42 protein-coding genes are annotated in these 41,375 nt (G+C 69.5%); 29 read left to right on the top strand and 13 right to left on the bottom strand.

Annotated elements, in window-relative coordinates:
• Positions 1-357: 357 nt before the first annotated feature.
• Complete coding sequence (locus tag ABZ420_RS33020) at positions 358-1,203, bottom strand: TetR family transcriptional regulator (RefSeq protein ID WP_357131244.1); 846 nt, start codon at positions 1,201-1,203, stop codon at positions 358-360.
• A gap of 73 nt (positions 1,204-1,276) precedes the next feature.
• Here ABZ420_RS33020 and ABZ420_RS33015 point away from each other — a divergent pair, with 73 nt between their 5' ends.
• A complete protein-coding gene (locus ABZ420_RS33015; RefSeq protein ID WP_357131241.1) occupies positions 1,277-2,503 on the top strand; it encodes an MFS transporter in 1,227 nt (408 codons plus the stop codon).
• A gap of 97 nt (positions 2,504-2,600) precedes the next feature.
• Here the strand turns inward: ABZ420_RS33015 and ramB are convergent, their stop codons facing one another.
• On the bottom strand, positions 2,601-4,007 hold the full coding sequence (gene ramB / locus ABZ420_RS33010) for an acetate metabolism transcriptional regulator RamB (protein WP_062968043.1): 1,407 nt from the start codon (positions 4,005-4,007) through the stop codon (positions 2,601-2,603).
• Positions 4,008-4,100: 93 nt separating this feature from the next.
• On the opposite strand from ramB, the gene ABZ420_RS33005 reads away from it, so the two are divergent.
• From ABZ420_RS33005 to ABZ420_RS32980, 6 genes are all read left to right on the top strand, one after another.
• Positions 4,101-5,612 carry an ATP-dependent DNA ligase gene (locus ABZ420_RS33005; protein WP_357131237.1) on the top strand — a complete coding sequence of 504 codons (1,512 nt, stop codon included), beginning with the start codon at positions 4,101-4,103 and terminating at the stop codon, positions 5,610-5,612.
• A gap of 171 nt (positions 5,613-5,783) precedes the next feature.
• On the top strand, positions 5,784-7,037 hold the full coding sequence (locus ABZ420_RS33000; RefSeq protein WP_357131234.1) for a lipase family protein: 1,254 nt from the start codon (positions 5,784-5,786) through the stop codon (positions 7,035-7,037).
• A 90-nt stretch (positions 7,038-7,127) separates the two neighbouring features.
• A complete protein-coding gene (locus tag ABZ420_RS32995) occupies positions 7,128-8,330 on the top strand; it encodes an inorganic phosphate transporter (protein ID WP_357131231.1) in 1,203 nt (400 codons plus the stop codon).
• Between the two features lie 11 nt (positions 8,331-8,341).
• A complete protein-coding gene (locus ABZ420_RS32990; protein WP_357131228.1) occupies positions 8,342-8,626 on the top strand; it encodes a hypothetical protein in 285 nt (94 codons plus the stop codon).
• An 11-nt stretch (positions 8,627-8,637) separates the two neighbouring features.
• Positions 8,638-8,973, top strand: coding sequence for a DUF3349 domain-containing protein (locus tag ABZ420_RS32985; protein WP_357131225.1), 336 nt, complete (start codon positions 8,638-8,640; stop codon positions 8,971-8,973).
• A gap of 14 nt (positions 8,974-8,987) precedes the next feature.
• Positions 8,988-9,278: a DUF3349 domain-containing protein gene (locus ABZ420_RS32980; protein WP_357131222.1), complete on the top strand. Its 291-nt coding sequence runs from the start codon at positions 8,988-8,990 to the stop codon at positions 9,276-9,278.
• Between the two features lies 1 nt (position 9,279).
• Here ABZ420_RS32980 and ABZ420_RS32975 read toward each other — a convergent pair whose 3' ends face one another.
• Both ABZ420_RS32975 and ABZ420_RS32970 read right to left on the bottom strand, forming a co-directional pair.
• Positions 9,280-9,720: a DUF4254 domain-containing protein gene (locus ABZ420_RS32975; RefSeq protein WP_357131219.1), complete on the bottom strand. Its 441-nt coding sequence runs from the start codon at positions 9,718-9,720 to the stop codon at positions 9,280-9,282.
• Positions 9,721-9,776: 56 nt separating this feature from the next.
• Positions 9,777-10,079, bottom strand: coding sequence for a hypothetical protein (locus ABZ420_RS32970; RefSeq protein ID WP_040870859.1), 303 nt, complete (start codon positions 10,077-10,079; stop codon positions 9,777-9,779).
• 181 nt (positions 10,080-10,260) lie between these two features.
• Here ABZ420_RS32970 and ABZ420_RS32965 point away from each other — a divergent pair, with 181 nt between their 5' ends.
• The gene (locus ABZ420_RS32965; RefSeq protein WP_357131216.1) at positions 10,261-11,121 is read left to right on the top strand and encodes a helix-turn-helix transcriptional regulator; all 861 of its coding nucleotides are present in this window, start codon (positions 10,261-10,263) and stop codon (positions 11,119-11,121) included.
• A 10-nt stretch (positions 11,122-11,131) separates the two neighbouring features.
• Positions 11,132-11,329: a DUF397 domain-containing protein gene (locus tag ABZ420_RS32960; protein ID WP_357131214.1), complete on the top strand. Its 198-nt coding sequence runs from the start codon at positions 11,132-11,134 to the stop codon at positions 11,327-11,329.
• Positions 11,330-11,572: 243 nt separating this feature from the next.
• Here ABZ420_RS32960 and ABZ420_RS32955 read toward each other — a convergent pair whose 3' ends face one another.
• The 5 genes from ABZ420_RS32955 to ABZ420_RS32935 form a co-directional block, all read right to left on the bottom strand.
• Positions 11,573-12,409, bottom strand: coding sequence for a class II fructose-bisphosphate aldolase (locus ABZ420_RS32955; RefSeq protein ID WP_357131211.1), 837 nt, complete (start codon positions 12,407-12,409; stop codon positions 11,573-11,575).
• Between the two features lie 166 nt (positions 12,410-12,575).
• A complete protein-coding gene (locus ABZ420_RS32950; RefSeq protein ID WP_357131208.1) occupies positions 12,576-13,517 on the bottom strand; it encodes a hexose kinase in 942 nt (313 codons plus the stop codon).
• Positions 13,518-13,525: 8 nt separating this feature from the next.
• Positions 13,526-14,677 (bottom strand): amidohydrolase family protein, encoded by a 1,152-nt coding sequence (locus ABZ420_RS32945; RefSeq protein WP_357131205.1) that lies wholly within the window; start codon positions 14,675-14,677, stop codon positions 13,526-13,528.
• Positions 14,678-14,993: 316 nt separating this feature from the next.
• The gene (locus ABZ420_RS32940) at positions 14,994-15,971 is read right to left on the bottom strand and encodes an ROK family protein (protein WP_357131202.1); all 978 of its coding nucleotides are present in this window, start codon (positions 15,969-15,971) and stop codon (positions 14,994-14,996) included.
• Between the two features lie 316 nt (positions 15,972-16,287).
• The gene (locus ABZ420_RS32935; RefSeq protein WP_357131199.1) at positions 16,288-17,196 is read right to left on the bottom strand and encodes a sugar isomerase; all 909 of its coding nucleotides are present in this window, start codon (positions 17,194-17,196) and stop codon (positions 16,288-16,290) included.
• Positions 17,197-17,355: 159 nt separating this feature from the next.
• Between ABZ420_RS32935 and ABZ420_RS32930 the strand changes: the two genes are divergently transcribed.
• The 5 genes from ABZ420_RS32930 to ABZ420_RS32910 all read left to right on the top strand — a co-directional run bounded on the left by ABZ420_RS32930 (position 17,356) and on the right by ABZ420_RS32910 (position 22,091).
• Complete coding sequence (locus ABZ420_RS32930) at positions 17,356-18,606, top strand: extracellular solute-binding protein (RefSeq protein ID WP_357131197.1); 1,251 nt, start codon at positions 17,356-17,358, stop codon at positions 18,604-18,606.
• Position 18,607: 1 nt separating this feature from the next.
• On the top strand, positions 18,608-19,489 hold the full coding sequence (locus ABZ420_RS32925; RefSeq protein WP_357131194.1) for a sugar ABC transporter permease: 882 nt from the start codon (positions 18,608-18,610) through the stop codon (positions 19,487-19,489).
• Positions 19,486-20,361, top strand: coding sequence for a carbohydrate ABC transporter permease (locus tag ABZ420_RS32920; protein ID WP_357131191.1), 876 nt, complete (start codon positions 19,486-19,488; stop codon positions 20,359-20,361). The genes ABZ420_RS32925 and ABZ420_RS32920 overlap by 4 nt, the downstream gene beginning before the upstream one ends.
• Positions 20,362-20,453: 92 nt before the next feature.
• Positions 20,454-21,191 (top strand): TetR/AcrR family transcriptional regulator, encoded by a 738-nt coding sequence (locus ABZ420_RS32915; RefSeq protein ID WP_357131188.1) that lies wholly within the window; start codon positions 20,454-20,456, stop codon positions 21,189-21,191.
• A 108-nt stretch (positions 21,192-21,299) separates the two neighbouring features.
• Positions 21,300-22,091, top strand: coding sequence for a DeoR/GlpR family DNA-binding transcription regulator (locus ABZ420_RS32910; protein ID WP_040870550.1), 792 nt, complete (start codon positions 21,300-21,302; stop codon positions 22,089-22,091).
• 6 nt (positions 22,092-22,097) lie between these two features.
• Here ABZ420_RS32910 and ABZ420_RS32905 read toward each other — a convergent pair whose 3' ends face one another.
• A complete protein-coding gene (locus ABZ420_RS32905) occupies positions 22,098-22,787 on the bottom strand; it encodes a nicotinamide mononucleotide transporter family protein (RefSeq protein WP_357131185.1) in 690 nt (229 codons plus the stop codon).
• 155 nt (positions 22,788-22,942) lie between these two features.
• On the opposite strand from ABZ420_RS32905, the gene ABZ420_RS32900 reads away from it, so the two are divergent.
• The 4 genes from ABZ420_RS32900 to ABZ420_RS32885 all read left to right on the top strand — a co-directional run bounded on the left by ABZ420_RS32900 (position 22,943) and on the right by ABZ420_RS32885 (position 26,517).
• Positions 22,943-23,746, top strand: coding sequence for an ABC transporter ATP-binding protein (locus ABZ420_RS32900; RefSeq protein ID WP_357131182.1), 804 nt, complete (start codon positions 22,943-22,945; stop codon positions 23,744-23,746).
• A 49-nt stretch (positions 23,747-23,795) separates the two neighbouring features.
• A complete protein-coding gene (locus ABZ420_RS32895; RefSeq protein WP_357131180.1) occupies positions 23,796-24,542 on the top strand; it encodes an ABC transporter permease subunit in 747 nt (248 codons plus the stop codon).
• Positions 24,539-25,336, top strand: a complete 798-nt coding sequence (locus ABZ420_RS32890; RefSeq protein ID WP_357131177.1) for an ABC transporter permease subunit — start codon at positions 24,539-24,541, stop codon at positions 25,334-25,336. Before ABZ420_RS32895 ends, ABZ420_RS32890 begins: the two co-directional genes overlap by 4 nt.
• A gap of 92 nt (positions 25,337-25,428) precedes the next feature.
• The gene (locus tag ABZ420_RS32885) at positions 25,429-26,517 is read left to right on the top strand and encodes an ABC transporter substrate-binding protein (protein WP_357131175.1); all 1,089 of its coding nucleotides are present in this window, start codon (positions 25,429-25,431) and stop codon (positions 26,515-26,517) included.
• Here the strand turns inward: ABZ420_RS32885 and ABZ420_RS32880 are convergent, their stop codons facing one another.
• Both ABZ420_RS32880 and ABZ420_RS32875 read right to left on the bottom strand, forming a co-directional pair.
• Positions 26,518-27,549: an XdhC family protein gene (locus tag ABZ420_RS32880; RefSeq protein WP_357131172.1), complete on the bottom strand. Its 1,032-nt coding sequence runs from the start codon at positions 27,547-27,549 to the stop codon at positions 26,518-26,520.
• 13 nt (positions 27,550-27,562) lie between these two features.
• The gene (locus ABZ420_RS32875) at positions 27,563-28,159 is read right to left on the bottom strand and encodes a nucleotidyltransferase family protein (protein ID WP_357131169.1); all 597 of its coding nucleotides are present in this window, start codon (positions 28,157-28,159) and stop codon (positions 27,563-27,565) included.
• A gap of 137 nt (positions 28,160-28,296) precedes the next feature.
• Here ABZ420_RS32875 and uraD point away from each other — a divergent pair, with 137 nt between their 5' ends.
• The 9 genes from uraD (at position 28,297) to puuE (ending at position 38,548) form a co-directional block, all read left to right on the top strand.
• Positions 28,297-28,800, top strand: coding sequence for a 2-oxo-4-hydroxy-4-carboxy-5-ureidoimidazoline decarboxylase (gene uraD, locus ABZ420_RS32870; RefSeq protein WP_357131166.1), 504 nt, complete (start codon positions 28,297-28,299; stop codon positions 28,798-28,800).
• A 76-nt stretch (positions 28,801-28,876) separates the two neighbouring features.
• Positions 28,877-29,194, top strand: a complete 318-nt coding sequence (uraH, locus tag ABZ420_RS32865) for a hydroxyisourate hydrolase (protein ID WP_357131163.1) — start codon at positions 28,877-28,879, stop codon at positions 29,192-29,194.
• A gap of 7 nt (positions 29,195-29,201) precedes the next feature.
• Complete coding sequence (pucL, locus tag ABZ420_RS32860; RefSeq protein WP_357131161.1) at positions 29,202-30,107, top strand: factor-independent urate hydroxylase; 906 nt, start codon at positions 29,202-29,204, stop codon at positions 30,105-30,107.
• Positions 30,095-31,453 (top strand): 8-oxoguanine deaminase, encoded by a 1,359-nt coding sequence (locus tag ABZ420_RS32855; protein WP_357131158.1) that lies wholly within the window; start codon positions 30,095-30,097, stop codon positions 31,451-31,453. Before pucL ends, ABZ420_RS32855 begins: the two co-directional genes overlap by 13 nt.
• A 259-nt stretch (positions 31,454-31,712) precedes the next feature.
• On the top strand, positions 31,713-32,555 hold the full coding sequence (locus ABZ420_RS32850) for an FAD binding domain-containing protein (RefSeq protein ID WP_357131156.1): 843 nt from the start codon (positions 31,713-31,715) through the stop codon (positions 32,553-32,555).
• Positions 32,555-35,362, top strand: a complete 2,808-nt coding sequence (locus ABZ420_RS32845) for a molybdopterin cofactor-binding domain-containing protein (RefSeq protein ID WP_357131153.1) — start codon at positions 32,555-32,557, stop codon at positions 35,360-35,362. Before ABZ420_RS32850 ends, ABZ420_RS32845 begins: the two co-directional genes overlap by 1 nt.
• On the top strand, positions 35,359-36,576 hold the full coding sequence (locus tag ABZ420_RS32840; protein WP_357131150.1) for an aldolase/citrate lyase family protein: 1,218 nt from the start codon (positions 35,359-35,361) through the stop codon (positions 36,574-36,576). Before ABZ420_RS32845 ends, ABZ420_RS32840 begins: the two co-directional genes overlap by 4 nt.
• A gap of 44 nt (positions 36,577-36,620) precedes the next feature.
• Positions 36,621-37,592: an allantoicase gene (gene alc, locus ABZ420_RS32835; protein ID WP_062968365.1), complete on the top strand. Its 972-nt coding sequence runs from the start codon at positions 36,621-36,623 to the stop codon at positions 37,590-37,592.
• Positions 37,589-38,548, top strand: coding sequence for an allantoinase PuuE (puuE, locus tag ABZ420_RS32830; protein WP_357131147.1), 960 nt, complete (start codon positions 37,589-37,591; stop codon positions 38,546-38,548). Before alc ends, puuE begins: the two co-directional genes overlap by 4 nt.
• A gap of 75 nt (positions 38,549-38,623) precedes the next feature.
• Here puuE and ABZ420_RS32825 read toward each other — a convergent pair whose 3' ends face one another.
• Positions 38,624-39,064, bottom strand: coding sequence for a helix-turn-helix domain-containing protein (locus ABZ420_RS32825; protein ID WP_357131145.1), 441 nt, complete (start codon positions 39,062-39,064; stop codon positions 38,624-38,626).
• Positions 39,065-39,134: 70 nt separating this feature from the next.
• On the opposite strand from ABZ420_RS32825, the gene ABZ420_RS32820 reads away from it, so the two are divergent.
• Both ABZ420_RS32820 and aceA read left to right on the top strand, forming a co-directional pair.
• Positions 39,135-39,971, top strand: coding sequence for an alpha/beta fold hydrolase (locus ABZ420_RS32820; protein WP_357131142.1), 837 nt, complete (start codon positions 39,135-39,137; stop codon positions 39,969-39,971).
• A 429-nt stretch (positions 39,972-40,400) separates the two neighbouring features.
• The coding region (gene aceA, locus ABZ420_RS32815; RefSeq protein WP_357131139.1) for an isocitrate lyase at positions 40,401-41,375 on the top strand (975 nt) is incomplete at its 3' end.

The raw sequence follows: 41,375 nt of genomic DNA, 5'->3' as shown, positions 1-41,375 counted from the left end.
GCCGGTGACCGCGTCGAACTTGAACGCGGCGGAGGCGCCGGGGTGCTCCTTCGTCGCCTACGCGACGGCCACTCGGACACGAGCCGGGCCGCGAACGGCGCATGCTCGGTCTCGCTTCGCTCGAAACCTGCGGTTGAGGTGCGCCGGGGGCGTCGGCATTCGAGGTTCGGATGAAGTGCGCGCGCCCCGGCGGATGAAGGTCGGCTCGACCGGCATCGAGCGCCGGGGTGCGTGGTGCGTTTGCCGCCGGTTCTCGACCGCGTGCAACGCTGACCATCCGGGTTGGCAGTTGCGGTGACAGGGTGGTCGGCGGCCGATTCGAGTGACGTTGCCGCGCACGTGCGGATGGGCGTCGAGTCAGGCGTCGGGCTGGGAAAGCAGTTTGAGCACGACCGGGCGGGACAGTGTGCCCGATACCTGTCTGGCGAGCTGGTTGGCGCTCGTGCCTGCGGCGTGGGCGGCCTTCAGGGCGGTGGCGAGTTCGATGCGGGCGGCTTCGGCGGCGGCTTGGGCCTCGCGGAGTCGCTGGGCGGCGCGGTCCACGTCGGGCTGCTCGTCATTGGTGGTCAATTCATTGACCAGTTCGACCTCCGGGAGGCGGGCTGCCCGCTCACCTGGCGACGCGTTACGGCGCATCGCCGCCCTGGCGAACTCCATCAGGAACGCCCGGGTGGCGTCCTTGTCCTCCGCGGCGGCCTCGCCCAGCAGCAGCCTGGTGGTCTGCGGGACGGCGTGTGACCAGTTGGCCAGGCCGCACAGGGCCAGCAGCAGGCGGCCCGCGTTCGCGGAGTCGACGTCGAACTGTTCCTGGGCGCGGTCGAATTTACGCACGTAGTGCGCGGCGCGCCAGCCGTCGATGTCGTGCGCGTCGGCGCCGCGATGCAACGCCTCCCAGAGCATCAGCCGCAGCAGTTGCGGGTTGTCCCGGTGATAGTCGAACAGCTTGCCGACGTAGGCCCCCGGTTCGGTGTCGGCCAGCGGTTGCACCACGTCGATGAACTCGCGCAGCGTGTCGATCAGGATGACGTCGAACAGCTTGTCCTTGCTGCCGAACAGTCCGTAGATGCGCTCCTTGTTGACGCCCGCCGCCTCGGCGATCCGGTCGACCCGCGCGCCGGCCAGCCCGTACTGCGCGAATTCTTCGCGGGCGGCGCGCAACAGGGCCTGCCTGGTCGCGTCACTGCGTTTGATCGTGGCCGTCATGACCGACACTTTACCATCTCATTAAACCAACTATTTGGTTGACAACGCCCTGCCGCAGGCCTACCTTCGAGCCATGGCAATGTCCACCTTCCAGTCCGCGGCTCCGGCCCGGACGCGCGGCCGAGACACCTCGGCGCGAGCCCACACCGGGCGCACCCTGCCTTTCTTCGTCCTCGCCGCACTGCTGGCCACCGGCCAGATGTACGTTCCCATCCCGCTTTTCACCGCCATGCGGGCCGAATGGGGTGTCGGCTCGGCGGCGATGACCTGGATCATCAGCGCGTTCGCCTTCGGCTACGCGGGCGGCTTCGTCCTGTTCGGGCCGCTGTCGGATCGCTACGGTCACCGCCGGGTGCTGGTCACCGGCATGCTGGCGGCCGCGGTGGTCACCCTATTGACCGGATTGGCGTTCAGCGCCCCGCTGGCCGTCGTCCTGCGGGTGGCGCAGGGCTTGGTGGTCGGCTCGATTCCGCCCGCGATCATGGCTTATGTGGCGACCCGCATCACCCCCGCGCACCGTGCCGTGGCCACCATGTCCGTGGCAACGTCGTTCCTCGCGGCGACGGTGGTCGCGCAGATCGTGTCGCAATGGATGGTCGGCGCGTTCCCGTGGCGCACGGTGTTCGTCGCCTCCGCGATCGTGTTCGCCGTCCTCGCGCTGGCGTTGCGGTCGGCGTTGCTGGCCGACGCGCCCACCGGCCGGGACAAGCCGCTGCGGCACAGCTACGCCGCGATTCCAGCGGTGCTGCGCATCCGGGCGCTGGTGCCGATGTTGATCGCGGGCGCGATGAGCATGGCGGTGATGGTCGGGGTGTACACCGGCCTGGAACTGACCGGGGTGGTCCGCGGCTCGGGCGAACTGCTCGCGCTGCGGGCGGGCGCGCTGCCGGTGATGATCGCGCTGCCCGTGCTCGCGGTGCCGCTGGCCCGGCTGTCCAAGCACGGCCAGATCGTGCTCGGCGTGCTCATCGCCGCGACGGCGATGGTGGTCGCGACCTTCGAGGGAACCCATCCGCTCGTGCTGGCCGTGCTGCTGGCCGTGCTGGTGGGCGGACTCGGCATCATCGCTCCGGCTGTGCTGCAGAGCGCGGGCGAACTGGGCGGCGAATCCCGCGCCGCCGCCATGTCGGTCGCTATGTTCAGCTTCTACGTGGGCGCGACCATCGGCCCGCTGGTCGCCGCCGCCGCGGCGCCGCACGGCTTCGCCACCCTCGCCTGGACGCTGGCGCTGTTGCTCGTCGCCGCACTGGGTATGACCGTGGCCGGTCTGCGGATGCAGCGAAAGGCGCAGGCCGCCTGACCGAACACCGCGTCCGGCCGGTATCGGTACTCCGATCCCGGCCGGACGCGCGTTCAACCCGCGCCGCCGGTTCGCCGTGCCGGGATCATCCGGCCGACTACTTCAGCACATACGGCGAAACCGAGCTGCGGTGCTCGCTGATGTCGAGCACCTTGCCCAACGGCGGGAACGCGCGCTGCGGGCAGTTGGCCCGTTCGCAGACCCGGCAGCCCGCACCGATCGGCGTCGGCTGCACCTCGTCGAGGTCGATGCCGTCGGCGTAGATCACCCGGGCCGCGTGCCGCAGTTCGCAGCCCAGTCCGATGGCGAAGGTCTTGCTCGGCTGGCCGAAACGGGTGGCGCGGCGTTCGACCGTGCGGGCCACCCATAGATATTTGCGGCCGTCGGGCATCTGGGCGATCTGCGTCATGATCTTGCCGGGATAGGCGAAGGTCTCGTAGACGTTCCACAGCGGGCAGGTCCCGCCGCTGGCGGAGAAGTGGAAACCGGTGGCCGACTGGCGCTTGGACATATTGCCCGCGCGGTCGACCCGCACGAACGAGAACGGCACACCGCGCAGCGACGGTCGTTGCAGCGTGGATAGCCGGTGGCAGATGGTCTCGTAGCTCTGCGTGAAGAACGCCGACAGCCGCTCGATGTCGTAGCGGAAGTCCTCGGCAACCTCGTGGAAATGCGTATACGGCAGCACCGTCGCCGCGGCGAAGTAATTCGCCAGCCCGAGCATGGCCAGCTTGCGCGCGTCCTCGGACGCGAAATTGCCCTCCTCGACCAGCTTCTCCAGCAACTCCCCACATTCGAAGTAGGCCAGCTCGGCGGCCAGTTTGAAGGTGCGCTGCCCGCCGGAGAGATGCGGCGCGATCTCCAGGTTGCGGGTCTGCGGGTCGTAGCGGTGCAGCACGCCCTCGCCGAGGTCGATGCGCTCGGTGATCCGCACGTCGTGCGCGCGCAGGATCCTGGCGATCTCGCTGTTCACGTCGCCGCCGTGGAAACGGATGCGCGCGGTGAGCTCCTCGGCGGCGGTGTCCAGCTCGTGGATGTAGTTCTGGCGCTGGTAGAAGTAGTCGCGCACTTCCTCGTGCGGCTTGCTGATCGCGCCGCTGCCCGCGCTGTCGGCGAACCGGTCCTCGGTGGCCGCCGCCAGCTGGGCGGAGGTGTTGCGGTAGCGGTTGTGCATGTTGACCAGCGCGCGGGCCATGCTCGGATGCGCCGAGACCATGTCCGCGATCTCCTGGGCGTCGGCCTCGATGCCCAGCTCCTGGTCCATCACGACCTCTTGGAGCTCCGCGATGAGCCGCGTGTCGTCCTGCGCGGAGAAGAAGGTCGCGTCGACGCCGAACACGTCGCTGATCTTCAGCAGCACCGGGACGGTGAGCGGGCGCACGTCGTGCTCGATCTGGTTGAGGTAACTCGCCGAGATCTCCAGCTGCTGGGCCAGCGCGATCTGGCTCAGCCCGCGTTCGGTCCGCAGCTGACGCAGCCGAGCGCCGACGTAAGTCTTGGCCATGCGTCCAGCTTATGGCCGGGTTCGCATCCGTGCCAATTACGGATTAACACTCCTCGCGGACATGTGTCGTACCCGGCGGCTACCGTCGGCAGGGTGTTGTTCTCGGATGTCGTCCTGGCCTCGGAGACCGTGCGCGCGACCAGGTCACGCAAGACGAAGATCGCCACGCTGGCCGGGCTGCTGAGCTCGGCCGCCGCCGACGAGCTCGCGCCCGTCGTCGCCTGGGCGTCCGGCGAGTTACCGCAGGGGCGGATCGGCACGGGGTGGCGCACGCTCACCACGCTCGACAGCCCGCCCGCGCCGGTCGCGACGCTGACCGTCGCGGCGGTGCACGCCGCGCTGAGCGAGCTGGCCGGTACCTCCGGCGCCGGGTCCGCCGCCCGGCGCAAGGAACTGCTCGGGGCGCTGTGGTCCGCGGCGACGGCGGATGAGCAGAGTTTCCTGGTGCGCCTGCTCACCGGGGAACTGCGCCAAGGAGCGCTCACCGCCGTGGTCGCCGAAGCGGTGGCCGTCGCCGCGGGTGTGCCGCCCGATCTGGTGCGCCGGGCGTACATGCTGTCGGGGCGATTGCCGGTCACCGCCGTCGCGGCGCTGACCGGCGGCGCTGCCGCACTCGCGGAGTTCCGGCTCGAAGTCGGCCGCCCGATCCAGCCCATGCTCGCCTCGCCCGGTGCGACGCTGGACGAGGCGCTGATCGAGTTCGAGGGCGAGGTGAGCGTCGAGCACAAGCTGGACGGCGCCCGCATCCAGGTGCACCGGGACGGCGACCGGGTCCGCATCTTCACCAGGACGCTGCGCGATATCACCGCGGGCGTGCCCGAACTGGTCGAGCTGGTCGCCGGCCTGGATTGCATGAGCGTCGTACTGGACGGCGAGACGCTGGCGCTCACCGACGCGGGACGGCCACGTCCGTTCCAGGAGACCATGAGCCGCTTCGCCGAGGTGAGCTCCACCCGGGAGTTGCTGCTGCATCCGTACTTCTTCGACTGTCTGCACCTGGACGGCCGGGACCTGCTCGACGCTCCGCTGTCCGAGCGGCGCGCCGCGCTGACGAAGGTGGCGGGCACGCATACCATTCCCGCGTTGCTGCGGCCGGATGCCGAAGCGGCCGCCGAATATTTCGACGGTGCGCTGGCGGCGGGCCACGAGGGCGTCATGATCAAGTCGTTGACCGCGCCGTACGCGGCGGGCAGGCGGGGCAGGGCCTGGCAGAAGATCAAGCCGACGCACACCCTCGACCTGATCGTGCTCGGCGCGGAATGGGGCTACGGCCGTCGCACGGGCTACCTGTCGAACCTGCATCTCGGCGCGCGCGACCCGGACAGCGGCGAGCCGGTCATGGTGGGCAAGACCTTCAAGGGACTCACCGACGCGCTGTTGCAGTGGCAGACCGCCGAATTCCCCCGCCACCAGCGTTCGAGTGATCAGCACACCGTGTATCTGTGGCCGCGACTGGTTGTGGAGATCGCTTTGGACGGCGTGCAGGTCAGTCCGCGCTATCCCGGCGGGGTCGCGTTGCGTTTCGCTCGGGTGGTGCGCTACCGCCCCGACAAAGAACCCGCCGACGCGGACACCATCGACACCGTCCGCGCGCTACTGCCGTGACCGTCGCCGCGATGTGAAGCGCGCTTGCTCCCGCGCCGGGTGCGTGTCGGGCGTGCGTGGCGAATCGAGCCACTGTAAGTATGGGCAGCGCAAGGTTCCGGATGGCCGCCACACTGCAATGGTCCGGCCGGTTCGTACCTCCGGACAAGGAATCGGCGGGCGGGTGGGACGATGCGAATTGTGCTGTGCGGACGCTATGTCCGGCTGGTGGCGGCGTTGCTGGGCGCCTTGGCGGTGAGTGCGGTCGGCACGCCCGCGCAGGCGAATCCGATCGAGCAGTTCCTCACGCCTTCGCGTGAATACTCCGGGATCCTGCCCACGCCGCTGGGCGACCCGTTCTACACCCCGCCGCCGGAATTCGAGAACACACCGCCGGGAACGGTTCTCGCGTCCCGTCCGGGCGGCACCGGCCTGACCGCCTTCCCGTTGCACTCGACCGAACTGCTGATCCGGTCCACCGATTCCAAGGATCGCCCGGTCCCCGTGGTCGCGACGTTGCTCGTGCCGCGGACGCCGTGGACCGGGCCGGGGCCGCGGCCGGTGCTTTCGCTCAATCACGCGATCGACTCGCTCGGGCATCGGTGCGCACCGTCCTACGAACTCAGGAACCCGTTGTGGGCCGAGATGTGGGCCGCCCAGATTCCGTTGTCCAAGGGATACGCCGTGCTCGTGCCCGACCATCAGGGCCCGCGGCAGGCGTACGGGGCGGGACTGATGGCCGGGCACGCGGTGCTCGACTCGATCCGGGCCGCGGTGCGAACGCCGGAGCTCGGATTGCGACCGGACGCTCCGACGCTGGTCACCGGATACTCCGGCGGCGCCATCGCCAGCGGATGGGCCGCCCAGCTGGCCCCCGTGTACGCGCCCGAGCTCAATCTGGTCGGTGCGGCGTTCGGCGGTGTTCCCGCCGACTTCGGCATGCTGCTGTCCACCATGAACGGCCGCAACGCCGCGTCCGGAGTCTTCTTGGCCGCGACGCTCGGATTGGCGCGGGAGTATCCCGAGCTGCTGAGCCTGATGAACGACGACGGCTGGCGACTGGCCCAGATCGGCAAGGACATGTGCATGACCGGGGAGGAGTTCGGCGGGGCCGTGGCGCCGATTCCGGTGCAAGCGCTCACCCATGCCGCCGCGCCCACCGAACTGCCGATGGTCAAGGAGATCCTGGCCGCCAATCGGCTGGGCGCGAGCGCGCCGACGGTGCCGGTGTTCCTCTATCACGCGACGCACGACCCGTGGGTGCCGTTGGCCGGGGCCGAGAAGCTGTACGCGGACTGGTGCGACGCCGGGACACCGGTGGACTTCCAGGTCTATCTCGGCGAACACTTCCTGGTCGGTCTCAGCGGCATCCCCGGCGCGAACTCGTGGATCGATGATCGGTTCGCGGGCCGTCCGGTCGCCGCGCGGTGCACTCGATCCGGCTGAGCAGGGCGAACCAGATTAGTCCATGTCGGTCGGCGGAACTTTCGGTGACCGACTTGGCTCCGCCATCCGGGGGTGCAGCACACTGGAGGCGTGACCGTCGAATTACTGGTTCTCCTGATCGTCATCGTCACGGCGCTCGCATTCGATTTCACGAACGGCTTCCACGACACCGCCAACGCGATGGCGACCTCGATCGCCACCGGTGCGCTGCGGCCGCGGGTGGCGGTCGCGCTCTCCGCGGTGCTGAACCTGGTCGGCGCGTTCCTGTCGGTGGCCGTCGCCGCCACCGTGGCGAAGGGCATCGTGCGCCTAGATGCCGTCGGCGGCCAGGACCTGATCGTCATCGTGTTCGCCGGTTTGGTCGGCGGGATCCTGTGGAATTTGCTCACCTGGCTTTTCGGCCTGCCGTCGAGTTCGTCGCACGCGCTGTTCGGGGGTCTGATCGGGGCGACATTGGCCGCGCTGGGCTGGAGCGGGGTGATCTGGGCATCCGGATCGGACGGCGTGATCACCAAGATCATTCTTCCCGCCGTGCTCGCGCCCATCGTCGCCGCGCTGGTCTCGGCGATCGGCACCTGGCTGGTGTACCGGATCACCCGCAGCGCCGACGAAGGGAAGGTCACCGAGGGCTTCCGGTGGGGGCAGATCGGCTCCGCCTCGCTGGTCTCGCTGGCGCACGGCACGAACGACGCGCAGAAGACGATGGGCGTGATCTTCCTGGCGCTCGTCGCGCACGGGACGCTCACCAAGGACGACGACCTGCCGCTCTGGGTGATGGCCGCGTGCGCCGTGGCCATCGCGGCGGGCACCTACCTCGGCGGGTGGCGGATCATCCGGACGCTGGGCAAGGGCCTGGTAGAGATCGACTCGCCGCAGGGCCTCGCGGCGGAGTCCGCCTCGGCCGCCATCATCTTGACCTCGGCCCATTTCGGGTTGCCGCTGTCCACCACGCAGACGGCCACCGGCGCGATCCTCGGCACCGGTCTCGGCAAGGGCGCCGAGGTGCGCTGGGCCGTGATGGGGCGGATGGTGGTCGCATGGTTGCTCACGCTGCCGCTGGCCGCGGTCGCGGGAGCGATCTGCTGGGCCATCGCGCACGTCATCGGCGGGCTGGCCGGTGTGCTCGTGGTCTTCGGCATCCTGATCGGGCTGTCGACGCTGATGTACCTGCGGTCGCGGCGTGATCCGGTGCACACCGGCAACGTCAACGAGTGGCCGGGCGACGGGACCGATCCGCCCACCGCCGCGCCGCCCGCCACGTCGGCGGACAAGAACCGTTCGGCCCAGGTGTAGGAGGACCAGGCGTGCACACTCTCGTCACGAATCTGAACGCGCTGTGGAAAGTCGTCGCGGCCGGCCTGGTGCTCGGCGCGGGCCTGCCGATGATCTTCGCGATCGGGGTGCGGTTCTGGTCGACGACCGTGACGACCGATGCGGGAACGGGCGCGGTGCGGCGCAATTATCCCGCCCTCGCGGCCGCGGTCGCGTGCTTCGCGCTGGTCGTCGTGGCGATCGTCAGCGGCATCCTGTACACGGCGAAAGCGTTCATCGCCGCCAGATTCGGCATCCATTTGTTCGGGCAGGCGTGAGGAGTGCCAGCGTGACCGATCCAGTGAAACCAGCTCCGCTCCGGCCGAAGCTGCTCGGCAAAGTCGTGGGCTGGCTGCGCGCGGGGTATCCGCAGGGTGTCCCGCAGGCGGATTATGTTGCCCTGTTCGCCGTGCTGCACCGGCACCTCACCGACTACGAGGTGGTCGCGATCGCCGAGGAGCTGGTCGCTTCGAATCCGGACAGCACGATCACCCACGCCGAGATCGAGCAGGCCATCGCCCGGTTCGCCATGGAGCAACCGGCCGAAGGCGACGTCGCTCGCGTCGCCTCCCATCTGGCCGCGGGCGGCTGGCCGCTGGCCGATCCGCCCGCCGATTCCGACTGACCGAGCCGCCGCCGATGCCACCCTTCCTGCACGCGATCATCGGCTGGCTGCGGGTCGGATACCCGGACGGCGTGCCGGAGTCCGACTACATCCCGCTGCTCGCGCTGCTGCGCCGTCGCCTGTCCGACGAAGAGGTGGCCCGGATCGCCGCCGAACTGACCGGCTTCGGCGGGGCGGACATCGACCAGACCGACATCCAGGTGATGATCACCAAGATCACCAACGACATGCCCTCCGAAGCCGACGTGGCACGGGTGCGCGCCCGGGTCGAGGCCAATGCCTGGCCGGACCTGGACGTCGAGTGAGTCACGGCTGATCGCGCGGGCCGCTGAGGTAGGGCAGGCGGCGCACGCCCGCCGCGACCTCGTAGGCGAGATCCTCGTAGCCGAGCGCGAGTTCGGCGAGGCGCTCCCAGGCATCGTGCACGGCCCATTCCGGGGCGCCGGAGAGGATCTCGTAGGCGCAGGCGGAGAACTGGGCGAGCCGGTCGACCACCATGCCCACGGTTTCGGTGTGCATGTGCGCGCCGCCGTGTGGCAGCGGCGCCTCGGTGGCGACCCAGCGGTCGATCGCGAGGACGAGCCGGGCGCGGTGCCCGTCGATGTCGTTCGTCCCGCCCGGGCCACGGCGCAGGCGGCGTTGATGCAATCCCGCGAGTAAATGGGCCGATTCGAGGATCGGGTGCGCGCGGCGGGGCGCGGTGCGGCAGGCCTGCAAGATGAGCTCTTTGGTCGGCAGTGGTTCCACTGCGATAACCCCCTGGATCGAATGGTCGCGGCGGGCGTCACGCGAGACGCGAAGGTTCATCGACGATGCCGCCCGCCCGGACGCGGCAATCGGTACCGCTTGCGCAACGGCCCGGTGTCCCACGGCGATTCGAGGACGACGAGACCGACGGCCTCCAGCGGCGTGAGCCCGATGCGGCGCACCAGCTCCTCCGTCAGCGCGACCATCTCCGCCGCTTGGATAGCCGCAGTCGCCTGCTCGGTGGACACCATCCGGCCACGCAGATAGGACACCACCCACGCGTCGTCACTGACCCGCCGCGCCTGATGCGGCGTCTGATCACTCACGATCCACATCCGGTCGACGACATGCACCGACATCAGAACCCCCTTGATCCCCGCCGAGCGGGCTGTTCCACCAGCCCCGCTGTGATGCGCAACACAAGCAGCGTAGGTGCGGGACTGCTGACAAGTCAACTTGACCGGTCAATTTGACAAACTTGCCTCGCTGTGGATGCGGGTACGGTCATCTGCACGAACAGCCGGAAGGACTCATCGGACGATGGCACCACTTTCGCCCACGGTCGCGCGCTGGGAGCTCATGCTCAGAATCAAGCGCCGCCGCACCGAGTTCGACGTGTCCGCGTCCGTCATCGCCAAGGAACTGGGCTTCACGCTGTCGTACTGGTCGAAGGTAGAGAAAGAACGCGTCCTGGCCGAGGACAAATTGCGGAATCTGATGAGCCTGCTCGAATTCGACCCCGCGGAACGCGAGGAGATGTTGCGGCTGCGCGACATCGCGAAACAGCGCGGGTGGTGGTCGGAGTACGCGGGCTTGCTGTCGGACGAGGTGATACGCCTCTATGGATTGGAGCACGGGGCGCGGAGCGTCCGTAGTTACGCGAGCATCTTGATTCCCGGCCTTTTGCAGACCGAGGACTACGCGCGGGCGGTGATCGCCAACGACCGGGCGCGGGTACGGCAAGTGGAAATCGAGCGCTGGGTCGAAATTCGCATGCGACGTCAGCAGCGGCTGACCGGATCGGAGCCGCTTCAGGTCACCGCGATCGTCAACGAGGCCGCGCTGACCCAGCGCACCGGGGGTGTGGCGGTCCTGAAAGATCAGCTTTCACACCTGCTGTCGATTACCGAGACGCAGGCCGACACAGTCGACGTTCGGGTCGTGCCCTTCGACGCGCCAGGTGGTGTACTGCTGACCGGTGCGTCGTTCCACCTGCTCGGATTCGACAGCGCACTCCTTCCCGACGTGGCGTGGACCGAGACGCTGGTCCATCTCGGAGTGATCGAGGAGAGCGAACCGGTGCGTCACCTCGCGACCATGTTCGCCACCGCTCTCGCCGAGCACGCGCTTCCACGGAACGAGTCGATAACGTTGATCGAACGCAGACTCGCCGCGCTGTAGCGTGATCGGCATGGGGAGCGCGGCCGGCTGGTTCAAGTCATCACATTCGAACGACAGCACCGCCTGCGTAGAGGTGTGTTTCGACGGTGGTCGAGTCCTGGTTCGAGACAGCAAGTTTCAAGGGTCGCCGGACGCCTCGCCCATCCTGGCGTTCACGCCGACTCAGTGGGAGGCGTTCACCACGGCGCTCCGCACCGACCTCGCCTGACACATCTCCCAGCCGACTCTCAGCTTCACGACACCGAGCACTCAGCTCCACCGGCAAGAGTGTCCCCGTCGATGCGAAGCGATCCATCGACAGCTACACCGGTGGGCAACTGCCCTGCCCACCACCCGAACCGGCCGACGGCGCGCAAACCCTCGCACGCGCCGCCGGCCGTTTCCTTGCCGCGAGTGGCACATGGCTGCGGCGAAACGCGAGAAACTTCTCCAGGATGTGCCACTCGTGAGGTTAGGCGGGGGAGCCGGCGAGGAGGTGGAGGAAGTGTTCGACTTCCGATTGGACGGCTGCGCGGGCGGGGGTGAGGTACTTGCGTGGGTCGGAGAGGTCGGGGGCGTTCGTGAGGTGATCGCGGATGGTGGACGTCATTCGGATGTTGAGGCGGGTGGCGATGTTGATCTTCGTCATGCCGTGTTCGACGGCGTCGCGCAGGCCGTGATCGGGGACGCCGGAGGAGCCGTGCAGCACCAAGGGGACGGGGACCTTCGCGGCCAGGTGGGCGATCAGGTCGTTGTCGAGTTCGGCGGTGCGAGTGTGCATGGCATGTGAGGAGCCGACGGCGACCGCGAGTGCGTCGACGCCGGTGGCGCGCACGAACTCCACCGCCTCGTCGGGATCGGTGCGCGCGCCGGGCGCGTGGGCGCCGTCCTTGCCGCCGACCGCACCGAGTTCGGCTTCGATGTGCACGCCGCGCTCATGGCACCACGCGGTGATCGCGGTGGTGGCGGCGACGTTGTCGGCGTAGTCGAGGGCAGAGCCGTCGTACATGACCGAGCGGATGCCGAGATCGACCGCGGTATGGATCAATCCGGCGGTGGTGGCATGGTCGAGATGGACCGCGATCGCGGCGTCGCTGTCGGCGGCGATGCGCAGGCAGGCGAGGGCGAGCGGGGCGATGCCACGGTGGTAGAGCGCGGTGTTCTCCGACAGTTGCAGGACCACCGGCCGTTTCGCCGATTCCGCGGCGGCCGCGATCGCCTCGGCGTGCTCGAGGGTGATCACGTTGAACGCGCCGAGTCCGCCGGGACGGGCCGCGGTGATCAGGTCGGGGATCGCGATCAGCGGCATAGCGCGCGCTTTCGCAAGACCACTGACTGCGGCGGTACCTGCGCGGTCGTACCGTTCGTAGCCGGCTCGCCACATGCTGTGACCTTGGTCGTCGGAGTGTCGACGCCGCGCCGCGTATCTATCGGCTCGCAAGGCCGGTGACCGGCCGGATCGGTGGGCTGGGCGGTCACGAGGCAGCCTCCTGCGGTGCTGGTAGATCCAGTTCTCGAATCCGGACGGTCGGGGTGAGGCGGGTGCGCATACCGCGGTCGATCTCACCGGCCACCGGGACGACCACGGCGGCCGCCGAGGTCGCGACCGCGTCGGAGAGCAGGGCGGGCCAGTCGGTGCGCGATGCGGACGAGAGGGCGGCGATCACGGCCGCCACCGCGGCATCGCCCGCGCCGGTGGGATTTCCGGCGAGCGGTTCGGCGAGCGCCGCCGACCAAGCGCCGCCGGCGGTCACGGCGGTGATCCCCTCGAGACCGCGGGTCGCGATCACGGCGCGCACGCCGTGCGCGATCAGCGGCTGCACGGCGCTGACGATGTCGTCGGCGGTCGTTGGCTCCGCGCCGGTGAGACGCTGGAATTCGCTCTCGTTCGGGGTGAGCACGATGCCGGGCACCTGTGCGGCCAAGCGCAGCGCCTCGCCGTCGACGTCGCAGATGGTGGGCACGTCGGCCGCGATGGCGGTGCGGGCGATCTCGGCGGGCAGCGAGGGGTCGATGCCGCCCGGCAGCGACCCGGAGATGACCAACCCGGCGATATCGGGTAGCAGGCCCGCCACCCGGACCGCCAACTGCTCCGCGGCGTGCGGATTGGAGACCCGGGCGCCCGGCTCCCACAGCGCGGTGGCGGTGCCGTCCTCGGATTCGCTGATCACCACCGTGCGGCGCACCCACGGCAGCGCGTGCACGAAGTCGACCGGCAGCTCCAGCTCGGCGGCCGCCGCGAAGGCGTGATCGGAGAACCCGGTGGCCCTGGCGTATTTGCCGAGCTGATTCAGCACGCGGGTCACGTTGATGCCCTTGCCGCCGATGCGTTGTTCCACCGACCGGACCCGGTGGGCCTGCCCGCGTTCGAAACGTTCGACGCGATAGGTCATGTCGTACGCGGGATTCATTGTCACGGTGAGGATCACCTCAACCACTGTCCACGTCTGAGCACCCTGCGCAAGTGGAGATTGTCACTGACTGTCAATATGTCGGCGAATTGGCCGGGCCGCAGGTCACCCACGTCGGCGAGCCCGAGTGCGGCGGCCGGAACCGAGGTGGCCGCGAGTACCGCGTCCCGCAGCGGGACACCCGATTCGCGCACGGCGCGCGCGAGGCATTCCAGCAGGGTGCTGACGCCGCCCGCGATGGATCCGCCCGCGACGCGCGCCACCCCGTCTCGCACCGTCACCGGCTGCGGGCCGAGCTGGTATTCGCCGTCACCGAGGCCCGCGGCCTGCATGGCATCGGTGACCAGCGCGACGCGTCCGGGCGCGGTCGCGAACACCAGCGCGGCGAAGCCCGGGTCGACGTGCACGCCGTCACCGATCAATTCCACGATGGCGTCCCCGGCCGCCGCGGCCACCAGTGCCGCGGCGACCGGGCCGGGATGACGGTGGTGCAGCGGCGGCATGCCGTTCGCCAGATGGGTCACGACGCTCGCTGCTCCATTCGGCCGCAGAGCATTCCGGAAGGACGCGTAGTCGGTGTCGCTGTGGCCGAGTGCGATCGCCACGCCGCTGTCGGCCAGGCGCCGTGCGACGGCCGCGTAGCCAGGGCGCTCCGGCGCGAGGGTCATCGCGCGCAGATGCCCGCCGCCCGCCGTCAGCAGCCGGTCGGTCAGTCCCGGATCGGGGTCGCACAGGAATCGCGGGTCCTGGGCTCCGCAGCGCGCCTCGGACAGGAACGGCCCCTCGACGTGGATACCGCCGAGCACGCCTTCCTCGGCGAGCTCGCGCAAGGCGGCCGTCTGCGCCACCATCTCCTCGGCAGGACCGGTGACCACGCTCGCCACCACCGTGGTCGAGCCGTGCTCGTGGTGCGATTGTGCCGCCGTCCGTGCCTGCGCGCCGTCCACGGTGTCGAACCGATACCCGAATCCACCGTGGTTGTGAATATCCACAAGCCCCGGCAGCACGCTGCCAGAAAATGGCGGCTCAGGTAAATCACGATGCGCCGCGCGCCACTGCGCGAACGACCGCACCGCCTCGATCCGGTCCCCGGAGATCAGCACCACGCCGTCGTCCAGCGCGACGCTCGCCGAGACGATGCGACCCCGGATCATCAGCTCTGACATGTCGGTCCTCCTCGGCCCGCGATTCGGATGGCGTCCGCCGGGAGGGAGCAGTCGGCGGAGTTCGCGCGTGGTGGTGGTTTCGGCCGTACGCGACGGTCAGCGAGTCGCGCCGCGGATGCGCAGCGACGGGGCGGCGGGTGAGAGATCGCGCCGCCCGGATTCGGGTCTGAGGAGTTGTCGCCATCTCGTCGACCGTCGTGAGTACGGACTGGACGTGGCCGGAGATCACGCTCGGCATCGGCCCGGCCGCCTCGGCGACGGGATCGACCAGGAAGGGGGTTGTGGGGTTCGCCGATGGTCGGCTTTCGGTGTGGCGTCATGTCAACGCTCCGCGTCGGGCGAAGAGGGCGGCGCCCGCGAGGCCCGCGCGAGCGCCGAACTCCCCGAGCACCACGCGGGGTGCGGGGACCAAGCGGAGCCGGTCGGACAGCGCGCGGTGCAGGGGTTCGGTGAGCGCCGCGCCGGCTCCGGCGACCCCGCCGCCGAGGACGATCAGTTCGGGGCAAGCCGCGTGCACGATGCCGACCAGCCCGTCGGCGAGCGCGTCGACCGCGTCCTCGACCACGGCGGCCGCGTCGGGATCGATGGACATCAGCGCGAAGACTTGCGCCGCGCCACCGATCTCGCGCCCCGTGCGCCGGGTGTAGGCCCGCGCGATGGCCGCGCCCGAGGCGACGGTCTCGACGCAACCGGTATTGCCGCACGGGCAGGGCAATCCGCCCACACGCCGCACCGGCACGTGCCCGTACTCGCCGACTTGTCCGTAGCCGCTGCGCACCAGCCGTCCGCCGACCGACAGCGTCCCGGAGATGCCCGTGCCGAGAATGACGACGCACACGTTCTCGTAACCCTGCCCGGCGCCGTACCGCCATTCCGCCCAACCGGCCACGGCCACATCGTGTTCGATGAGTGTCGGCACGCCCCAGCGCTCGGCGAAGCGGTCGCCCACGTGCACGTCCCGCCAGCCGACATTGCTGCTGAACACCGCGACCGATCGGGCGGTGTCCACGATGCCGGGCAGTACGACAGCCGCCCGGCGCACCCGGCGGCGGTCGGCTTCCGGCAGTTCGGCCAGCAACCGCTCGCCCAACTCGCTCATCGCGTCGAAGGCAGCCGGACCGTGCGGCGTGGCGACCGTGCCCACGGCCAGTGCCGTGCCCCCGGCATCGGTGACCTCGCCTTTGATGGTTGTGCCGCCGACGTCCAATCCGAGGACGAGCGCGTCGTCGGGCAGGTCGGCCGCTGTGCCCGCGATGGACTCGCCCGCCGACGTCCGCGGCTGATCGGTACCCATTCTCGGCACAGTAGTTCGTGCCGCCTCCCGCGCCGGTGCACACGCGGTCTGCGACGACGTCGTGCCATGGTGCGGGGACTCGGTTGCGGTTCCCGAGCCGGTGCTTCGAAGCGATTTCCGCGCGGATGCGGGCGCGGCGTGAGGTGGCGCGCCGACGGTGAGGTGCGCGGCGGTGCGCGCGGTCGCGAGCGGCTGGAGCATGGCGACGACGGACCCCACGGTCCGTAGCGAGGGAGGGCGGGCCCGGTTTCGCGAGGATGTGTCCGGCACCCGCGCGACGAAGGGGACCCCGCCGACGTTCACCGCTCGCCCTCGCTCATGACTTCAGGACCACCGAGCGATTCAGGCCGCGCGGGTGGTCGGGGTCGAGTCCGAGGTCGGCGGAGCGCAGGAGGCAGAGCCGGTGTACTCGGACCAGGTCCGCCATCGGGTCGATGTCGCGGTGTTCCAGATGGGCGCCGGTGGCGGTGACGTCGGCGGCGAAGCCGGGCTCCAGCGCTCCGAAGGCCCAGACCGCGCGGCCGGGTGCGGATATGGCGATCGGGCCGTGGCGGTACTCGGTCGCCGGATACGCCTCCGTCCAGGACTGGCAGGATTCGCGCAGCTTGAGCGCCGCCTCGTCGGCGATGGCCGCCGCGAATCCCATGCCGACGAAGCTGATCTGCTCGGCGCCGCGCACCCCGGCCAGCGATTCGGCGGGATCCTCGGCGAGCACCGCCCGAGCTTGGGCGATCACCGGCGCCAGGTTCTCGCCCAGATGGCTGCGCAGGACGGCGAGGGCGGTCGTCGCGAAACGCGTCTGCACCACCGACCGCTCATCGACCTGGTCGATCAGGATCGGGTCACCCAGTTCGAGGACGGGTGTGCCGGGACTGGAGCAGATCACCGCCCGGGGGATGTGCGCCGGGATCTCCCGCATGGCGCGCACCACCTCGGTGGTCGTGCCGGAACGGCAGATCACCAGGTAGCGGTCGTAGTCGCGAGCGCGGACCGCGCTGGCGGGCCAGGCGTCGGTGGCGCCGGCGCCCGCCCCCTCGCGTAGTTCCGCGATCGCACGTGACATGAAATACGAAGTGCCGCAACCGATCACCGCGACGCGCTCGCCCGGCCTCGGCAGCGCGGCGTGATGATCGGCGGCGATGGTCGCGGCGTGCGTCCAGTCGTCCGGCTGGGTGGCCACCTCGGTGGCCAGATGCGGCTGCGGCGTGCGGGCAGGCGTAGGCACCAGAACAGCCTCATCCTTGTGATCGTTTATGTCAAATTTACGATCAAATCGGTCACATATGATCACGATCCGGGCTAGATTGACGTGCACGGACCGTGCGTCCTCCCATCATCGGCGCCTGGGCTGGCGCCGGGTGGGTAAATCTGAAAGGTTCTGCTCGTGAAAAGACCATTTCGTCGCGTGCTTGCCGGAGTCGCGATGGTCACCGGCGTCGCGCTGACCCTCTCGTCCTGCGGGTTCGGTTCCAAAGACGCCGCGGACTCCGCCACCACGATCAATTTCCTCGCCCCCTCCTACAGCGACGGCGCCACCGGCACCAAGGCGCTGTGGGACGGCATCATCGCCGAATTCCAGAAGCAGAACCCGGGCGTCACCGTCAACTTGCAGATGGAGTCGTGGAACTCGATCAACGACGTGGTGCGCACCAAGCTCCAGTCGCCGTCGACCACTCCGGACCTGCTGAACATCGACGCCTACGCCAGCTTCGCGGGCGACGGTCTGCTCTACCCAGCCGCCGACATCGTCTCCGCGCCGGTGCTGGCCGACATCCAACCGGCTTTCGCCCAGAACGCGGCACTCGACGGCACGCAGTACGCGCTGCCGCTGTTCGCCTCCACCCGCACCCTGTTCTACAACGCCGAATTGTTCGAAAAGGCGGCCATCGCCCGGCCCCCGAAAACCTGGGCCGAGCTGACCGACGCTGCGAAGAAGATCCAGGCGCTCGGCGGCGGCGTCTCCGGGTACGGGCTTCCGCTGGGCAGCGAGGAGGCGCAGGGCGAGACGTCCATCTGGACCTTCGGCGCGGGCGGCTCCTGGGCCGACGGCGACCGGATCACCGTGGACACCCCGGAGAACCTGGAGGGCGTGCGGGCCATGCGTGACCTCATCGATGCCGGTGCGACCCAACCGAATCCGGGCGCGACCGACCGCAAGGACGTGATCAACGCCTTCATCCAGGGCAAGATCGGCATGATCGAGGCCCTGCCGCCCACGATCGGCCAGATCCTCGCGAAGAACCCCGGCCTGCGCTACGCGACCGCGCCCTCGCCGACCAAGACCGGCACGCCGGTGACGCTCGGGGTGGCCGATCACCTGATGGCGTTCAAGAAGGACGGCGCCAAGGCCGAGTCGATCAAGAAGTTCCTCGACTTCTTCTACTCGGCCGCGGTGTACGCGGACTTCGTCAAGCACGAGGGCTTCATCCCGATCACCCGCAGCGCCGCGACCGCGCTCGCCGAAGACCCGGTGACCAAGGCGTTCGCGGCCACGCTTCCGGTCGCGCGGTTCTATCCGAGCAACAATCCGAAATGGGCCGCGGCGCAAGGCGCCATCCGTCAGCAGATGGGCACCATCGGGCAGGGCGCGGACCCGGCTCAGGTCCTGCGCCGGATCCAGGAAGCCGCGAACTGACGTGCGGCGCAGAGGAATAGCGGCGGCATTGCCGTGGATCGGGCCTTCGCTGGTCCTGATCGCGGCCGTCGTCGCCTTCCCCGCCTGCTACATGGTGTGGACCAGCACCAGGGACCTCAGCGCCTACGGCCAGGACCGCGGCAACGCCGGACTGGCCAACTACCGGACCCTGTTCGGGATCTCCGAACTCGGCTCGGTGCTGGCTCACACGGTGGTCTGGGTGGTCGGCGTCGTGCTGATCACCCTGGTGCTGTCCGCGGCGCTGGCCCAGTTCCTGAACAAGGATTTCCCCGGACGCACCGCGGTGCGGATGGCGATCCTGGTGCCGTGGGCGGCGTCGGTGGTGATGACGACGACGATCTTCTACTACATGCTCGACCCGGACGTCGGCATCGCGAACCGGTTCCTGGTCGACATCGGGCTGCTCGACCGCGGTTACGGTTTCACCAAGCAGCCGACGCAGGCGTTCCTGGTGGCGATGGGCGTGGCGGTGTTCGTCTCCGTGCCGTTCACGACCTACACGATTCTGGCCGGGCTCCAGTCGATTCCGGCGGAGATCGACGAGGCGGGGCGGGTCGACGGCGCGGGCGCGTGGCAGCGCTACCGCTACCTCACCCTGCCGCAGCTGCGTCCGGCGATCGCGGTGGCGACCATCATCAACATCATCAACGTGTTCAACTCGCTGCCGATCCTGCAAGTGATCACCGGCAGCATCGCCGGGTTCTCGGCGGACACCACCACGACGCTCACCTTCAAGCTGATCCGGCAGAACCAGCAGATCGACACCGCCGCGGCGATGAGCGTGCTGAACTTCGCGCTGATCATCGCCGTCATCGCGATCTACGTTCGGCTGGTACGCCCGACCCGGGAGATCGACCGATGACGGGGCGCGCCGAGGCCATCGAGCAGGCGGGCCCGGCGGAGACCCGCGCCGGACGACGCCGCTGGGAGCTCACCGCGGTCGGGGCGATACTCGCCGTGGTGTTCCTGCTGCCATTCGTCGTGATGGTGCTCGGTTCACTGAAGAGCAGAGCCGAGATCCTGCGCATCCCGCCGACGTACCTGCCGCAGTCCTGGCATCCGGACAACTACGCGACGATGTGGGACACCCCGGAGACGCCGTTACCGTTCAACCTGGCCAGCACGATCATCATCGCGGTCTGCGCCACGGCGCTGGTGCTGGCCGTGGCGATACCGGCGGGGTACTACACGGCGCGGCACCGATTTCCAGGGCGCGCGGTGTTTCTCGGCGTGGTGCTGGTGACCCAGATGTTGCAGCCGACGGTGCTGGTCACCGGGTTGATCCGGGAGTTCTTCGCGCTCGGCATCAACGACACCTGGCTGGCGATGATCCTGGTGAACGCGGCGTTCAACCTGTCGTTCGCGGTGTGGATCCTGCACAGTTTCTTCGCCGCGATCCCGGTGGAGATCGAGGAGGCCGCGATGCTCGACGGACTCGGCCGCACGCAGACGCTGCTGCGGGTGAGCCTGCCGCTGGTCTGGCCCGGCGTCGTCACGGCGACGATCTTCGTGGTGGTGGCGTGCTGGAACGAATTCGCCGCCAGCCTGGTCGTGCTGACCACGCCGGAGAACCAGCCGCTGTCGGTGGCGCTGACCAAGTTCGTCGGCCAGTACGACACGGCCTGGCAGTACGTGTTCGCGATCTCCACCGTCGGCATCATTCCGGTGGTGCTGCTGTTCGCGCTCATCGAGAAGCGTCTGGTGGCGGGACTGACCGCGGGCGGCGTGAAATAGCGTGCGAGCGCAGGACCGCCCGGACGACGGAATCGCCACGGCACCAGCGCTCGACGCGCTGGGGGAAGGTAGCCGCGCGGTAGCATCTAACGGTGACACGGCGGGATCACGGACCCAAGGATGGTCGCAGCTACGGCGGGCTGTCCAAGGAACAGCGGGTTGCCCGACGGCAGACCCGCCTGATCGACGCCGCCCTCGAACTATTCGGCACCCAGGGTTACGCGGCCACCTCGATCGAACGGCTCTGCGCCCTGGCGAACGTCTCCACGCGCAGTTTCTACGAGGACATGGGCAGCAGGGAGGCTCTGCTCATCGCCTTGGCGAATCGCATCACCTCCCGTGCGCTGGAATACGCGCTCGCGGCCCTTGCGGCGACCGAGAACGAGCCCTTGCCCGTACGCGTGGTGGCGAGTTTCCGGGCGTACCTGGGTGTCACGTGTGCCGATGCCCGGTGCGCGCGAGTGTGTTATGTCGAAGTGGTCGGCGTGAGCGCCGCGGTGGAGGAGTGGCGCAGGCAGCAGCGTCGCTTGCTGTCGGCGTTGCTGATCAGCGAGGCCGAGCGCGCCGTCGGCCGCGGCGAGACCGGCCCGCGACGTTTCGATCTCTTCGCGCTGGCCGTGATCGGCGCGGTCACCTCGCTCGCCCAGGAATTGGTGCAGAGTACGGAGCCGGAGGCGACGGTGAGCCTGGACGAGATCTGCGCGGAGATCGCCTACTTCGTGAATTCCGGTCTCTCCGGCACGCGGGTCGATCCGCCGACGGAAGACGGGGCCGGACGAATTCCCCTCGCGCGGCAGGAGCGGCCCATAGTCGAGGCCGATGTGTCCTGAGCCGGTCCGCCTCGGTCGCGGGGGATCGCTCCGGGCACGCGCGTGTGGTCATATTGTTCGCGTGCTCGCCGAAACAGCAGGTTTCCCGCGCGACGGGGGCGGTGTGAGATGACCGGACCGACGGATCGTCCGCAACGATGGAACCGATTGCTGGAACTGCTCGCCGAATCAGGGCGGCTCTCGGTGGAGGAGGCCGCCGATCGGCTCGGCGTATCCGCCGCGACGGTGCGCCGGGACTTCACCGCGCTCGCCGAACAACAGCTGGCCACCAGGACGCATGGCGGCGTGGTGGCGACCACGGTGGCCTACGACCTGCCCGCGCGGTACCGGCAGAGTGCGGGCGAGGCCAAGCAGCGCATCGCCGAACACGCGGCGTCCCTGGTCGATCCGCACGCGGTGGTGGGGATGAACGGCGGCACCACCACCACGGCGGTGGCCAGGGCGCTGGCCGGGCGCACGGATCTCGGGTCGGCCGGGGACGAGCGGCTGACGCTGGTCACCAACGCGCTGAACATCGCGGGGGAGATGGTGCTGCGGCCGCATATGCGCACGATCGTCCTCGGCGGGGTGGCCCGGCGGGAGTCTTACGAATTGCACGGGCCGCTGGCCGAACGGGCGCTGGCCGAATTGCGGCTCGACGAACTCGTGCTCGGCGTGAACGCGATCTCCGTCGCGGGCGGCGCCCAGTGCAGGCATATCGACGAGGCCGGCGTGACCACCGAGATGGTGCGGCGTTCCGGCCGGGTGATGGTGGTGGCCACCGGGGAAAAGCTCGAGCGCACGGCGCTGGCCCGCATCTGCGGCATCGAGCAGGTGCAGGTGCTGGTCACCGACACCGACGCGAATCCGGCGGCGGTGGAGACGATCCGCGCGGCGGGCGTGCGGGTCGACGTGGTGTAGGCGGATCTAGTTCGCGGTGGCCGGCGCCTGCGGCCGCGAAACCTCGGCGGCGGGGCGGATGCCGCGCCGCCAGACCAGGAACCCCCAGGCCACGAAGCCCGCGTAGACCAGATACAGGGCGGCCGACGGGTAATAGCCCGCCCGCACCAGCAGCGGAATGCCGACCAGGTCTACCGCGATCCAGATCAACCAGAATTCGGCCAGCCCCCGGGCCATGCCGTAGGTGGCGAGCACCGAGCCGGTGAAGATCCACGCCTCGGCCCACGGGCCGTACGAATCCAGCCACGCGAAGAGCTGCGCGAACACCGCCGTGCCCGCGAGCATCGCCGCCACCAGGGCGACCCGCTCGCGCCCGCCCGCCCAGCGCGGGTCGACGCCGCGGTGTTCGAGCCCGGTCTCGCGCGCCGCGTGCCGGTGCCAGCTCCACCAGCCGTAGACGCTGACCGCGACGAACATCAGCTGACGTCCGGCCTGCCCGGCCATATTCAGTTGCTGCGGGGTGTGGAAAACCCCGCCCACGAATACGGTGAACAGCAGCGCGTTCCCGGCGATGCCGACCGGCCAGGCCCACACTCGACGCCGCATGCCGCCGATCGCGGAGGCCAAGCCGAAACCGTTGCCGATCACTTCGCGCCAGAGGATCTCCGAGCCCGCGATATGCAGCTTGGCGTCGAGCAGCGTGGGGATCGGGTTCACCTGTCGTGTAACCCGCGGAGGGGCGTATCTCATCCGATCGGCTCGCCCCGATTCGAAATCCAGCCCGCCGCGCTCGGTGCGGACCGTAACGATCGCGCAATCCGGCGACGCGATTCGCAATGTCCGTGCAATGAGGTGCTCTTATCGTGGCCGTCATGAGCACGGAGAGCGGTACCGCCGGGGGGACCGGAATTCATCTCAGCGGATTGACCAAGACCTTCCGGGTCGGGCGGAAAACCGTGCAGGCGTTGGCGAGCGTCGATCTGCACACCGAGCAGGGCACGTTCCTGTCGCTGCTCGGCCCGTCCGGCTGCGGCAAGTCGACGGTGCTGCGCATTCTCGCCGGCCTGGAGTCGCCGACCACGGGCACGGCGCTGATCGATGGCATGACGCCCGCGCAACTGCGCGGCAGGCACGGGCTCGGCATCGCGTTCCAGGATTCGGCGCTGTTGCCGTGGCGGTCGGTGGCCTCGAATATCGCGCTGCCATTGCAGGTCGCGGGGATCAAGCCGGAGCAGGGGCAGATCGATGACCTGATCCGCCTGGTCGGACTGGACGGCTTCGAGAAGGCCAAGCCCGCGCAGCTGTCGGGCGGTATGCGCCAGCGCGTCTCGATCGCGCGAGCGCTGGTGGTGAAGCCGACCGTGCTGCTGCTGGACGAACCGTTCGGGGCGCTCGACGACATGACCAGGCAGCGGCTCAATCTGGAGTTGCTGCGGATCTGGACCGAGAAGCCCGCGACGACGCTGATGGTCACCCACGGCATCGCGGAGGCGGTGTTCCTGTCCGATGTGGTGGCCGTGCTGAGCCCGCGGCCGGGGCGGGTGCTGGAGCTGGTCGAGATCGATCTGCCGCGCCCCCGGCTGCCGGAGATGATGCGGACACCGGAGTTCCACAAGCTGCACGACTACCTGTCGGAACTGCTGTTCGGGAAGTCGGGAAAGGGAGGAGTCGCGTGAACGCACCGCAACCGCTCGTGCGCCGCATCAGTCGAACGGGTGGTGCGGCATGAAGCGCTTCGCAGGCGTGCTCGGCGTACTCGGACTGGTCGCGGTGTGGTGGGCTCTCGCGGTGCTCGAGGTCGCGGGTGGCACCATACCCAGTCCCTGGCGGGTGCTGCACACCATGTACACCGACGGGTGGGACCTGTACGGCCCCAATTTCCGGATCACCGCGCTCGGGGCGTTGCAGGGATTCGTCTGGGGCAACGGCCTGGCCATCGCGCTGGCCGTCCTGATCGTGCTGGTCCCGCCGATCGAGTCGCTGGCCACCCAGCTGGCGATCCTGAGCTACTGCACGCCGCTGCTCGCGCTGGGCCCGATCATCCTGGTGGTCTTCGGAGGACGCACCCCGACGGTGTTCCTCGCCGCGATGTACTGCTTCTTCACCACGATGGTCGGCACCGTCGCCGGGTTGCGCTCGGCCGACCGGACCAGCCTGGACCTGGTGCGCGCCTACGGTGGCGGGCGCTGGCAGCAGCTGTACCGGGTGCAGGCGATCTCGGCGCTGCCGAGCACGTTCGCGGCGTTGAAGATCGCCGCGCCGTCGGCCGTGCTCGGCGCGATCATCGGCGAATACCTCGGCGGCGTGGACAGCGGAATCGGGGTGGCGCTGACCGCGGCGCAGACCTCCTACAACGTGCCACGCACCTGGGGCATGGCGCTGGCAGCCGCGGCGCTGGCCGGACTCGGCTACGCGCTGGTGGCGCTGGCCGCCCGGCTGGCGGCGCCCTGGACCGGGCGGGAGGCGCGATGAACCTGCTGCGACGGATCGGGATCTTCCTGCTCCCGCTGGGCACCTCGCTGTTGCTGATGCTGGCGATCTGGTACGTCTTCCTCAGGGCGTTCCCGCAGGTCGGCCCGCGGGTCGGCAAGACGCCCGGCGATATCTGGACCTACTTGGTGACGGCGCCCAACGCCGCCACCGCGCGGCAGGCGATCCTGGACGACTTGCAGATCACGTTGCGCGACGCGGCCATCGGGTTCGGTGCGGGGATGCTCGCCGCGCTGGTGGTCGCGGCGCTGTTCGTGTCGTTCGCCGCGGTGGAGCAGACCTTCCTCCCGGTGGCCATGCTGCTGCGCTCGGTGCCGCTGGTGGCGCTCACGCCGATCATCGTGCTGGTGTTCGGCCGCGGCCTCGCCGGGGTCGCGGCGCTCGCCGCGATCGTGGTGTTCTTCCCCGCCTTGGTCATGATCACGGCGGGGTTGCGGGCCGCGCCGCGGCAGGCGCTGGAGCTGGTGGCCGCGTACGGCGGTTCCCGCTGGACCGGGTTGCGCATGGTGGCCGTGCCCGCGGCGCTGCCTTCGGTGTTCGCCGCGGCGCGGATCTCGGTGCCGGGCGCGCTGATCGGCGCGTTGCTGGGGGAGTGGCTCGGTAGCGGCACCGGCCTGGGCGCCGGCCTGATCCGGGCGATCCCGACGTTCCAGTACAGCAAGTTGTGGGCCTCGATCGTCATCGTCACGCTGGTCTCGGTGGTGCTCTACGCGATCGTCGGCGTCGTCGAGAACCTTGTGCTCGCGAGGTTCGGACCGGATGCGGGACGACTCTGACCGAACGACCCCGCCCCGGCGAAGTACAGGCGAATTCTCGCTCGGAACGCCAAAGTAAAGAAAATGAAACGCGCTGCACCTAGATTCGGCCCATGACACCCGCGCAACGCTCCACGTTCGGGCACCTGAACCGACGCTCGTTTCTCCGATACTCCGCGTTCGCCGGCGCCGCGCTCGGCGGTGTGGGGGCGCTGGCCGCCTGCGGCGGGAATTCCGGCGGCTCGTCGGGCGGCACCACCGAGGACGGGTCGAAATACGGTAGCGTCGCGGTGCAGCTGTCCTGGCTGAAGAACATCGAATTCGCTGGCGAATACTTCGCCGACTCGAAAGGCTATTTCAAGGAAGCCGGTTTCGGCTCGGTCGACCTCGTCGCGGGCGGCGCGGCCAGCACGTCGGTGGAGGCCGGATTGGATACCGGGAAGGTGTGGCTGGGACTGTCCGCGCCGCAGACCACCGCACCGGCGATTCTGGAGGGGCTGCCCGCCAAGATCGTCGCCACCACCTATCAGAAGAATCCGTTCGCGATCGTGTCCGCCGCCGCGAAACCGATCAGGTCGCCCCAGGACATGAAGGGCCGCAAGATCGGTGTGCAGGACACCAACCAGCTGATCTTCAACGCGCTGCTCACCGCCAACGGGCTGAAGCCCGGCGATGTCACCGTCGTACCCGCGCAATACGATCCGACCCCGCTGGCCAACGGTGAGGTCGACGGATGGGTCAGCTACGTGACCAATGAGCCGATCACGCTGGCGGCGAAAGGCTTCCAGAACACGCACTTCTTGTTCGCGGACTTCGATCTGCCGCTGGTCGCGGAGACACTCACGGTCGCGCAGTCCACCATCGACAAGGAGCGCGACAAGCTGAAGGCGTTCCTGGCCGCCGAGATCAAGGGCTGGAAGGACGCGGTGGCCGACCCGGCCGAATCGGCCCGGCTCGCGGTCGAGGTGTACGGCAAGGATCAGAAGCTCGATCTCGCCGAGCAGACGAAAGAGGCGAGCGCTCAGAACGAGCTGGTGGTCTCGGCGGACACGGCCGCCAATGGTCTGCTCTCGATGACCGACGCGCTGATCGAGCAGAATATCGCCGCGCTGCGCGCCGCGAAGATAGATATCAAGGCCGCCCAGCTGTTCGACCTGTCCGTACTGCGCGAAGTGTATGCCGAGAACCCCGGCTTGAAATGATCAGATTCCCACAGCGGTCCTCGACGGGATAGGGAACTCGCCGCTGTACGGGTCGGCCGCTCGCACCGGTTGGGCGGCGCGGGCGGCCAGCAGTTCGGCGGCGATCGCCACGGCCATCTCGGGGGCGGTGCGCGCGCCGATGTCCAATCCGGCGGGCGAGTGCAGCCGTGCGAGCGTCTCCGTGCCGAAACCGCCCGCCTGCAGGTCCTCGATCCGCCGGATGTGCACCTGGCGGGAGCCCATCGCGCCGAGATACCCGAGCTCGGGTAGTCGTAGCGCTACGGTGAGCAGCGGGATGTCGAACGTGGGATCGTGCGATAGCACGACTATCGCTGTGCTGCTGTCGATCTCACCGGCCGCGGACAACGTGTTGAGATAGCGGTGCGGCCAGTCGACCACCACTTCGGCGCCGGGAAACGATTCCGGCGTAGCGAAATTGGGGCGCGAGTCGCAGATCGTCACCCGGTAACCGAGCAACCCGGCCTGCACGGTGAGGGCGGCGGCGAAGGAATTGGCGCCGAAGATGAGCAGGCGCGGTGGCGGGGCGAACGAGGCGACGAAGACGTCCGAATCCGGTAGCGCGACCAGTTCGGTGGCGTGTTTCTTGTCGGTGATCAGGTGCTGGCCGATCAGGTCGGAATCGGAGTTCCAGACCACCGTGAAGACGGTGACCCTGCGGTGCGCCGCGATCTCGGCGGCGACATCCGGGAACTCCGGGAAGTGTCTTCGCGAGAACGGCTCGGTGAAGACGTCCATCATCGCCTCACCGTTCCCGCCCGCCTCCAGGCCGCTTGCCACGCCGAAGCGGTGCATCGCGCGACGGCCGGTGCGCGCCGCCTGGAGCACCGCCTCGTACGCGATCTCCTCCAGCCCGTTCGCGGCCACCGACCCGTAGACGCCCCCGTCGGGACCGACCAGCATCGCCGAGCCCACCGGTAACGGGGCGGCGCCCACGGTGCGCACGATGGTGCCGAGTCCACCGGTCCGGCCCGAGTGCCACACCCGCAACAGGTCGTCGACGATGTCCCGCATCAGCTAGCTCCGATCACCGTGCGGTCGTGGCCGGGAAGTCACGATCGACGCCCGTCGCCAAATCGTCGCACGTGACGCACACCATATCGTTTCTGCCGGTCAAATAGGTGCGGGCGCCGGAATCTCCTGCTGCCGACCCACAAACCGCATTCCAGTGCTTGTGGGCTATAACAACGGGGTGTCCCGGTGTGTTGTGGAACACAGCGCGAGCCAGGCCGCTGGGCGACGCCAGCGCGGCGGCGAGCACCCGGGCGACCACGTCGGCGCCGACATCGGGGGTGTCCACCGGCATGATCGCGGCGTAGCGCGCGGGAGTGCCCGCCGCGGCGATCAGGCCCGCCCGCAGCGATGCGCTCATACCGGTTGCCCAGTCCGCGGCCCACACGTGCCGCACGCCCGGCGGCAGATCGACGATTCGCGGCGTCGGGCCGGTCGCGCCGAGAACCACGATGACCGGATCGCAGCCACCGTCGCGCAGCGCGGTGACGGTCGCCCGCAGCCAGGCGCCGTCCTCGGCGAGCACCTTGGGTTTTCCGTAGCGGGTGCCTGCGCCCGCGGCGAGCACGACGCCGGCGCAGGGCGCGACGGCGGGACGATCAGGGTCGGCCATGGCTAAACGGTAATACCGCGCGGTCTGCGCCGCATGAGGTCAAGCCGGTGCCGGGAAGCGCTTCCGCGAGCGACACGCCGAAGGTGATCCATCCCTTTCCGGTGGCGGCTCACGGGGTCTTATCCGATGCTGGTCCGATGACGGATCGGCGACCCGGAATCGCGGCGTTCGACGCGCTGGCCGGCGACGCGGCCTACCGGGCGGTGCTCGGTTGCTGCTCGTCGCCGGGCTTCGCGCGGTCGCTGGTCGCGGGCCGTCCGTACCGCAGCGTCGAGGCGCTGCTCGGCGCGGCGGACGAGGTGCTGGCCGGGCTGCCGGAGTCCGAACTCGACCTGGCCTTGGCGGGGCATCCGAGGATCGGGGAGCGGCCGCATTCCGAGGCTTCGGCGCGGGAGCAGGCCGGGGTGTCGGGAGCCGCCGACGCGGTACGCGCGGCGCTCGCCGAGGGCAACCGCGCTTACGAGGAACGGTTCGGGCATATCTATCTGGTGTGCGCGAGCGGAAAGTCGGGCGAGGAGCTGCTCGCGCTGCTCACTGCCCGGCTGCGCAATGATCCCGAAACCGAAAGGCGAGTCGTGCGAACAGAATTGGGCAAGATCAACCGGATCCGGCTGCGCGCGCTGCTGGCGGAGCGGTCGTGAGTGGGCGTAGCGAGCGAACGGTCGGCACAGCCACCTTCGTGGTCATGGCGCAGCCGCGTGCTTGCGAGACGCGGTCATGAGCACGCTGAGCACGCACGTGCTGGACGCGGTGCGCGGCGCACCCGCCGCGGGCGTCACCGTGACGTTGCATCAGGGGGACCGGCAGCTCGATTCGGGCGAAACGGATGTCGATGGACGGATCGGAGCACTGGGGGAAGCGCTCGAACCCGGAACCTATCGGCTGGTGTTCGATACCGGCGCCTACTTCGCGCGGCGGGAGGTCGAAGCCTTCTATCCCGAGGTGAGCATCGCGTTCGCCGTGACAGAGGAGCGGCACTATCACGTCCCACTGTTGTTGTCGCCCTTCGCGTTTTCCACCTATCGAGGGAGCTGAGCCGAGCATGGAACTGACCGGGCCGATCGTGCTGACCGACCACCGATACGGCAAGGCGGAGAACCGGATCGTCCGGATCCACCGGCAGACCGCACGTCATGAGATCCGCGACGTGAACGTGTCCACGGTGCTGCGCGGCGACTTCGCCGACGCGTACGTCGCGGGCGATCAGGCGAAGGTGCTGCCCACCGACTCACAGAAGCAGACCGCGTACGCCTTCGCGAAGCAGCCGGGATTGCGGGCCATCGAGGACTACGCGCTCGCGCTGGCCGACCATTTCGTCGCCGAGATCGAACCGGTGCGCAGCGCGCGCGTCGAGGTCGACGAATACGCCTGGCGGCGCGTCTCGGTCGGCGGCGTGGAGCACGACCACACCTGGGTGCGGCAAGGCCCCGAAGTGCGCACCGCGGCGGTCACCGTGGCCGGAAGCGGCGACGAGCGGCGGGCCTGGGTGGTGGGCGGGGTGAAGGACCTGACCATCCTGAAGTCGACCGGGTCGGAGTTCGCGGACTTCCTCACCGACGACTTCACCGTGCTCGCGCCGACCCACGATCGGATGCTGGCCACCGCACTGATCGCCGAGTGGCGGTTCACCGACAGCGCGGGCGTCGACTGGGACGAGGTCTACACCGGCGTGCGGGCGCGGTTGGTGGAGACCTTCGCGACGCTGCACTCGAAGGCCATGCAACAGACGCTGTTCGAGATGGGCAGGGCCGCGCTGACCGCGTACCCGGTGCTGGCCGAGATCCGGCTCGCGGCGCCGAACAAGCATCACTTCGACTACGACCTGGGCCGCTTCGGTATCGAGAACCGCGGCGAGGTGTACCACGCCGACGACCGGCCCTACGGGCTGATCCACGCCACCGTGGCGCGCGCCGACGCGCCGGAAGCGGGGCCCGCGTGGACCAGGTGACCGTCATCGCGGACTGCGCCGTCGCGACGGTCGACGCGCACGGCACCGAGCACGCCCGCGGCCACGTCGTCGTGCGCGGCAACCGGATCGACGCGGTCGGCGCAGGGGACCCGCCGGAAATCCCGGATGCTCGGCGCATCGACGGGCGCGGCTGCCTGCTGACCCCCGGGCTGGTGAACACCCACCACCACCTCTATCAATGGATCACCCGCGGCCTGGCCACCGACCACACGCTGTTCGAATGGCTGACCACGCTCTACCCCGTCTGGGCGGGTATCGACGAGGACGCGGTGCGTGTGGCGGCCACGGGTGCGCTCGCGGCCCTCGCGCGCACCGGATGCACCACCACCACCGATCACCACTACGTGTTCCCGCGCGACGGCGGTGACCCGCTCGCGGCCGAGATCACCGCGGCGGCGCAGGTGGGCCTGCGGTTCCACCCCTGTCGCGGCTCGATGGATCTAGGGGTGAGCGCGGGCGGGTTGCCGCCCGACCACTTGGTGGAGAGCCTGGACGACATCCTCACCGCGAGCGCGGCGGCCATCGCGCGCTGGCACGACCCGTCATTCGATGCCATGCTGCGGATCGCGCTGGCGCCGTGCTCGCCGTTCTCGGTCACGGCGGACCTGCTGCGCGAATCGGCGGGGCTGGCCCGCGCCACCGGCGTCCGGCTGCACACCCACCTCGCCGAGACCCTCGACGAACAGGATTATTGCGCCGAGACTTTCGGCTGCACGCCCGCGCAGTACATGGAGCGGCTCGGCTGGTTCGGTTCGGATGTCTGGTACGCGCACGGCGTCCACCTCGACGACGACGCGATCGGCGCCATGGCGGCAACCGGCACCGGCGTGGCGCATTGCCCCACGTCGAACGCGCGGCTCGGCGCGGGCGTCGCCCGCACCGCCGACCTGGTGCGCGCGGGCGTCCCGGTGGGTCTCGGCGTCGACGGGGCGGCGAGCAACGAGGCCGGTTCGATGATCGAGGAGCCGCGCCACGCGTTGCTGTGGGCGCGCAACCGCGGCGGCCCGCGTGCGATGACCGTGCGCATCGCACTGGAACTGGCCACCATGGGCGGCGCGCGAGTGCTGGGCCGGGCCGCCGAGATCGGCTCGATCGAGGTGGGCAAGCTGGCGGACCTGGCGTTGTGGCGCCTGGACACGGCCGCGCACGCCGGAATCGAGGATCCGGTGACCGCGCTGGTGCTCGGCTCGGCCCCGCCGCTGGTCGCGCTGCTGGTGAACGGACGCGAGGTGGTGCGCGACGGCGAGGTGCGCACGGTGGACACGGATGCGGTCGCGGGCGAGGTGGCGCGGGCGCAGGCGGCGTTGGTCGCGAAAGCGGGGTGATCGCACCGCGGATGTGGGCGAGGTGTCGTGCCTGGTCAGGCGGGACGAGCAATACTGAACCAGGGTCGGCTCCGGCGCCCGTCGAGGCGGGTGGAGCTGTGGTGGCGTGGACGGCACGCCCGCTCGGCAGGGGTGGTTCCCGGCCGCGGGTGGCCGTCGTGCGGCGAGGTAACGGCCGCGCAATCTGGCGGGCGTCGCAGGCAATATGGCGGCAACCGACTGGCTCTACGGTGACGGAGAGGCAGGAACGAGGTGAGACGTGGACCTGGACACGATCCGCGAGGTGGTGATCGCCCGCGAGCGGGAAGACCTGGCCGTGCTCGGCGCTTCGACCGCGGTGCTCGCCGGAGGGACGTTCCTGTTCTCCGAGCCGCAGGATCGGCTGGTGCGCCTGGTCGACATCACCGGCCTGGGGTGGCCCGCGTTCGAGATCGGGGACGACGGACTGGAGATCGCCGCGACCTGCACCCTGGCCGAGTTCGCCGGGGCCGCGCCGGGACGTGAGCTGGGCATGCCGGTGTTGCACGACCCGTGGCCGGGGACCGCGCTGTTCGCCCGGTCCTGCCGGGCGCTGCTGGCCTCGCACAAGATCTGGCGCACCGCCACCGTCGGGGGCAACGTCTGCCTCGCGCTGCCCGCGGGCGCGGTGCTCGGCGCGCTGGTCGCGCTGGACGGGACGGCGGTGGTGTGGACGACGGACGGCGCCGATCGGTGTATCCCGTTGCGCGAGTTCGTCCTCGGTCCTGGACGCACGGTGCTGCGGGCCGGTGAGGTGCTGCGCTCGATCCGCTTGCCGCGGTCGAGTCTGCTGGCACGCACCAGCTTCCGGAAGATCGCGCTCGCTCCGCTCGGCCGGTCCGGCGCCGTGGTGATGGGGCGGCGGGAGCGGGACGGCCGCAGCGCGGTCACCATCACCGCCGCCACCACCAGGCCCGTGGTCCTGGATTTCGCCGCACCGCCCACCGACGGTGCGATACGCGACGCGCTGGGCACGATAGATCCCGCGCTGTGGTTCGACGATCCGCACGGTTCGCCGGAGTGGCGCGGGCACGTCGCGGGGGTGCTCGCCCGCGAGGTCGCCGCGGAATTGCGGGAATACTGATGCGGTTCGAGGTGGACGGCAGGACCGTCGACATCACGGCGCGGCCGGGCCAGTGCCTGCGGACGGTGCTGCGCGAGAGCGGCACCCTCGCGGTGAAGAAGGGGTGTGACACCGGCGATTGCGGGGCCTGCTCGGTGCTCGTCGACGGAATGACGGTGCACTCCTGCGTCTTTCCCGCTTATCGTGCCGCCGGACGGTCCGTCACCACCGCCGCCGGGCTCGGAACGCCAGAGCACCCGCACCCCGTGCAGCGCCGGTTCGTCGACAACGCCGCGTTCCAATGTGGTTTCTGCACCGCCGGCATGGTGGTCACGGCCGCGGGGCTGGGGTGTGGGGACGACGAGCGGGTCGCCGTGCCGGGCGACGAACTCGCCGAATTGATGAAGGGAAATCTCTGCCGCTGCACGGGCTACCGCGCCATCCGCGCGGCGCTGGGCGAGCCGCTCGATCCCGGCGACCCTACTTCCCGCACGTCCGATCGAACCGCGACGACCACCGCGGGCGCTGGAGCCGGAGTCGGCGCGTTGGCCGGGCCGCGCATCGTCTCCGGGAGTGAGCCGTTCACGCTGGATCTGCCGCGGTCCGGCTCCCCCGCGCAGGACCGGCCGCAAACGGGCGATGCCGCCACCGCGCCGCCGACCGCCCCGCTGCACATCGCCGTGTCGACCAGCCCGTATTCCCACGCGCGCATCCGCTCGATCGAAACCGCCGCCGCCGAGACACTGCCCGGCGTGCACGCCGTATTGACGTATGCCGACGCACCGGACGTGCCGTTCTCCACCGCACGGCACGAACTGCGCACCGACGATCCCGACGACACCTACGTGCTCGACCGGACCGTTCGGTTCGTGGGGCAGCGGGTGGCCGCGGTGGTGGCCGACAGCGTCGCGATCGCCCGGGAGGCCTGCCGTCTGCTGGAGGTCGATTACGAGGTCCTGCCCGCGGTATTCGATCCGCGCGACGCGCTGCGCGCCGAGGCGCCGAAACTACACGGGGACAAACCGGCTTCGGCCCGGATCGCCGATCCCGGCCGCAACCTCGTCGCCGAACTGCACGGCGAGGTGGGCGACGTCGCGGCGGGACTGGCCGGCGCGGCCCACGTCGTGCGCGGCGTCTGGCATTCGCCGCGTGGGCAGCACGTGCACCTGGAGACGCACGGTGGGGTCGGCTGGCTGGACGACGCCGGGCGGCTCGTCATCCGGTGCAGCACTCAGGTCCCGTTCCTGGTCCGGGATGAACTGTGCCGCTTGTTCGGGCTGTCGCCCGCGCGGGTGCGGGTGTTCGCGGCCAGGGTCGGCGGCGGATTCGGCGCGAAACAGGAAATGCTGGCCGAGGACCTGATCGCGCTGGCCGTGCTGCGGACCGGCAGGCCGGTGCAGTACGAGTTCACCCGCGCCGACGAGTTCACCTCGGCGACCTGCCGCCACCCGATGCGAGTCGAGGTGACGGCCGGCGCCGACGCCGACGGCGTGCTCACCGCCTTGGCCGTCGACGTGCTCGCCGACACCGGCGCCTACGGCAATCACAGCGGCGGGGTGATGTATCACGGCGTCGGCGAGTCGGTGGAGCTGTACCGCTGCGCCAACAAACGGGTCGACGCGCGAGCGGTGTACACCAACAATGTCCCTTCCGGCGCGTTCCGCGGTTACGGTCTCGGCCAAGTGATCTTCGCGGTGGAGTCGGCGTTGGACGAGCTCGCGCACGCGCTCGGCATGGACCCGTTCGAACTACGCCGCCGCAACGTGGTGGTGCCCGGCGACCTGTTCGTCGGCGCCGCGGTGAACGAGAGCGACCTGATGTTCGGCAGCTACGGTCTGGACCAGTGCCTCGACCTCGCCGAACGGGCGCTGCTGCGCGGCAACGACGTGCACGCGCCCGGCCCGCAGTGGCGGGTGGGCACCGGCATGGCCGCCGCGATGATCGCGACCGTCCCGCCCCGGGGCCACCGGTCGACGGCGACGGCCTCGCTGCTGCCCGACGGCCGCTACGAGATCAGGGTCGGCACGGCGGAATTCGGCAACGGCACCACGACGGTGCACGCGCAGCTCGCGGCCACCGCGCTGGACACCGAGGTCACCCGCATCGTGATCCGGCAGGCCGACACCGATCTGGTGGAGTACGACACCGGCGCGTTCGGCTCCACCGGCATCGTGGTCGCGGGCAAGGTGGTGTACGAGGCGGCGTGCGCGTTGCGCGGGCTCATGCTGGCCAGGGCGGTCGAACTGACGGGAGTTCCGGAGCGGGACTGCGTGCTCGGCACCGGAGGCTTGTACTGCGCGGACCGGCTGCTCACCGCGGCCGAACTGCTGAGCGGCGGCGATCTCACCGCGCACGCCGAGCACGGGGGCAGCCCACGGTCGGTGAGTTTCAACGTGCACGCCTTCCGCGTCGCCGTGCACCCCGGCACCGGAGCGGTGCGCATCCTCCAGTCGATCCAGACCGCAGACGCGGGCACCGTGCTCAATCCGGTGCAGTGCCGTGGGCAGGTCGAGGGCGGTGCGGCGCAGGCCGTCGGCACGGCGCTGTACGAGGACATGCGCAGTGCGGACGGAGTGGTGGGCGCACAGACCCTGCGGCACTACCACGTGCCGCAATTCGCCGACGTGCCGCGCACGGAGGTCTACTTCGCCCGGACTTCCGACGCGCTCGGCCCGCTGGGCGCCAAGTCGATGAGTGAGTCGCCGTACAACCCGGTCGCCCCCGCGCTGGCCAACGCGATCCGCGATGCGGTCGGTGTGCGGCTGTACCGGCTGCCGATGACCGCGGACCGGGTATGGGCCGCGCTGCGGGAGAAGGGATCACGATGACGAAGGTGCCGGAGAACGTACGGGGGCGGATCGAGTCGATGCTCGACGCGGTCGATGCCGAGCTGCGCCGCAGGTATCCCGGATCGAACGGCCGCTCGCAACCGATCCACACCGTGTACGTCCCGGCCGACCGGGTCGCCGAGGAGACTCCCGCGGAGTGGGGCGCGGCCGCGGTCGGACTGCTCGACCGTCACCACGATCTGCTGACCACGCTCGACGCCACCGGCTCGCTGCCCGACGTGCGCAAACGGCTGGAAGCGGACCCGGTCCAGGATCTGCGCATCGACTTCGAGGACGGCTACGGCCTGCGCGCCGACGCCGAGGAGGACCGCGCGGCCACGGCGGCGGGTGCGGTGCTCGCGGCCTGGGCGCGGCGCTCCGGAGGCCCGGCGAACAGCGGCATCCGGATGAAGGGCTTGGGCGGCGGCGAGCGTCGTCGTGCGCTGCGCACGCTGGACCTCGTGTTGGAGGGCGTGGGAGGTGTGCCCGCGGGCTTCGTCTTCACGGTGCCGAAAATTCGAGCGGTGCAACAGGTTTCGGCGTTGGTACAGCTCTGTGTCGGGCTGGAGCGCGCGTACGGCATCGCCGAGGGCAGCCTGCGTTTCGAACTACAGATCGAGAGCCCGCAGGCGATCCTGGCGGCAGATGGCACCGTCCCCGTGGCCGCCATGCTCACCCTCTCCGAAGGTCGTTGCACCGCATTGCATTTCGGTACCTACGACTACACCGCGGCACTCGGCGTCGCCGCGCCGGACCAAGCGCTCGACCACCCGGCCGCCGATTACGCCAAGGCGGTCATGCAGGTCGCGGCCGCACAGACCGGGGCGTGGGTGTGCGACGGTTCCACCCAGGTCGTGCCCGACGCCGACCCTGAGGTCGCGCTGCGCAACCATCACCGCCTGGTCGCCCGGTCGTTGCGGCGGGGGTACTACCAAGGCTGGGACATGCATCCGGGTCACCTGGTCACACGCTGGCTGGCCACCTACGACTTCTTCCGCCAGGCGATCGATGTCGCGGTGCCGCGCCTGCGCGACTATCTGGCCCGGCGCGGCGGCGACATCGTCGACGAGCCCGCCACCGCGGAAGCGCTGGCCGCCACCGTGCTGCGCGGCATCGAGTGCGGCGCCCGCCCGGACGCGGGGGCGGCGGAGCTCACCGAGACGGTCCTGCGCGCGCTGGCGGCCCGCGCGCCGATCCCGACGGAGGCGACGTGATCGGCCATCCGAACGGTGCGGTCCCGGAAGACACAGGAGACGCGATGCGGGGCGACGACGAAGAGATCACGCTGTTGCCGGATCTGGCGGTCCGGCCGCTCGGCGGCTCGGTGATCTGGGCGAACGACGAGTTCTTCGCCGAGAAGGAAAATCTGATCAGCCCCGGTCCCGCGCAGTACCGGCCGTCCAGCTTCGGCCACAAAGGCCAGATCTACGACGGCTGGGAGACCCGCAGGCACCGCGGTCGGCCCGGTGACGACTCCGCGATCGTGCGGCTCGGCGTGCCGGGCGTGATCCGCGGGATCGTCGTGGACACGGCGTGGTTCAAGGGCAACTACCCACCCGCCGTCTCGGTGTCGGCGCTGGAGATCGAGGACTACCCGCCCGCGGAGACCATTGCCGCGCGCGATGATTGGGTGCTGCTGGTCGATCGCTCTCCGGTGACGGGCGACAGCCGCAACCTGTTCGCGGTCGATAACGAGAAGCGCTGGACGCACGTGAGACTCACCATGCATCCCGACGGCGGTGTGGCCAGGCTGCGGGTGCACGGCGAGGGGCGGCCCGATCCGCGCCTGCTCGGACTCGGCCCGCTGGATCTGGCCGCGCTGGAGAACGGCGCGCTGGTGCTGGACTGCTCCAACCGCTTCTACAGCTCGCCCAATCAGTTGCTGTACCCCGGCCGGGCCCGGTCCATGGGCGAGGGTTGGGAGACCGCCCGCCGCCGGGACGACGGCAACGACTGGGTGCGCATCCGCCTGGCCGGACCGGGACTGATCCGGCTCGCCGAACTCGACACCTCCTACTTCCTCGGCAACAGCCCGGGCGCTGCCCGGCTCACCGGCCGCACCAACGACGGCACCGAGCTGGAGTTGTTGCCACGCACCGCCTTGCAACCCGACACCAGGCACCGGTTCCCGATCGCGCCGATGGCCGCGTCCGTGGAAGAGGTGCGCCTGGACATCTACCCGGACGGCGGGCTGGCACGGCTGCGCCTGTACGGCGAGCTCGGCGCATGAGCGTGCGGAAGTCGATACCGCGCGTCGCGCCCGCCGCAGCCGAGCGTCGTCCGGCGAGGGATTTCGTCGGTTACGGCCCGAATCCGCCGGACCCGCGATGGCCGGGCGCGGCGCGGATCGCGGTCCAATTCGTGCTCAACTACGAAGAGGGCGGGGAGAACAACGTCCTCGACGGTGACGAACACTCCGAGACGTTCCTATCGGAGATGACGCCCGCCGAAGCGTTTCCGAACCGCCATATGAGCATGGAGTCGCTCTACGAATACGGTTCCCGCGCCGGGCTGTGGCGGGTGCTGCGCGTCTTCGAACGGCGCGGGCTGCCGCTGACGATCTTCGCGGTCGCGCGCGCCGCGCAACGCAATCCCGAAGCGGTGGCGGCCTTCCGGGAACTGGGCCACGAGATCGCCTGCCATGGTCTGCGCTGGAAGTCCTATCAGCTCACCGATCGCGACACCGAACGGGCGCAGATGGCCGAGGCGGTGCGCGTACTGACCGACCTGACCGGCGCGGCGCCGCTGGGCTGGTACACCGGCCGCGATTCGCCGCACACCAGGGAATTGGTCGTCGAGCACGGCGGTTTCCGCTACGACGCGGACTCCTACGCCGACGACCTGCCCTATTGGGTGCGCGTTCACGGCCGCGACCACTTGGTGGTGCCCTACACGCTGGACACCAACGACATGCGCTTCGCCTCACCCGCGGGCTTCCCCACCGGCGAGCAGTTCTTCGCCCACGTGCGCGACGCCTTCGACGTCCTCTACCGCGAAGGCGCCGAGGGCAGCCCGAAAATGCTCTCCATCGGCCTGCACTGCCGACTCATCGGCCGCCCCGCCCGCACCGCCGCCCTCGAACGCCTACTCGACCACATCCAGTCCAACGACCAGGTCTGGATCACCCGCCGCATCGACATCGCCGACCACTGGCACGCGACCCACCCCCCACCCGCCTCCCCCTGACCCGATCTTCTACCCCGACGAGTGGCACATGGCTGTGGCGGAACGCGAGTAGGGCTCTCGCTGATGTGCCACTCGTCAGGCGAGGGGGCGGCGTTCGCGGGGGCGTAGGTGGCGGGTGAGTGTGGCGAGCGCGTCGAGCACCTCGCGCACGGCGGCGGGGTCGTCGTCGGCCAGCGCTGCTGCGACCGCGTCGTCCACGGGTGTTGCTCGCACTTCGGCGACTCGTGGTGAAGCCTCCGGGGCCGCGCGGACCAGGGTGCGGCGGCGGTCGCGTGGGTCGACAGTGGAGGTGATCGAGCCGGCCTCTTTGAGGCGGGCCACCGCCGTGGACACCGCGCTCTGGGGAAGACCGGTGCGGTTGGCGATCTCGCCGACGGTGCTGTCGGGGTGTTCGAGGATGTCGCTCGAAACGACGAGCACGGGTCGGTGGCCACCGCCGAGTCCCGCTGTCGGCAAGGCGTCCTCGCCGATCTTCATCAGCGCCCGGCCCAAGAGGAACAGTTCGACTCCGTCCACAAGGGGACAGTACATCAATATAGATGTATCAATCTTGATGTATCGGATTTGATGGATTACCGTAGGTGGCATGAGCACGATTTCCACCGGCACCCTCGAGGTCTCCGGAGTCGACCTGTACTACGAAGTTCGCGGCAACGGTCCGATGTTGCTGATCGGGCAGAGCGGGGAGGGGGACGCGCGGCGCAGCGAGGATCTGGTCGCGCACCTCGAGCGGCGCTTCACCGTCGTCACCTACGACCGACGCGGACTGTCGCGCAGTGTGCTGCGTGATCCCCTCGGGCCCACCTCGGTGGCGACGCACGCCGACGACGTGTTCCGCCTGCTCGCGGCGTTGACCGACGAGCCGGTGCGCATGCTCGGTTGCAGCATGGGAGCGGCCATCGGCCTGCACCTCGCGGTTCGGCATCCGGATCGGCTGCACACCCTGATCGCGCACGAGCCCGTCACGCCGTGGCTGCTCGCCGCCGCCGACCGCGCCGATCAGCTCGCTGAACTCGAAGACTGCCAGCGAGTCTTCGCCGAGCACGGCTGGCAAGCGGCACTCGCGCCGATGGTGCGGACGCTGGGGATAGATCCGCGGAACCAGGATCGGGAACCCGGCGTCACCACGCCTCCGCTCGGACCGGAGCGCGCCGCGAACTTCGAGTACTTCCTCGAGCACGACTTCACCGCGATCCGCGCCGACCATCTCGATGTCGCGCCGCTGCGGCAGTCGTCGGTGCGCATCGTTCCGGCCTGCGGGCGCACCACACCCCGGCAAGTTTTCGACTACAAGGCCGCGCAGGAACTCGCGGCCCTGTGTGGCGAGCCGGTGGTGGAATTCCCCGGCGGGCACAACGGGAACCTGACCCACCCGGCCGCGTACGCCGCCAAGGTATGTGAGGTCCTCGGGGTGCCGGAGTAGGGATTCGGCGCGCTCGGGCGGCCCTCCGCACGTTCGGCCCGCCCGTCGACGGGTGGCGTGGCCCACACGAAAGGCACCCGCCAGGACTTGTGAAGGTGCTCACAGTGTGGAATGCCGACCCCTGGCGAGCGGGGCCGCCCGCCGATCGCTAACAGTACAAGCGTTACGCTAAAACCGCACGTCAGCGCTACCGGCCAGTAGATTGCACCTTTGCAATTCGGTGGCAAATTTTGCAGAGTTAGCAAAGGCGTTGGAAAACCTAGCTGAGATTCACACTAACAACAGGTAGACGCCCATTTCTTCGTGTGCCATCGTGTGGAAGTACACCCCAAGGGCCTAGCAAGCCTGCAAATTGCCGCTCCAGCAGTACGAGCTGCCTCGTAGCTCGGGACCGGGCGGCATGGACCGAACGAAGAAGTGGAGTCACAGATGTCGACCACCGGCACCCCGAGGACCGCCGCGGAAATCCAGCAGGATTGGGACACCAACCCCCGCTGGAAGGGCGTCACCCGTAACTACACCGCGGAGCAGGTGTCGAAGCTCCAGGGCACCGTCGTCGAGGAGGCCACCCTCGCCCGCCGCGGTTCGGAGATCCTCTGGGATCTCGTCAACAACGAGGACTACATCAACTCCCTCGGCGCTCTCACCGGCAACCAGGCGGTCCAGCAGGTCCGCGCCGGCCTGAAGGCCATCTACCTGTCGGGTTGGCAGGTCGCCGGTGACGCGAACCTGTCCGGCCACACCTACCCCGACCAGTCGCTGTACCCGGCCAACTCGGTTCCGTCCGTGGTCCGCCGCATCAACAACGCGCTGCTGCGCGCCGACGAGATCGCCAAGGTCGAGGGCGACACCTCCGTCTCCAACTGGCTGGCGCCGATCGTCGCCGACGCCGAGGCCGGCTTCGGTGGCGCGCTGAACGCCTACGAGCTGCAGAAGGCCATGATCGCCGCCGGCGCCGCCGGTGTGCACTGGGAAGACCAGCTGGCCTCCGAGAAGAAGTGCGGCCACCTGGGCGGCAAGGTGCTGATCCCGACCCAGCAGCACATCCGCACCCTGACCTCCGCGCGTCTGGCCGCCGACGTCGCCGACGTGCCGTCGGTGATCATCGCCCGCACCGACGCCGAGGCCGCCACCCTGATCACCTCGGACGTGGACGAGCGCGACCGTGAGTTCCTGGACGGCACCCGCACCCCCGAGGGCTTCTTCGGTGTGAAGAACGGCATCGAGCCCTGCATCGCGCGTGCCAAGGCCTACGCCCCCTACGCCGACCTCATCTGGATGGAGACCGGCGTGCCGGACCTCGAGGTCGCGCCCGAAATCAAGTTACCGATGAGTACACATTCGGCACACAGGCCTAATCCATATGAGACATTCTCCACATTGCATCCCGTGACGACACCGCTA

It is taken from the genome of Nocardia sp. NPDC005745, from assembly GCF_040630775.1.
In the GTDB taxonomy this organism is placed as follows: domain Bacteria; phylum Actinomycetota; class Actinomycetes; order Mycobacteriales; family Mycobacteriaceae; genus Nocardia.
The sequence above is the reverse complement of the archived record's forward strand: the minus strand, read 5'-3'. Positions and strand labels throughout refer to the sequence as shown.

Coding starts and splice junctions, on each gene's coding strand:
- ABZ420_RS32875 (WP_357131169.1), bottom strand. CDS start 28,159: ATGGCCGACCCTGATCGTCCCGCCGTCGCGCCCTGCGCCGGCGTCGTG.
- ramB (WP_062968043.1), bottom strand. CDS start 4,007: ATGGCCAAGACTTACGTCGGCGCTCGGCTGCGTCAGCTGCGGACCGAA.
- ABZ420_RS32980 (WP_357131222.1), top strand. CDS start 8,988: ATGCCACCCTTCCTGCACGCGATCATCGGCTGGCTGCGGGTCGGATAC.
- ABZ420_RS33000 (WP_357131234.1), top strand. CDS start 5,784: ATGCGAATTGTGCTGTGCGGACGCTATGTCCGGCTGGTGGCGGCGTTG.
- ABZ420_RS32845 (WP_357131153.1), top strand. CDS start 32,555: ATGCGGTTCGAGGTGGACGGCAGGACCGTCGACATCACGGCGCGGCCG.
- ABZ420_RS32940 (WP_357131202.1), bottom strand. CDS start 15,971: ATGGGTACCGATCAGCCGCGGACGTCGGCGGGCGAGTCCATCGCGGGC.
- ABZ420_RS32960 (WP_357131214.1), top strand. CDS start 11,132: ATGGGGAGCGCGGCCGGCTGGTTCAAGTCATCACATTCGAACGACAGC.
- uraH (WP_357131163.1), top strand. CDS start 28,877: ATGAGCACGCTGAGCACGCACGTGCTGGACGCGGTGCGCGGCGCACCC.
- ABZ420_RS33020 (WP_357131244.1), bottom strand. CDS start 1,203: ATGACGGCCACGATCAAACGCAGTGACGCGACCAGGCAGGCCCTGTTG.
- ABZ420_RS32965 (WP_357131216.1), top strand. CDS start 10,261: ATGGCACCACTTTCGCCCACGGTCGCGCGCTGGGAGCTCATGCTCAGA.
- ABZ420_RS32970 (WP_040870859.1), bottom strand. CDS start 10,079: ATGTCGGTGCATGTCGTCGACCGGATGTGGATCGTGAGTGATCAGACG.
- alc (WP_062968365.1), top strand. CDS start 36,621: ATGCGGGGCGACGACGAAGAGATCACGCTGTTGCCGGATCTGGCGGTC.
- ABZ420_RS32880 (WP_357131172.1), bottom strand. CDS start 27,549: ATGCGGGACATCGTCGACGACCTGTTGCGGGTGTGGCACTCGGGCCGG.
- ABZ420_RS32955 (WP_357131211.1), bottom strand. CDS start 12,409: ATGCCGCTGATCGCGATCCCCGACCTGATCACCGCGGCCCGTCCCGGC.
- ABZ420_RS32895 (WP_357131180.1), top strand. CDS start 23,796: ATGAAGCGCTTCGCAGGCGTGCTCGGCGTACTCGGACTGGTCGCGGTG.
- ABZ420_RS32885 (WP_357131175.1), top strand. CDS start 25,429: ATGACACCCGCGCAACGCTCCACGTTCGGGCACCTGAACCGACGCTCG.
- ABZ420_RS32890 (WP_357131177.1), top strand. CDS start 24,539: ATGAACCTGCTGCGACGGATCGGGATCTTCCTGCTCCCGCTGGGCACC.
- ABZ420_RS32820 (WP_357131142.1), top strand. CDS start 39,135: ATGAGCACGATTTCCACCGGCACCCTCGAGGTCTCCGGAGTCGACCTG.
- uraD (WP_357131166.1), top strand. CDS start 28,297: ATGACGGATCGGCGACCCGGAATCGCGGCGTTCGACGCGCTGGCCGGC.
- ABZ420_RS32920 (WP_357131191.1), top strand. CDS start 19,486: ATGACGGGGCGCGCCGAGGCCATCGAGCAGGCGGGCCCGGCGGAGACC.
- puuE (WP_357131147.1), top strand. CDS start 37,589: ATGAGCGTGCGGAAGTCGATACCGCGCGTCGCGCCCGCCGCAGCCGAG.
- ABZ420_RS32910 (WP_040870550.1), top strand. CDS start 21,300: ATGACCGGACCGACGGATCGTCCGCAACGATGGAACCGATTGCTGGAA.
- ABZ420_RS32840 (WP_357131150.1), top strand. CDS start 35,359: ATGACGAAGGTGCCGGAGAACGTACGGGGGCGGATCGAGTCGATGCTC.
- pucL (WP_357131161.1), top strand. CDS start 29,202: ATGGAACTGACCGGGCCGATCGTGCTGACCGACCACCGATACGGCAAG.
- ABZ420_RS32900 (WP_357131182.1), top strand. CDS start 22,943: ATGAGCACGGAGAGCGGTACCGCCGGGGGGACCGGAATTCATCTCAGC.
- ABZ420_RS32945 (WP_357131205.1), bottom strand. CDS start 14,677: ATGTCAGAGCTGATGATCCGGGGTCGCATCGTCTCGGCGAGCGTCGCG.
- ABZ420_RS33015 (WP_357131241.1), top strand. CDS start 1,277: ATGGCAATGTCCACCTTCCAGTCCGCGGCTCCGGCCCGGACGCGCGGC.